At 72.1% G+C, this 56,384-nt stretch carries 61 protein-coding genes and 4 tRNA genes; 29 read left to right on the top strand and 36 right to left on the bottom strand.

Features of this window, described 5'->3' with window-relative positions; translation table 11 throughout:
- Nucleotides 1-57: 57 nt before the first annotated feature.
- The 3 genes from RMT89_RS30960 to RMT89_RS30950 form a co-directional block, all read right to left on the bottom strand.
- Nucleotides 58-438, bottom strand: a complete 381-nt coding sequence (locus RMT89_RS30960; protein WP_007497910.1) for a hypothetical protein — start codon at nt 436-438, stop codon at nt 58-60.
- 149 nt (nt 439-587) lie between these two features.
- Complete coding sequence (locus tag RMT89_RS30955) at nt 588-1,121, bottom strand: hypothetical protein (RefSeq protein WP_007497912.1); 534 nt, start codon at nt 1,119-1,121, stop codon at nt 588-590.
- 29 nt (nt 1,122-1,150) lie between these two features.
- Nucleotides 1,151-1,507: a hypothetical protein gene (locus tag RMT89_RS30950; RefSeq protein WP_139063561.1), complete on the bottom strand. Its 357-nt coding sequence runs from the start codon at nt 1,505-1,507 to the stop codon at nt 1,151-1,153.
- A gap of 312 nt (nt 1,508-1,819) precedes the next feature.
- Here RMT89_RS30950 and RMT89_RS30945 point away from each other — a divergent pair, with 312 nt between their 5' ends.
- Nucleotides 1,820-3,913, top strand: a complete 2,094-nt coding sequence (locus tag RMT89_RS30945; RefSeq protein WP_139063562.1) for a hypothetical protein — start codon at nt 1,820-1,822, stop codon at nt 3,911-3,913.
- A gap of 177 nt (nt 3,914-4,090) precedes the next feature.
- On the opposite strand, the gene ligA is transcribed toward RMT89_RS30945, so the two are convergent.
- The 4 genes from ligA to RMT89_RS30925 form a co-directional block, all read right to left on the bottom strand.
- Nucleotides 4,091-6,142, bottom strand: coding sequence for an NAD-dependent DNA ligase LigA (ligA, locus tag RMT89_RS30940; protein WP_007497918.1), 2,052 nt, complete (start codon nt 6,140-6,142; stop codon nt 4,091-4,093).
- 118 nt (nt 6,143-6,260) lie between these two features.
- A complete protein-coding gene (locus RMT89_RS30935) occupies nt 6,261-6,656 on the bottom strand; it encodes a hypothetical protein (protein ID WP_007497919.1) in 396 nt (131 codons plus the stop codon).
- 171 nt (nt 6,657-6,827) lie between these two features.
- Entirely contained in the window at nt 6,828-8,975 is a 2,148-nt protein-coding gene (locus tag RMT89_RS30930) for a hypothetical protein (protein ID WP_007497922.1), read from the bottom strand.
- Nucleotides 8,976-9,162: 187 nt separating this feature from the next.
- Entirely contained in the window at nt 9,163-9,285 is a 123-nt protein-coding gene (locus tag RMT89_RS30925; protein ID WP_279627030.1) for a hypothetical protein, read from the bottom strand.
- Nucleotides 9,286-9,506: 221 nt separating this feature from the next.
- Here RMT89_RS30925 and RMT89_RS30920 point away from each other — a divergent pair, with 221 nt between their 5' ends.
- Nucleotides 9,507-11,618 (top strand): hypothetical protein, encoded by a 2,112-nt coding sequence (locus RMT89_RS30920; protein WP_007497925.1) that lies wholly within the window; start codon nt 9,507-9,509, stop codon nt 11,616-11,618.
- A 245-nt stretch (nt 11,619-11,863) separates the two neighbouring features.
- On the opposite strand, the gene RMT89_RS30915 is transcribed toward RMT89_RS30920, so the two are convergent.
- The 23 genes from RMT89_RS30915 to RMT89_RS30805 form a co-directional block, all read right to left on the bottom strand.
- Nucleotides 11,864-12,274 carry a hypothetical protein gene (locus tag RMT89_RS30915; protein WP_007497928.1) on the bottom strand — a complete coding sequence of 137 codons (411 nt, stop codon included), beginning with the start codon at nt 12,272-12,274 and terminating at the stop codon, nt 11,864-11,866.
- A gap of 41 nt (nt 12,275-12,315) precedes the next feature.
- Nucleotides 12,316-12,963 (bottom strand): hypothetical protein, encoded by a 648-nt coding sequence (locus RMT89_RS30910; RefSeq protein WP_244313395.1) that lies wholly within the window; start codon nt 12,961-12,963, stop codon nt 12,316-12,318.
- Nucleotides 12,951-13,430, bottom strand: a complete 480-nt coding sequence (locus tag RMT89_RS30905) for a hypothetical protein (RefSeq protein WP_007497932.1) — start codon at nt 13,428-13,430, stop codon at nt 12,951-12,953. Before RMT89_RS30905 ends, RMT89_RS30910 begins: the two co-directional genes overlap by 13 nt.
- 67 nt (nt 13,431-13,497) lie before the next feature.
- Nucleotides 13,498-13,767, bottom strand: coding sequence for a hypothetical protein (locus RMT89_RS30900; protein ID WP_007497934.1), 270 nt, complete (start codon nt 13,765-13,767; stop codon nt 13,498-13,500).
- Nucleotides 13,768-13,907: 140 nt separating this feature from the next.
- Nucleotides 13,908-14,093, bottom strand: a complete 186-nt coding sequence (locus RMT89_RS30895; RefSeq protein ID WP_007497936.1) for a hypothetical protein — start codon at nt 14,091-14,093, stop codon at nt 13,908-13,910.
- 115 nt (nt 14,094-14,208) lie between these two features.
- Complete coding sequence (locus RMT89_RS30890; protein WP_007497938.1) at nt 14,209-15,036, bottom strand: N-6 DNA methylase; 828 nt, start codon at nt 15,034-15,036, stop codon at nt 14,209-14,211.
- A gap of 182 nt (nt 15,037-15,218) precedes the next feature.
- Complete coding sequence (locus RMT89_RS30885; RefSeq protein WP_007497940.1) at nt 15,219-15,950, bottom strand: phosphoadenosine phosphosulfate reductase family protein; 732 nt, start codon at nt 15,948-15,950, stop codon at nt 15,219-15,221.
- A 74-nt stretch (nt 15,951-16,024) separates the two neighbouring features.
- Nucleotides 16,025-16,498: a hypothetical protein gene (locus RMT89_RS30880; RefSeq protein ID WP_007497942.1), complete on the bottom strand. Its 474-nt coding sequence runs from the start codon at nt 16,496-16,498 to the stop codon at nt 16,025-16,027.
- A gap of 112 nt (nt 16,499-16,610) precedes the next feature.
- Nucleotides 16,611-17,396, bottom strand: a complete 786-nt coding sequence (locus RMT89_RS30875; protein ID WP_007497944.1) for a hypothetical protein — start codon at nt 17,394-17,396, stop codon at nt 16,611-16,613.
- A gap of 152 nt (nt 17,397-17,548) precedes the next feature.
- A complete protein-coding gene (locus tag RMT89_RS30870; RefSeq protein ID WP_007497946.1) occupies nt 17,549-18,067 on the bottom strand; it encodes a hypothetical protein in 519 nt (172 codons plus the stop codon).
- A 105-nt stretch (nt 18,068-18,172) separates the two neighbouring features.
- Nucleotides 18,173-18,775 carry a hypothetical protein gene (locus RMT89_RS30865; RefSeq protein ID WP_007497947.1) on the bottom strand — a complete coding sequence of 201 codons (603 nt, stop codon included), beginning with the start codon at nt 18,773-18,775 and terminating at the stop codon, nt 18,173-18,175.
- A 79-nt stretch (nt 18,776-18,854) separates the two neighbouring features.
- The gene (locus RMT89_RS30860) at nt 18,855-19,049 is read right to left on the bottom strand and encodes a hypothetical protein (protein WP_007497949.1); all 195 of its coding nucleotides are present in this window, start codon (nt 19,047-19,049) and stop codon (nt 18,855-18,857) included.
- A gap of 64 nt (nt 19,050-19,113) precedes the next feature.
- Nucleotides 19,114-19,839 (bottom strand): hypothetical protein, encoded by a 726-nt coding sequence (locus tag RMT89_RS30855; RefSeq protein ID WP_007497951.1) that lies wholly within the window; start codon nt 19,837-19,839, stop codon nt 19,114-19,116.
- The gene (locus tag RMT89_RS30850; protein ID WP_043731952.1) at nt 19,836-20,069 is read right to left on the bottom strand and encodes a hypothetical protein; all 234 of its coding nucleotides are present in this window, start codon (nt 20,067-20,069) and stop codon (nt 19,836-19,838) included. Before RMT89_RS30850 ends, RMT89_RS30855 begins: the two co-directional genes overlap by 4 nt.
- A gap of 115 nt (nt 20,070-20,184) precedes the next feature.
- Complete coding sequence (locus RMT89_RS30845) at nt 20,185-20,460, bottom strand: hypothetical protein (protein WP_007497955.1); 276 nt, start codon at nt 20,458-20,460, stop codon at nt 20,185-20,187.
- Between the two features lie 199 nt (nt 20,461-20,659).
- Nucleotides 20,660-21,118, bottom strand: coding sequence for a hypothetical protein (locus tag RMT89_RS30840; RefSeq protein WP_007497956.1), 459 nt, complete (start codon nt 21,116-21,118; stop codon nt 20,660-20,662).
- 130 nt (nt 21,119-21,248) lie between these two features.
- Nucleotides 21,249-21,407, bottom strand: a complete 159-nt coding sequence (locus RMT89_RS30835; protein ID WP_007497958.1) for a hypothetical protein — start codon at nt 21,405-21,407, stop codon at nt 21,249-21,251.
- Nucleotides 21,408-21,468: 61 nt separating this feature from the next.
- On the bottom strand, nt 21,469-21,726 hold the full coding sequence (locus tag RMT89_RS30830; RefSeq protein WP_106432690.1) for a hypothetical protein: 258 nt from the start codon (nt 21,724-21,726) through the stop codon (nt 21,469-21,471).
- Between the two features lie 233 nt (nt 21,727-21,959).
- Nucleotides 21,960-22,664, bottom strand: coding sequence for a PP2C family serine/threonine-protein phosphatase (locus tag RMT89_RS30825; protein WP_007497962.1), 705 nt, complete (start codon nt 22,662-22,664; stop codon nt 21,960-21,962).
- Nucleotides 22,665-22,740: 76 nt separating this feature from the next.
- Complete coding sequence (locus RMT89_RS30820; protein ID WP_007497963.1) at nt 22,741-22,998, bottom strand: hypothetical protein; 258 nt, start codon at nt 22,996-22,998, stop codon at nt 22,741-22,743.
- A 181-nt stretch (nt 22,999-23,179) separates the two neighbouring features.
- Nucleotides 23,180-23,440 carry a hypothetical protein gene (locus tag RMT89_RS30815; protein ID WP_007497965.1) on the bottom strand — a complete coding sequence of 87 codons (261 nt, stop codon included), beginning with the start codon at nt 23,438-23,440 and terminating at the stop codon, nt 23,180-23,182.
- 64 nt (nt 23,441-23,504) lie between these two features.
- On the bottom strand, nt 23,505-23,777 hold the full coding sequence (locus RMT89_RS30810; protein WP_007497967.1) for a hypothetical protein: 273 nt from the start codon (nt 23,775-23,777) through the stop codon (nt 23,505-23,507).
- Nucleotides 23,778-23,890: 113 nt separating this feature from the next.
- A complete protein-coding gene (locus tag RMT89_RS30805; RefSeq protein ID WP_007497969.1) occupies nt 23,891-24,562 on the bottom strand; it encodes a hypothetical protein in 672 nt (223 codons plus the stop codon).
- A gap of 201 nt (nt 24,563-24,763) precedes the next feature.
- On the opposite strand from RMT89_RS30805, the gene RMT89_RS30800 reads away from it, so the two are divergent.
- The 21 genes from RMT89_RS30800 to RMT89_RS30700 all read left to right on the top strand — a co-directional run bounded on the left by RMT89_RS30800 (nt 24,764) and on the right by RMT89_RS30700 (nt 41,205).
- On the top strand, nt 24,764-25,135 hold the full coding sequence (locus RMT89_RS30800) for a DUF6409 family protein (RefSeq protein WP_007497971.1): 372 nt from the start codon (nt 24,764-24,766) through the stop codon (nt 25,133-25,135).
- 158 nt (nt 25,136-25,293) lie between these two features.
- Nucleotides 25,294-25,860 carry an LPD29 domain-containing protein gene (locus RMT89_RS30795; protein ID WP_007497973.1) on the top strand — a complete coding sequence of 189 codons (567 nt, stop codon included), beginning with the start codon at nt 25,294-25,296 and terminating at the stop codon, nt 25,858-25,860.
- Between the two features lie 115 nt (nt 25,861-25,975).
- Nucleotides 25,976-26,317, top strand: a complete 342-nt coding sequence (locus tag RMT89_RS30790) for a hypothetical protein (protein ID WP_315887040.1) — start codon at nt 25,976-25,978, stop codon at nt 26,315-26,317.
- 72 nt (nt 26,318-26,389) lie between these two features.
- Complete coding sequence (locus RMT89_RS30785; protein ID WP_315887039.1) at nt 26,390-26,797, top strand: hypothetical protein; 408 nt, start codon at nt 26,390-26,392, stop codon at nt 26,795-26,797.
- A gap of 496 nt (nt 26,798-27,293) precedes the next feature.
- Nucleotides 27,294-27,428 (top strand): hypothetical protein, encoded by a 135-nt coding sequence (locus RMT89_RS30780; protein ID WP_258404940.1) that lies wholly within the window; start codon nt 27,294-27,296, stop codon nt 27,426-27,428.
- Nucleotides 27,428-28,195, top strand: coding sequence for a GGDEF domain-containing protein (locus RMT89_RS30775; RefSeq protein ID WP_315887038.1), 768 nt, complete (start codon nt 27,428-27,430; stop codon nt 28,193-28,195). Before RMT89_RS30780 ends, RMT89_RS30775 begins: the two co-directional genes overlap by 1 nt.
- A 222-nt stretch (nt 28,196-28,417) precedes the next feature.
- A complete protein-coding gene (locus tag RMT89_RS30770) occupies nt 28,418-28,807 on the top strand; it encodes a hypothetical protein (protein WP_315887037.1) in 390 nt (129 codons plus the stop codon).
- Between the two features lie 506 nt (nt 28,808-29,313).
- On the top strand, nt 29,314-30,051 hold the full coding sequence (locus tag RMT89_RS30765) for a hypothetical protein (protein ID WP_315887036.1): 738 nt from the start codon (nt 29,314-29,316) through the stop codon (nt 30,049-30,051).
- A gap of 218 nt (nt 30,052-30,269) precedes the next feature.
- On the top strand, nt 30,270-31,154 hold the full coding sequence (locus tag RMT89_RS30760) for a hypothetical protein (RefSeq protein WP_315887035.1): 885 nt from the start codon (nt 30,270-30,272) through the stop codon (nt 31,152-31,154).
- A gap of 575 nt (nt 31,155-31,729) precedes the next feature.
- Nucleotides 31,730-31,801 (top strand) — tRNA-Arg (locus RMT89_RS30755).
- A gap of 205 nt (nt 31,802-32,006) precedes the next feature.
- The gene (locus RMT89_RS30750) at nt 32,007-32,378 is read left to right on the top strand and encodes a hypothetical protein (protein ID WP_315887034.1); all 372 of its coding nucleotides are present in this window, start codon (nt 32,007-32,009) and stop codon (nt 32,376-32,378) included.
- Between the two features lie 64 nt (nt 32,379-32,442).
- A complete protein-coding gene (locus RMT89_RS30745; RefSeq protein ID WP_315887033.1) occupies nt 32,443-33,576 on the top strand; it encodes a hypothetical protein in 1,134 nt (377 codons plus the stop codon).
- A 114-nt stretch (nt 33,577-33,690) separates the two neighbouring features.
- Nucleotides 33,691-34,074 carry a hypothetical protein gene (locus RMT89_RS30740; RefSeq protein WP_315887032.1) on the top strand — a complete coding sequence of 128 codons (384 nt, stop codon included), beginning with the start codon at nt 33,691-33,693 and terminating at the stop codon, nt 34,072-34,074.
- Nucleotides 34,075-34,258: 184 nt separating this feature from the next.
- Nucleotides 34,259-34,759, top strand: a complete 501-nt coding sequence (locus RMT89_RS30735) for a hypothetical protein (RefSeq protein ID WP_315887031.1) — start codon at nt 34,259-34,261, stop codon at nt 34,757-34,759.
- A gap of 139 nt (nt 34,760-34,898) precedes the next feature.
- On the top strand, nt 34,899-38,540 hold the full coding sequence (locus RMT89_RS30730) for a hypothetical protein (protein WP_315887030.1): 3,642 nt from the start codon (nt 34,899-34,901) through the stop codon (nt 38,538-38,540).
- A 259-nt stretch (nt 38,541-38,799) separates the two neighbouring features.
- Nucleotides 38,800-38,869: transfer RNA gene (locus RMT89_RS30725), tRNA-Ser, on the top strand.
- A 167-nt stretch (nt 38,870-39,036) separates the two neighbouring features.
- Nucleotides 39,037-39,108, top strand: a tRNA-Arg gene (locus tag RMT89_RS30720).
- A gap of 123 nt (nt 39,109-39,231) precedes the next feature.
- Complete coding sequence (locus tag RMT89_RS30715) at nt 39,232-39,651, top strand: hypothetical protein (protein WP_315887029.1); 420 nt, start codon at nt 39,232-39,234, stop codon at nt 39,649-39,651.
- A 55-nt stretch (nt 39,652-39,706) separates the two neighbouring features.
- A tRNA-Glu gene (locus RMT89_RS30710) sits at nt 39,707-39,777 on the top strand.
- A 36-nt stretch (nt 39,778-39,813) separates the two neighbouring features.
- Complete coding sequence (locus RMT89_RS30705; protein WP_315887028.1) at nt 39,814-40,158, top strand: hypothetical protein; 345 nt, start codon at nt 39,814-39,816, stop codon at nt 40,156-40,158.
- A 408-nt stretch (nt 40,159-40,566) separates the two neighbouring features.
- Complete coding sequence (locus RMT89_RS30700; RefSeq protein ID WP_315887027.1) at nt 40,567-41,205, top strand: hypothetical protein; 639 nt, start codon at nt 40,567-40,569, stop codon at nt 41,203-41,205.
- A 389-nt stretch (nt 41,206-41,594) separates the two neighbouring features.
- On the opposite strand, the gene RMT89_RS30695 is transcribed toward RMT89_RS30700, so the two are convergent.
- From RMT89_RS30695 to RMT89_RS30675, 5 genes are all read right to left on the bottom strand, one after another.
- Nucleotides 41,595-42,326 carry a hypothetical protein gene (locus RMT89_RS30695; RefSeq protein WP_007500529.1) on the bottom strand — a complete coding sequence of 244 codons (732 nt, stop codon included), beginning with the start codon at nt 42,324-42,326 and terminating at the stop codon, nt 41,595-41,597.
- 294 nt (nt 42,327-42,620) lie between these two features.
- Nucleotides 42,621-43,145 (bottom strand): hypothetical protein, encoded by a 525-nt coding sequence (locus RMT89_RS30690; protein ID WP_007500530.1) that lies wholly within the window; start codon nt 43,143-43,145, stop codon nt 42,621-42,623.
- 80 nt (nt 43,146-43,225) lie between these two features.
- A complete protein-coding gene (locus RMT89_RS30685) occupies nt 43,226-43,555 on the bottom strand; it encodes a hypothetical protein (protein ID WP_007500532.1) in 330 nt (109 codons plus the stop codon).
- A gap of 277 nt (nt 43,556-43,832) precedes the next feature.
- Nucleotides 43,833-44,507 carry a helix-turn-helix transcriptional regulator gene (locus RMT89_RS30680; RefSeq protein WP_007500533.1) on the bottom strand — a complete coding sequence of 225 codons (675 nt, stop codon included), beginning with the start codon at nt 44,505-44,507 and terminating at the stop codon, nt 43,833-43,835.
- A gap of 29 nt (nt 44,508-44,536) precedes the next feature.
- The gene (locus RMT89_RS30675) at nt 44,537-44,800 is read right to left on the bottom strand and encodes a hypothetical protein (protein WP_007500536.1); all 264 of its coding nucleotides are present in this window, start codon (nt 44,798-44,800) and stop codon (nt 44,537-44,539) included.
- 1,209 nt (nt 44,801-46,009) lie between these two features.
- Here RMT89_RS30675 and RMT89_RS30670 point away from each other — a divergent pair.
- From RMT89_RS30670 to RMT89_RS30650, 5 genes are all read left to right on the top strand, one after another.
- The gene (locus RMT89_RS30670; RefSeq protein ID WP_007500539.1) at nt 46,010-49,819 is read left to right on the top strand and encodes a hypothetical protein; all 3,810 of its coding nucleotides are present in this window, start codon (nt 46,010-46,012) and stop codon (nt 49,817-49,819) included.
- 73 nt (nt 49,820-49,892) lie between these two features.
- On the top strand, nt 49,893-50,102 hold the full coding sequence (locus RMT89_RS30665; protein WP_007500541.1) for a helix-turn-helix domain-containing protein: 210 nt from the start codon (nt 49,893-49,895) through the stop codon (nt 50,100-50,102).
- A gap of 296 nt (nt 50,103-50,398) precedes the next feature.
- On the top strand, nt 50,399-51,106 hold the full coding sequence (locus RMT89_RS30660; protein ID WP_244313418.1) for a GNAT family N-acetyltransferase: 708 nt from the start codon (nt 50,399-50,401) through the stop codon (nt 51,104-51,106).
- A gap of 108 nt (nt 51,107-51,214) precedes the next feature.
- Entirely contained in the window at nt 51,215-52,027 is an 813-nt protein-coding gene (locus tag RMT89_RS30655; protein WP_007500545.1) for a competence protein CoiA family protein, read from the top strand.
- Nucleotides 52,028-52,294: 267 nt separating this feature from the next.
- On the top strand, nt 52,295-53,266 hold the full coding sequence (locus tag RMT89_RS30650) for a hypothetical protein (RefSeq protein WP_007500547.1): 972 nt from the start codon (nt 52,295-52,297) through the stop codon (nt 53,264-53,266).
- Between the two features lie 725 nt (nt 53,267-53,991).
- On the opposite strand, the gene RMT89_RS30645 is transcribed toward RMT89_RS30650, so the two are convergent.
- Entirely contained in the window at nt 53,992-55,161 is a 1,170-nt protein-coding gene (locus tag RMT89_RS30645) for a hypothetical protein (protein ID WP_007500549.1), read from the bottom strand.
- Between the two features lie 123 nt (nt 55,162-55,284).
- Between RMT89_RS30645 and RMT89_RS30640 the strand changes: the two genes are divergently transcribed.
- Nucleotides 55,285-55,536 (top strand): hypothetical protein, encoded by a 252-nt coding sequence (locus RMT89_RS30640; RefSeq protein ID WP_007500551.1) that lies wholly within the window; start codon nt 55,285-55,287, stop codon nt 55,534-55,536.
- Nucleotides 55,537-56,384 lie beyond the last annotated feature (848 nt).

Below are 56,384 nucleotides of genomic sequence, written 5' to 3'. Positions count from 1 at the left end.
AGGGGAGGGGGCCTGTTGCGCCCGGCCGGGCCGGGCGCACAGCCGGGGGAGGGGCCTCTACTGCTCGAAGCAGCAGGAGGCGGGGATGCCGTCGTACTTGTGCCGCTTCACGTCGTCGGGGATGGGGTGCTTGCGCGTGGCCCGCAGTTCCTCGGTGGACGCCTCGTCCAGTTCGACGGTGACGTAGGTCTTGGTGCGGGCGGTGCGGGTGGCGGTGACCTTCCCGGTCAGGCCGACCAGGTACTGCGGGCGGATCCTGTCGATCCGAATGAGCGCGCCGGTGGTGATGGAGGCAGCGCGCGTCTCGCGCAGGGCCTTGGCCCGATCCTTCGCGGCGGCGTAGATCCGGTCGAGATCGTTCTGCGAAGCGTGCAGGGAGACGAACGTGATCGCCGCTGCCAGCGTGGGTGCGCTGTCCTGCGCCGTGGACGTGGGCAAGTGGTGGACTCCTTGGAATTGAAAGAGGATGGCGGAACCCGCCGTTCGACTCTTAAGACTATACATTCACGGTGGGGCTGGGCGCAAGTTTTAAGAGTCGACCAGGGGTGTGGGGTGGCGCGCGGTCAGCGCACCGCCGCCCCGGCGAACTACGGGCGGTCGACCGCGCGGATGAGCTGGATGAGCCCGAACAGGAGCCGGACGGATTCGTCCCACAGGGTGAGGTCGATCCGGCCGGACGACAGCCGGGCGAAACCCCTGTCCTCGTCGTCCCGGGTGACGATCTCCAGGGCCTCCGGGCGCGAGCGCAGGTCGTCCACCGACGGCCACGGCTCGTCCACGCACTCGCACTCAAGGTCGTGCGGGCACTCCTCCAGCTCCAGGACCCGGGCGCGTACGCGCTCGTAGGCATCGGTAGTCAGCGAAACGAACGCGATCTGCGCGCGGTCGCCGTGCCCGCTCTTCAGCAGATGGGCCCTGAAGCCGTGCGATGCCACCTGGCACCAGGCGTCCGGGCCCTCGCCACGCCACGCCTGGTGGACGCTGCCCCGGCCGTCTGCGGCGCGGATCAGCACAGTGGCGGAGACGTGAGCGGCGGCCGCGCTTGCCGCGTGTGCTGCGTCGATGCCGGCGCGCAGGGCGTGGGCGAGATCGGCCGGGATGTCGGTCGGGGGAGTGCTCATCGACGTGTCCTTCGGGTCGGAGGGGCGGTTCAGGCGGCGGACGCGGACGCGGACGCGGACGCGGACGCGGGGTCGAGGCGGAGCGTTCGGCAGTTCATGCAGCGCTTGCCGTTCTCGACGGGCAGGAAGAACGCGTGGCCGCCGTCCTGTGCGCCGGGGGACGCGTTCAGGCACCGTTCCGGAACGGGAAGGCTGTCGAGCAGCTCCAGAGCGGCCCGGTGGTCGTCGGCCCGGAGCGTCATGGTCCGGGGGTTCTCGGCGGCGAGCTTGCGGATGAATCCGGCCAGCTCGTCGCGCTGGGCTCGAAGGGACTCCAGGGATTCGGGGGTGCCCGCCGCCGTGGTCGGGGCGAGAGCCTGGGTGTCTATAGGTGCTCCTGGCGGCAAAGTCCAACAGATTTGACTCTTAAGACTCTACGCGCCGGGATGACGGAATACAAGTCTTAAGAGTCGATAGCAGCGAGTGTCCGGCGCTGACGGCCGCCAGCGAGCTGCCGACTGCGCATGCGTCAACCGTGCCGCCAACCAACTGGCTGTGTATTCTCACGGGTGCGGCTGTTACTGCAGCCACTGCCAGCGAGCGCGGCCCGGACCGCGTTCGCATCTGCGGCGGAAAGAAGTGGATGCTTCGTCAGTGAGTTGACCGCAGACGTCTGTCGGCGCGCTGGTCCGGGCTGTCGTGCCGCAGGAAGACTGGCCATGGCCCGCGACAAGACTGCACGGCTTCGCATGGACTACACCGGCGAGCCGTACTCCTCCGCATTCCAGTGGTTCCGCAGCCGGGGCCTGTTCAACGGGCTCGTGCCCGATGCCGCATCGCCTCAGCAGCAGTTGCTGGAGGCATGCGTTCTTCAGACCCTGGCCCGGCCAGCCCCGGGCGGACTTCCGTACCTCGCGGCTCCTGGGACCGCCTTCGGCCTCGAGGGCGTCTCACCCGACTTCGACGTCCTCCTTCTGCGGCCGGCCGGTGACCTCGTTGCCCAGGTTCTTGCGCGGATCCTGCCAGCAGCCGCTGCCACCGGTGTGACAGGTGTGCCGGGCCTTCGGGCCCAGGTCAGCCGACGCTCCGGTTTGACGGTGGGGCGAATCGGCGAACGCGCAGTGATCGAGGTCCAGTCGAGTCTCACGGGAAACGTGAGGGCCGCCCAAAAAGATCTTCATGAAGCAGCCGAGCTCGTCACCGCCGCCGGGCTGACTCCGCTTTGGACAAATACGGCTCTGGCGGAGGGCGAGAGCGAGGCCTGGCACCGGTTCTGCCAAGAGATCGAGGACGCCGCGCCGTGGAGCACCGCACTGCGAAGGATCGGACTGTTCGTCGAGCGGACACCCGACTGGACGCGCCGTCCGCCGGCACCGCAGGAGCTCGCAGGGCCCAAGCCGGACCGGATCCGGCCGCGTTCCGTAGGGCCGGGCAGCCGAGTCACTGGGGTTGTAGCGGTGGCCCCCGGCATGGGGAGGGGCGGTGTGGGCTGTACGACAGCGGTGGTGGCACTCGCCGGAGCGCTCGCACGCAGCGGTGTCGACGTCGGAGTGCTGTCCGCGGCGGACAACCCGAACAGGATCCGCTCCGTCATGGCGCACCCTGCGGCTCCAGGGCCCGACGGCTGGTGGGACTTGGTGGCGATCGAGGGAGCGGGCACCATCCGTGCCGCCGACGTGCCCGGGGATGCAGACGCCCACGAGCTGATCGAACGAGCCCGCACCATGTTCGACGTCGTGATCGTCGACATCGGCAACGGTGGCTACCACAGCGACTGGTGCGCCTTCGCGGACATGACCGTAGGGGTCGTGCTTCACAAAGAAGAGATGTGGGCTGGAAAGCGCCTCGTCGACAGGCGGCCCGACTCCATCCGGTTCTTCGCGTGGCTGAACGACCAGTTCAATCGGTTCCGCACGGGCGGCCGTCTGCTGAGTCCGCTGGAGAAGATGCTCAACTACCTCGACGAGGAGTTCCTTTTCTACGTGACCGACCGGGAGTCGGACGGCGAGCCCATGGTCTACGACGCCTCCAACCCCGAGGACGTCGAGCAGTGGTGGTCCTCCTACGCCTTCGCAGACCAGATCGGCGTCGACGAGGACGAGGAAGGCGAGGACGAGAACGAAGCAGAGGGCGACGACGGGGGCCTGTGGCTGCCGGCAGAGCACGAAGCGCCCTACCTCGATCAGTGGCGGGAGGAATTCCTGTCGTTCCTGGCCGTAGAGGGCAGGCGCCGCCACGAGAACGTCTGGGACCAGGCGGCGCAGCAATGGGCCGCGCGGAACAAAGCCCGCAACCTCAAGGGGTTGCAGCCCGGCGAGCGCGAGGTCGCCCACGACGCATCACAGGAGTTCGCCAGCGCTGTCGAAGACGACGCGGTCACGCGATGGGGCCTGGAGATGTGGCGGACGCAGTTCCCGGTGTGGGAGGCAGCACGCGAGGCGGGCGACGACCTGATCCGCCCGTGGGGGCACCTGCTGGAGACGGTCGCCCTCCCGCACGATCCGAGCGATATCGCCGGCCACCTGCGCCAGCAACTGCACGGGCTTCCCGATCAGCCGACCGTCGTTGTCCTGGCGCGTGCCGAGAACAGGCTCGGCGCCGACCGGCTCACCTCCGTGCGTGACGAACTCATGGATGACGGCTACCGAGGCCTGGTCATCCTCCCCGAGCTGCGCGCACTCGCCGAAATGCTGCGCGATGTCGAGACGGTCGCAAAACGCGGGGGCGAAGCCGCCGGCGCGGCGAACCGCCTTGCGCACGTCGTCGCCAACACGCTGCGCGAGACAGCCGCCAGGCCGGCCAACCGCCGGTGACCACCGCCTCCAAGGAGACCGGGCAGTAAGCCTCCGAGCACCCGGCGTCGCTGCCCTAACGGCACCACGAAGGAAGGCCGGCACGCCCGGTCCGGGACTGAATATGCAGGTGGGGCGCGCTTCACACGAAGCGCGCCCCAGCATCTCCCCGGGCTCGAACCGAGATCCCGAACCGGATCAGCCGATGAAGTCGGCGACCAGCTCGGCGAAGGCCTCCGGCGTGAGGACGTTCACCCCCAGGTCCGCCGCCTTGGCCGCCTTCGAACTCGGCTTGCCGTTCGCCTCGGCAGCGACGAGGAAGTCCGTCTTGGAGTTGACGCTGCTCCCTGCCCGGCCACCGGCCCTCTCGATCAGCGCGTTCATGTCGCTGCGCCCGTACCCGTCGAGAACTCCGGTCATCTTGCCGGTGACCACGACCGTCTTGCCCGCCAGCGGCCCCTCGCCCGGCCCGGTCGTCTCCGGCTCGGGCTCCTCCATGTTGACGCCTGCGGCGATGAGCTTGGCGATGACCGGCGCCATGTCGGCGACCTGCTCGACGATCACGGGCGCCTTCTCCGGGCCGATACCCTCCACCCAGCGCAGCGCGTCCGCGTCGGCCGCGCGGATGGCGTCCATCGTGCGGAAGTACGCGGCGATGCGGCGGGACATGCTGCGCCCGGTGCCCAGGATGCCCAGCGCGCAGAAGATCCTGTTCAGCGGCAGGGCCTTGGCCGCCTCGATCTGCTCGGCCAGCTTGGCACCCCGCTTCGCGCTGCCGGAGGCGGCGGTGAGCTGCTCGACCGTGAGGCTGAAAAGGTCGCCGAGGTCCGTGACGGCCCCGGATTCGACGAGGGCGTTGACGTACTTGCTGCCCAGACCGTCGATGTCGAGCTGGTCACGGCCCGCGGCGTACTCGATCAGGGCGGGCAGACGGCACGCGGTGCCCTTCACGCAGCGCCACCGCTCCTGTGCCTTGTTGATCTCGCTGCCGCAGTTGGGGCATACCTCGGGCAGGGGCACGGGCTCGGCGCTGCCCGGGCGCAGTGCCACGACCGGGGCCTGCACCTGCGGGATTACGTCACCCGCTCGGCGTACGGTCACGGTGTCGCCCAGGTGCAGGTCGCGGCGACGGATGTCGGCGGGATTGTGCAGGGTGGCCCGGGTGACGATCGTGCCGCCCACTTCGACGGGCTCCAGTTCCGCGGTGGGGGCGATGACGCCGGTCCGGCCGACCTCCCAGATCACGGCCTTGAGGGTGGTCATGCGTTCGACGGCGGGGTACTTGTAGGCGATGGCCCAGTGGGGGAAGCGGCTGCCGACGCCGACGGCGGCCTGCTCGGCGGTGTCGTTGGCCCGGATGACAGCGCCGTCGATGTCGAACGGCAGCGACGGGCGCAGCGCGGCGATGGCGTCGACCTGCTGCTGCACCTCGGCCAGGGTGGCGAAGACGTGGAGCCCGGCCGGGGTGTGCGCGGTGGTCTGGACGCCCGCGTCCGCTACCGCCTGGAGGATCTCGGCGTGCGTGGCGTTTTCCGGGAGGAACGCCTCCCCGTCCAGCTCGACCGCGCCGTACGCCCAGAAGGTCATGGGCAGTTCGTAGGGGCGGTTCTTCGCGCGCAGGGTGCCGGAGGTGGCATTGCGCGGGTTGGGGAACACCTTCGCGCCATGCTCGGCCCGCACCATGTTGGCGTGCTCGAACTGCTCGCGGCTGAACAGCACTTCGCCGCGGACCTCGAAGGTGAGGGGCGCATCGAGCTGGATCGGCAGGCCGACGATGGTGCCGATGACGTGGCTGACGTCCTCGCCGTGGGTGCCGTTGCCGCGGGTGATGAGCCGCTCCAGGCGGCCCTTGCGGTAGCGGGCGGCGACGGCGGCCCCGTCCATCTTCAGGTCGATCGCCCATCCGCCGGTGACCGGACGGCCCAGGCGCCGTTCCACCGAAGCCCCCCAGGAGACGAGGCCTTCCGGGTTGAACACGTTGTCAAGGCTGAGCAGCCGGGTGGTGTGGGTGATGTCGCCGACCGGGGCGGTCCCGGCGCCGACCTTTCCGGTCGGCGAGTCGGCGGCCACGGTCTCGGGGTGATCCTTCTCCCAGGCCTCGATCGCGCGCAGCAGCTGGTCGTAGCTCGCGTCGTCGAGCGAGCTCTCGCCGCCGCCGTAGTAGGCCGCGGCGGCCTCGCGGGCCTGGCGCACGGCGTCCTTGTACTGGGCAGGGCTGGACAGCACCGTTTCGGCGGGAAGGGTCGTCATACAGCGAATCCTTTCGCAGGGGTCTGACATTGGGTGGTCAGCGCCGATCTGCGCTGACCAAGGGGGTTCGGTCGGGAGAGAGGGGTGCCCCGCTGGAGCAGCGCCCTTGGGTTACCGGCTACAGGGCGGGAAGGCCTTCGTGCTGGCGCAGCAGGTTGGCCAGGACGATCCGGCGCTCCTCGTCGTTCCAGGGCTTGTCGCGCTCGGTGCGGATGCCGACCTCGGCGAGGTAGGCGTTCACCGCGGCCCTCCGCTGCCGCTGGGCGTACTGCTCGGGGGTGAGGAAGTGAGTGCGGCTGTGGCCTTCACCGCCGTCGTCCTGCGTGTCCCGGCGCAGCTTCCACGTACGCGGCCGGAAGCCCTCGCGCGCCCTGACCTCGGTCATCTCCAGCCAGACCGGCGGGGCCTTGGTCACCTCCACCTCGATCGGCTCGCCAGAACCAGCGCGCCAGCGTGGCTCGACGACCAGCAGGCGGTCGCCCACGCAGATCGGGGTGGAATCGGGCTCGGCCATCGGAACTCCCAGGGCAAGACGGGGCGCGGGTTCGCGCGGGACGCAGGCGAATTGGTTTCGGCGTACGCCGGGAACGGGGGATGCGGAGCCGGTGGTCCTCGGCTCTGGTTATGCAGGACCATTCCGTGTGACTCTTAAGACTATACGCAATGCGGAGGTTGGGGGCAAGTCTTAAGAGACAACGCGCTCGGCCGCCTGCAGACCCTCCCGCGACGCGACCGGCACACGGTCAAGCGGGACCACGCTGCCCGGGATGAACTCCGGGCGCGGCGCGTCGGCCGCTGGCGCCGGGCCCTCTTCGCCCGTGATGTGCCACACCCACAGTGCAAGCGCCGCGTCCAGCGTCGTGCACCAGCCGATACGCCGGCCGCCCCGGTAGATCTCCAGCCCCATGCAGTCCTCGCACATGCAGCACGCCGCGTACTTGCCGCGGTGCTGCGTCGCGATCCCCTTGTACGTGCGCCCCCGCCACTGGCCCCACTGCAGCCGGAACGCGGACCGCTTGGCGTCGGCCAGCTCGGCATCCGTGACCACCTTCACGCGGTCGATGGACTCGCACAGCCACGACTCACGCTCGGTGCCCTCGTGGGCGACGGCGCGCACCATCCAATTCCCGTTCTTGAACAGGTCGACGACACGGTGCGCGGTCTGCTGCTCGTGGAAGTCCTGAATCACCCACGCCCCCGGCACGACTTCCGGGCGCAGCTTCCCGCCGTACTCCTGCGGCTGCTCGTTCACGTCGTAGTCCCCGGCACGGACCTCCCAACCATCCACCGTGCGCGGGTACTTGGGCGCAGCCTCTGCCTCGTCGCTATCCGCCGCCTCCGAGCCGGCCGGGACCTGGAGGGTAGTGACGGGCCCGGCGTCGGCGGCCTCCCGCGCGGTCACGATCGCCTCACACGCGGCCCGGGCGTGCTCGTTCGCCTTGTCGGCCCACTCGCGGGCCTCGGCCACGAACACGCCCGCTTGGTCGGCGGCCTCGGCCGCGTCCAGGGCCTCTACGGCGTGCTCGGACGCCTGCCCGGCCGCCTCTTCGGCCTTGCTCCACTCCCCAGCCTTGGCCGCCTCTACGGCCGTCGCAGCGTCGGTGTGCGCGCATATCTCGGCGTAGCTCGCAGCGTCCAGGGCGAACGCCCCGGCGACCAGCGCGGCACGGTCGGCGCGCTCCTCGACTGCGGCGGCCGCCGCCGCGTCCTGGACCTTCTTGCCCGCCCCGGGCTGCTTTTCGCGCACTGTCGCGCGGGCGGCACGCTTGGCCCGCTCGTCGCCCATCTCGCACGCCTCGGCGAGCAGCTGCTCCACCATGTCCGCGGCCGGCCACGGCGCCACCTGACCGGCGCTCAGAGCATCCGCGAGCATCTGCCCGGCAAGCTCCGACGCGCGGTCGCACCACTGCTGCCAGTTGAGCTTGCACAGCTTCGGCGACGGGTCACCCCCGGCCAGCCGGCCCACGACGTCCAGCGCGGTGCGCCCGTGGCGACGCTCGCCGTCCAGCATCCAGCCGGCCAGGCATCGGCCGCACGTGACGATCTCGCCGCGCTCCCCGTTCGGGCCCGACACGGCCACCCGGAAGAACTCCCCGGACCGCTTGCGGCTGCACTTGCCGACGAACGGCGCGGACGTCGCACAGGTGGGCTTCTCGTCCTCGGCCTCGGTGACGACCGCGAGCACCTCGAACGGCCGCTTCGAGAGCGACGTGAGACCGGACGACCAAGCACACCACGACCGCGTGTAGAGCGCGTGGTCCACCTGCCGACGCTCCCACGTCTCCGGCGTCGAACCGTCCATGTCGCCGCCGCGCGCGTGGTCCCAACCCCACCGCGCCTCGACCAGCAGACCGGCCACCCCGAACCGCGAGACGAGCATGACGCCCGCCTCCACCTCGGTGCGCTTCTCGTCGGCCGACCAGTCGACCTCGCCCGTACAGTCGCCGTACCGGGCCCACACGTCGGCGAACCGCGCCCGGGTCTGTGCGTCGCACCGGATACGGCCGAGCAGGGCGGAAAGCGCGCGGTCCTCGAGGTCACCGTTCCACCAGTAGGTGTCCTCCCCGTGCCCGGCCTCCCACAGGTCATCGCTACCCGACCAGCCACAGCGCCGCACCCGGTACACGTAGCCCTCGACCGTCACCAGGCGCCATCCCGCGCCCCCCACGAACCCGGTAGGCGAAAGGGTCTCGCCGGGCTCCAGCGCCCCATCAGGGAAGCCGTGCCCGGCCTCGGCGACCGGAGCCGTCTCCTCGTCGCCGGCGCGGCCCGGCCGCGGACGGGCCGTGCCGAAGAGCGCCAGTTGGGTGGTGTGCGGGTGATCGGGGGTCACGCTGTCGATGCTCCAGAGATCGAATGTGCAGGAGGGGTACGGGGCGGTGGGCCGCTGGGAAGACCCGGACGATCAGCACGCCGTGGAGCAACCGCCGTAGGCGGGGAACTGGGCATGCGAAGCGGGTGGTTCTCGGCTCTGACCGCCTCGCCCCCGATCGGTCCGGGGGCGAGACGGCACGGTCGACCTACTGCGCCTTCTTCCGGCGGTGGGGGCACTTGTAGAAGTACGCCCAGGCGACCGCCGGGATCGAGACGGCCAGGCTGAACGCAAGACCGAAGGCCACACCCTGGAGAATTTCGACGAGCAAGGAGATTCCCCTCTGTCGGTACACGCGACAACCCCGCTTGACTCTTAAGACTATACGTAACCGTGTGGGGTGATGCAAGTTTTAAGAGACGAGTAAGTGGTGTGGTCGGATGCGTACGGCTTGAGCGCCGGAACGAGCGCCGTGCAGACCACCGCTGAGCACGGGGTTCCAGCGGGACGAAGAGGCGGCGGCGTCTGCCCGGTACTGCGAGGATCGTCCGCATGGATCGCAGGGACTATCTCGGCCAGTCGATGATGACGGCCGCCGTACTGCCGGCGCGTGCCGCCTATCTCATCCGTACGGGCAGCCACACCGGCTTCCGCCGGGCCGTACAGGAAGCGAGCACCCGGTGGGGCGGGATGACCGAACCCATCCTCGCCGTGCCGGACAACGGTGAGATCCCCGACGAACTGCGCGAGACCGTAGCCGCGGCGAAGGTCGAAGCCGCGGTGAACGTGGACGTCGACGACGCCCTCGCCCAGCGCGCGGCTGACGCCCTCGGCCTGCCCTGCGTCCCGATCGCCAAGATCGACCAGGCCGGCGCCGCGAGGTTCACCTGCCACCCGCTGCACGTCAACCCTCCCGTGCAGCCGTCCACCCTGCCGGTCGTCGCCGTGAGCGGCGCCCCGCTGTGGCAAGTCGCCGCCGCCGGCCTTCTCAACGAGGACCAGGCCGCAGAGCTGCGGCCCACCACACTCGCCGTCCGCCCGGGCCAGCCTGACGAGTACGGCCGGAACCAGATGTATGGAGCCACCCATCTGCAGAGCACGATCGCGCAGTTTGGCGAGCACCGCAGCAGCGCCATCGGGACACTTCCCGCGGCGGTATGGATCACCGATCCCGACGACATCGAGGACTGTGTCGCCTTCTGGAACGCCCGCGCGCTACGGCCGGTCAGCCACCCCGGGATGCCCATGCTGCTCCTGCCCACCGGAGAGGTTCAGCACTGGCTCGGCCTCGCCCAACAGCTCGCCGGCATGCTCGCCCGACCCGCGGAGTTCGCTCCCGACGTGATGCTGCTCAGCAAAAACGTCCCCCAGGAGCAGCTGCACGAGATCGCCGAGATCCTGGAACTCCAGCGCACAGACGCGGAGGTGAAGATCAGCGAACAGTTCCCCACCCCGGCACTGCGGCAGCCACCCTTCACCTACCGGACTGGCCTCGAACCGCGCCCGTGGCTCCTGCGGGACCGCGAGTACGGCTTGCCGACCTCGTTCGACGTGCACGTGTTCACCGGGGACACAAGCACACTCCGGTTCACCTCACCCGTCCACTTCCACACCCTGGGCAGCTGGGCGCTGGTCCGGCTGTGGGGCAGCCCGCTCGACGGCCTGCCCCGACGCGACTGCGTCGCCTCGCTCGTCGATCCGAACGCGCAATGGCGAGGTGACAGCATCCAACTGCACACTCGCGCGCAGAACGACTACACCTTCGGGCTCACCGTGCCCACCCTCGCCCAGGCGACCGAGGCCGTGCTCGAGGAGGTGAGCGCCCGTCACGCCCTGTCGGACAAGGGCAAGCTCGGGGTCGCGTTGCAGGCTCAGGCCGACATCGCCGCTCTCCTCGAACCAGGTGTGTACGAAGCCGTGATCGCCCTCACGACGCCCCGGTCCAAGGAACTCCTCAGGGAACTGCGGAAGATCCAGGCCGAAGGGACGGCCGACGCCGCGCAGCTGGTCGAGCTGGCCTCAACGTGGGGCGGCCGCGCCGAGCGCCGCTACCGCCCCACCACGAAGCTGGGACTGCCGCCGCAGCGGGCCTCCGAAGCGGCTGAACGCCTGTGCGAACTCGGCTGGGCCGAACGCGGGGTGGAGACCAACTGCGCCCAGTGCGGGGTCCGCACCTTCCACCCCTTCGAACAGACGCAGCGCCGACCGGTGTGCCCGGGCTGCTCCTCGCCAGCCCGGTACGAGACCACCGCCGACGGCCTTTCCGTCTTCTACCGGCTCGACAGCTTCGTCGACCGCGCCAGCGACCAGGGTCTTCTTCCTCACCTGCTCGTGATCGCCGCGCTGACGAAGGAGGAGCCGAACTCCTACTTCCTCCCCGGCTTGGACCTGTGGTTCACCGACCAGTCGCGCGGCGAGGCCGATGTCTTCGGCCTCTACAGCGGGCGCGTGCTGTCCGGCGAGGTGAAGACGTCGGCGTCTCAGTTCACGACCGACCAACTCACCCACGACATTGAGCTGAGCACTCGCCTGGGAAGCGACATCCACCTCCTCGCTGCGGTCGACACCGTCCCCGCGGCGACCCGCGAGCAGGCCGCCGAGCTCTGCGCGGGCGCCGGACTGGAGCTCCTTGTCCTCGACGCCCAGGAGCTCCGCCACACCTAGCACCAATGCGTCCGGCTCGTAGGGCGTCAGGAGCCAGGGGAGGCAACGGGCGTGTGCCTGGGGCCGCGTGAGAAACGGGGCGTGCGGGCCACAGGGTGACGGCTCTCGGAGTACGCGGGGGACCCTGCGGTCCCTGGCCGGCCGTCTCACCCGGCCGGTCCGGAGTTGAATCAGAGCCCTGGAGCGCCTGCGCCCGCTTCTGGAAAGGTGGGAGAGGGCCGGCGCCCGGGGCGCCGGCGGGCGCGTCAGGACGAAGGGTGGAGCGGGAGGAGGTCCTGCGGATCGTGCGGGTAGGGGCCGGTGAAGGAGGGGTGGTCGACGAAGACGTCGACCTTGCCGTGGCGGCCGGGGGCGGTGTTTTTGACCGTGCGCACGCAGCCCTCCCAGGTGACGAGGTCGCCTTCGTTCAGGTCCTCGACGGCCCGCAGGGTGTACGCCCTCGGTGCCCAGTCGCCGTCGTAGTAGAGGTCGGTGTGGCCGTAGGTGGCCGGGCCGCCCACCTCGGCCCTGACGGCCGGGTGGGACAGCAGGCTCGGCCCCAGCGGGTCGGACCAGCAGATCCGGCGGGTCTCGGTGTCCACGGCGAAGTAGGCGCCGCCGAGGTCGAGGTAGACGCATCCGTCCTGGTCGTCGAGCAGGCGCGGCAGGGCTGCCACGGGAGGCCTCCGTGGGTGCGGGGCGCGTAGGCGCCGATCGGTCAGACGGACTGGGAGAGCAGGACGGCCGGAATGCTGAGCTCGGGGCGGGGCATCTCGGAGTGCTCCGGGTGCCAGAACGTGCCGTAGTTCCCACCAGCGTTCATCGCGGGCACGTATGCGCCGACGTCAAGGCCGCGTTCTGCGGGGGCGTCCTCCACGTCGAGGGGGTGGGTGGCCGGGCCGATGAGGACGAGGGCGTCGTCCGGCAGGTCCGGATTCTCGGCCAGGAAGGCCCGGAGCTCGCTCAGGCGCATGCCCGGGACGGCGATCGCGAAGGGGTGGCGCCAGTCGGGGGCGACCGCGGCCTCGCTGACGGTGGCTCCCTCGTTCATGGAGTCCGTGGCTTCGTCGCCGGAGAGGACGAAGAGGGTGCGCTGGCCGTTCGCGGGATGTCCCTGGTAGTGACCGGCCTGGTAGTGACCGGCGGCGAGCCCCAGGGCGTCCTCGGCGAGGCGGACGAGGTGACCGGTGGGCACGGAGGCCAGTCCGCCCGTCTGGCCTTCGACGGCGAAGGCGCTCGTGCAGACGGTGACGGTGGGGCTGCCGTAGTGGAGGGCGACGGGGGACAGGGGGAGCTCCTTGGGTCCGGGGATGCGAAGTGGTGCTGTCGTACGTGCTGGTGAGGGGTGCCGGGCTACCCGTCGCACTGCGCGCAGAAGCGGTGGCGGTGGTAGTCCTCGGCGAGCGCGGCGATCTCGGCCTGGACCTCATCGGGAACGGAGCCGTCGTGCTGGAGATGACCGGTCATCCAGGCGTGGTCGGGCCCGCCCGCGCCCGGGTCGAGGACATGGGTACGCACGTCCGGGCCGGTAGCCCTGGCGCCGTTGGCGTACACGGTGACGCCGGTCTGGCCGTCCGGGTCGCGGTCGACGACCACGTCGATCCGGAGACCGGCTGCGGGGCGGCGCAACTCGTAGCGCAGCTGGCCGTTGACGCGCAGCTCGTACACGCCCGCGTGCGGGTCGAGTTCGCGCACGATCGCAGGCTTGCCGTGGGTGTCCGCGTTGTCCCAGTGCTCCCAGGCCTCGTCGGCCGTGGCGGGGGTGCCGTCCAGGTCGCGGAAGCCGTTGTGGCGGGTGACCCGGGTGAGCGTGGCGCGCAGCTGTGCGAGCACCTTGGTGTGGTTGCGGGGGATGGTGCGAATGGAAGGCAGTCCTCTCTCGTGTCGTGGCCGGTGTCGGCTACTCGTCGTCGGCGGTGGCCAGCCGTACGGTCTGGCGGATGGCCGGGTCGTAGCGCTCCAGGGCCTCGGTGCAGGCGAAGTAGGAGTCCTCGTCCTCGCCGGTGGCCAGGTTGCGGCCGGTGAGGCGCCAGCCCCCGGTCCAGACGCTGCCGATGAGGCTCGGCCCGTACGGCACGACCTCGGTGGCGGTGCCGATGTACGAGGTGGTGCGGCCGTCGCGGCCGATGCGGGTGACCACGATGCGGTCGCCGTCGGTCGGAGAGAACACGAGACCCTCCTGGAGGGAAGGGGGTCGAGGGGTGTCCGTCTGGGCTCATCAGGACTTCGGGAGAGCCGAACTCGAGGTCCTGATGTGGTGGGCGAGGGACCGGCGCCGCCCCCGGAGCGGCCGGGGGCGGCGCCGACTGCCTACGCGTCCTGCGAGTTCCGCGCGCGCCGCGACCGGACGTACACGATCGCGGTCGCCGCGATGACGCTGGTGATCGCGGTCTGGAGCGCGGCGGCGGGCGTCAGGGACCCGACGACCGCCGTGAAGGCGAAACCGCCAGCGGCACCGGACACGGCCAGGAGCAGGAACTCAGTCGAACGTCGCACCAAGTGCACCTTTCGGTGAGGCGGGGCTGTTCCCCGTCGACTCTTAAGACTCTACATCGAGGAGAGTCCTTGCGCAAGTCTTAAGAGACGCTTTGGGGGTGGTTCGTGGCAGGCCCTACGCCAGGACTTCCAGTGCCCGCAGAGCGCGCAGGTGCCCGGCAGCCTCATTCGCGCCGGCCAGGAGCGCGTCGCGGTGAGCCTCCGCCCGCGCCTGTGCCGCGAGGGCTCGTCCGGTGAGGTCGCCCTCGCTGAGGGTGTTTCCGCAGGCGACGGTCGTGTTCGGACCCAGGTCCCACACCAGGAAATTGACCGCTGCTCCGGCCACCGCGAGAGGGTCCAGGTCCTGAAGACTCCAGGTCCAGGCGTGGGGGTCGACGCCGTGGTCGCGCAGACGCTGGGCGACGGCCCGGAAGATGCCGCCGGTTCCGCCGGCGGGCTCGTACAGGGAGCTGGACGCCGGAGGCTGGTCGCCGATCGCCAGCGAGACCAGGACGTCGGTGGCGTCGTCCGGCGTGTGGTGCTCGGCCAGCCATGACCGGTCCTCGCGGTGGCGGAGGCAGACGATCGTCCAGGACATCAGGTCGACCTCAGAGCGGGCGGAGGGATCGGCCGAGCCGGTGTGATGCAGCACGCCGTGCTTCAGCGCCGTCTCGGCGACCGCCTTGACCGCGTAGAGCGTGTCGTCGTCGTGCTCCTCTTCGGCCCACCGCAGAAGGGGCCCGGCCGCGCCGATCAGGTCGGGACGGCGCAAGTAGTGCACGGCGGCGACCTGTCCGACCGTAGGGGGCCACCGGCGGGCCGGCTGGGAGGCGAGGAAGCGGGCGAGGCCGGCGGCATGGGCGGCGCCGGGCGACTTGTGGGGCCACAGGGCGAGCGTGGCGACTACGCCGCAGGGGATGTCCATCCGCCCGCGGCCGTAGGCGCGCTGCCAGGTCTCTGCCACTGCTTCGCCGAATGCCGCGCCGTCGGAACGGCGGGTGGGAAAGGGTGGTGGGCGCCGCGCCGGGGCGGGCGCGCTCCGGTGGGTGTCGGTCAGGGACGGTCTCCATGATCTGGGCAGGCCGGGGCGGACCTGCGGGGGGCGGGACGGACATCCGCCTGACGGCGGATGTCCTCGGCGGCCGGTCAGGCCGCGGTGGCCTGCTCGCGTGCGCGCAGCTCGGCCAGCGGCAGGGGCCGGCTCGTCCCTCCGCGGCGGTCGCGCAGGATGGCGACGGGGCCGAGGAGCTCACGCAGCTCCTCCTCCTTGGCCTCCGCGTAGGCGTACTGCTCGGGCAGGGTGGCGAGGAGGTGCTTGAACTGGCGCTGGCCGGCCTTGACGCACGATCCGTAGCAGTTGTTGTGCGGGAAGCCGAGCTCGTACAGCAGCGGCGGCCGCACGCCGAGCGCGCGGATCTCGTCCAGGAGCTCGTCCTTGGTCGCGTCGGGGCCGTCGGCGAGCGGGAACTCGGTGCGCCAGGGCTGCCAGTGGTGGGCGATGGCCGGGATCCGGCGCCGGTCGCGGTCGTTGGGCTCGATGCCGATGTAGGCGATCGTGTCGTCCGGCGGAGTGTGTTCGCTCATCCAGGCGCGGCACGGCTTCTGCTTGAGGATGAAGGTGCAGTGCGCGAGCCGGTTGTTTCCCAGGAAGCGCTGGTCGGCGAAGACCTGCCACGGATCGCGCCCGTCGCGGACCACGGTCAGCTCGACGCCGAGCAGGTGGGCGATGTCGTCGGAGAAGCGCCACAGGTCGGGGTGCTCGGCGCGGGTGTCGGCGATCAGCAGGGTCAGGTCCTGGGTGCCGTGCTGCTCGGCGACCCGCACGGCGGTGATCGCGGATCCGATGCCGCCGGAGAACTGGACGACGTGTCGGGCCAAAGAGCAGGTTCCTTTCACGGGGAGGTGGTGGAGCCCGGCCTGCCCGCAGCGCGTGGGGGCGGCCGGGCGGCGCGCTAGCGGCTGAAGGCGCCGCTGCGCAGGTCGACGGTGAGGACGTCGCCGCTGGCGGGCTGGTCGAGGCAGGTCAGATCGGGCAGCAACTCCTCGAGCTCGGTGTGGGTGGCGTCGAAGGGCGAGGTGGAGGCGCCGTCGGCGTGCCGGAGCAGGAGGTTGCTGGGCGACCAGTGCGGCGGCATCCCCGGGTGGGTGCGGGTGCGGATGCCGACATGCGTGACGGGCGCGGCGCTGTCGGTCTCGCCCTCGTCGAGGGCATGGGCGACGGCTGTGCGCAGTTCGGCGAGGATCGCGGACCTCTTGCGCTGAAGTTGGTGCTGGTCGACCCGGTGCCCGACCGAAAGCAGCTGCTCGTCGGACAGCACGGAGAGCACGCCGTCCATCAGTTCGGGATCAGTCACGGCCGACGGGCACAGCAGCACTGGCTGCATCGGCCGGTCGTGCAGGGCACGGGCGGGGCTGTGGGGCATCATGTCCCTTCCGTTGTCCCGGGGCGGCGCAGCGCCCGGGGACAACCACTGGGCTGGGCGGCGGGTGCGCCGCTGGGGAAGCGGAGGACCGGCAGGGACTGCCGGCCCGGGGCGTTCACGCGGGGCGCGGGAGCGCGTAGAGGTGGCACTCCCGGTCGTGGCGGGGGTTGTGGCTCTCGCGGGCGTAGCAGCAGCAGTGCCGGAGCGGGGCGGACAGGCAGTCCGCGATGAACTGGGCCGCTGCCGAGGAGTCCTGCGCGCAGTCGACCGTCCCGCCGTCTCCGGTGATGTACACCGGGTCCCCGACGGCGTCTCCGCGCTCGTCGTGCAGGAAGACGCTCCACCCGGTGTGCTGGGCGGGAACGTGGCGGAGCGAGCCGGCCCGGTCCGCGACGACCAGCGTCCCGTAGGTGTCGCGGCCGAGCCGGACGGTGACGCTGATCTGGTCGCTGTGGGCGCCGTAGGTGACGGACAGCCCGTTACCCGGCGTGATGCCGTGTACGGCGAGCGCGGACAGGAGCGTGTTACCGGCGGTGGTCGCCGGATGCGCCAGCCAGGCGGCGACCGCCCGCGCGCACACCTCGGCCTCGGCAGTCAGAGGGCCAGGAGCGGCCGTGGTGTGAACGGTGCTGACCTCGTGGAAGTCGGGCGGTCCGTCGGGAATCCACGCCGAGGCACTGAAGTGGGCCCGGGCCTCGCGCGGCTGCCGCTGCCGGCCGGTGGTGTTCCACTGCACCGTGACGTGGACGCCGTCGAGAGCGTTCGCCTTCGGAACGGCGGCCGGGTAGGCGATGATCACGCCCTCTTCGCGGTCGAAGTGAGCGCCCAGGCCGGCGGCGGACAGCGTGCCGAGGACAGTGCTCACCGGCGAGGAGGCAAGTGCTGGGGTGGTGCTGGACATGGTGGCCCTTCGGGGTGTCCGGGCGGGGTGACGGCATGCGCTCCCGCCGGTCCCGGGGCGCCGTAGCGCCCCGGGACACCATCTGGGGAGGACAGCGGCTGCGCCGCTGGGGAGGCGGAGGGCCGGGCGGTCCCGCCCGGCCCGGGCGGCTGCTACCGGCTGACGCCCTGCGCGGCCGCCTTGACGACGACCGCCAGACCGTCGAGGGCGGTGGCGAGCTCGCTCTCGGTGACCTTGACGGTCGGGACCGGGACGGGAGCGGAGGCGGGGGCGTCGATCCCGTTGAAGACGCGCAGGAGGCTGCGGATCATCTCGCGGGTCTCGTCGCTGGTCGGAGCCTCGACACCGGCCGACCGCGCCGCCGTCGCCATCTGGTGCTGGCCGAGCGAAGCGATGTCCTCGGCGCTGAGCATGCCGTGGTGGGTGATGTGCAGGTAGTACGCGGTGGCCAGGGCCTTGCGGACCTGGTTGAAGCGCTTGTAGGTGCTGGAGGCGAGGCCGGACGGCAGGATGTGCTGGGCCAGGGGCAGTTCGACGGTGATGCGCGGGCTCGGGATGGCTGTCTCCGATCGACGGGCTGTCAGGGCCGGTTCTCCGGCCCCGGTTTCGAGTGAGGCTGGGGAGGCCCCACAGTGACCGCAGTGATCTGCGGGCGTCTCCAGGAGCGGCAACCCGCCCCCAATCGACTCTTAAGACTATACATGGCGAGAGGTTGTGATGCAAGCTTTAAGAGTCGAAAGCGGGGGTCGGTGTGCGGAATGCGCGGGGCCAGAGTGCTAGGCGCCGTCCTCGCTGAGGACCCACACGTAGGTCATCGTGCCGAGCACCGAGGCTCGGCGGGCGTACACGCGGCCTGCGGGGCGGTGGAAGGACACCGTGGCCTGCTCCTCGCCGTCGAGGATCGCCAGGAGCGACGCGCGCAGCCCCTGAAGCGACACGGACGGCCTGCGGCCGGACGCGTCGAGCCCTTCCCGCTCGGCCAGCCGCCGCGCCGTCTCGTGCGCGGGGGCGAAGTGGTGCACGCCCTCGCGGTGGCCCTGCGGCAACAGCACGTAGGGGACCGCGCTGCGCCCGGGCGCGAGGACCAGGCCGTCGACGTCGCCCGCCGTGACAGGGGCACCGGGCAGCGCATGGTCGGTGGCCGGGGTGGAGGGGATGAAACGGACCGCGTCCGGCTCCTGCGGGTACCACAGGCGCCCGCGTGCCGTGCGGTCGGTGAACGGCCGCGTGTCCTCGGCGAACAGGTAGTTGACCCAGCGGCCGCCCCACCGGTGCCAGACCTGGGGACCGTGCACCGCGGCCAGCCGGTCGCGGTCCCAGAACCGCAGGGGCGCGGGGCAGGCCGGGAGCGGTGCCGGGGTAGGGGCGGTATCGGTCATGCGTTCCTTACGTCGGAGGGTTCTTGGGGCCGGCGGGCGGCCAGGGTCTTGCGCGTGTGCAGGGGGCAGGCGGGGGCGGTCAGTCGGCCGCTGCGCACGGGGTGCAGGTCACGTCGAGGGGCCGGCCGCTGGCCAGGGACTCGGTGGCGAACGGGCCGTTCATCCCGCACTTGGTACGGGCGTTGCTGATGTTCTTGTACGACCAGCCAGGCTGAATGTCGTGCGTCTTTCCGTTGTGCGTGAACCGGGCGACGTACTCGGCTTCGCGTGCCACCGGCACGCCTCCTTCGGATCGGGGGCAGGAGGTGGGGAACTGTCCGGCGCGGATCAGCAGGCGCTTACAGGCCGAGGGTGTCGGCGCACTTCAGCGCCTCGCGGTACTGCTCCTCGGTGAGCGCGCCGACGCCCTTCAGACCGGCGAGATACACGCGCAGACGGCCGTCGGAGGCCAGCCAGCCGCTCACCGACCGGTCGAGCGTGCTGAAGTCGCACCAGATCAGCAGATCCTGGCCGGTGATCTCGCGCAGGCGCCGAACGGCCTCGCGGTACGGCGCGCGGGCCTCCTTCACCGCGTCGAGCAGGGCCTGGGCCTGCTGGCGCTGGTCGCACTCGTCGGCCTCGGCCGCCGTGTACGCCTGCTGCCACTCACCGAAGTCGGGGTGGGAGGTGATGCGGGCCCGGATGTCGTCGAGGTGACCGACCCGGGCCATGCGCCGGTTGGCGGTGGTCACGTACATGCGCGCGGGCGGCCGCAGCTCGTGCCACGGCTCGCCGAACACGGTCATGTCCGGCGTCCGGTCCCACGTTCCCTCCGGTACCGCGACATGCCGCAGGACCGCCGTCCTCGCGCTGGAGGAGTCGACGCGCCGCCAGGCCGCCCAGTTGAGCGCCTTCTCCGGGGTGAGAGGCTCGTGCCGGCTGTAGATCACCACCAGGTCGTCCGTCCGCAGCTGCCTGCCCTCGGTGACTTCGGCGATGTAAGCGTCCGGCCGCGGCGGCCACAGGTCCGCGAACATACGGTGGGCCAGCTGGGCCGCGCGATGCTGCGCGCTGGTGGCCGTCATCGGGTCGATTCCGTGACGGCGCGGACACGGTCCCACGGGTCGCCCTGCATCACGTCGCGGACCTCCTCCCAGGTGGTGGAGATCCCCTCCTGCTGGCAGACGCGCAGGACATCGGCGATGCCGAGACCTCCGTAGCGCTGGCGGAGCTGGGCGTGCAGGACGCGGATGCGTCCGCGGCGCTCGGAGGTGGCGGCGGCCTTGCGGCTTCGGCGGGCCAGGAAGCGGATCATGTCCACCGGCTCTTTCGGCTGGGGGCTGGGGGATACGGGCGGCGGGCGAGGTCTTCAGCCCGCCGCCCTCTTGACTCTTAAGACTATACATGGAGAGGGTGCGGGAATGCAAGCCTTAAGAGTCGTGCGGGTGGAGGGTGAAGCAGAGGGAGTCGCCGAACTCCGGTGCGCGGAAACCGCTCAGGTCGGCCAGGGCGTCGGCGACGGGCGTGCTGCTCAGGTCTACCGCGTCCGGCAGAGCGTGCCCGTCGGCGCCGATCAGCAGTGGGCCGTCAGGGCTCCATATGCGTCCCTCGTCGGTCTCGGCGATGCCGAAGGACACGTGGGCAACGCCGGGGGCGCCAGGGGAGCAGAAGGCTTCCCACAGGGCGCCCAGCACGTCGTCGAGCAACGCTTTCGGCAGGGCGCGGCCGTCATGGTTGGAGCCGTCGTAGGCGTGTGCGAGGGCGGAGGCAGGCGGGGCGAACGTGTGCGCGTCGGCGACGGTCGACGTGTCCGGGGTGGCGGGGGATCGGTTGATGGGGCTCTCCTGTCATGGGCGGGCCGCGCCCCGGCGTACGGGGCGCGGCGACTTCCTGGTCGGGGTGGGGTTACGCGGCGTCGCGCTCCTGGGCCGGTGCGACCGCCTTGATGTGCAGCACCGTGTAGAGCACGGCCCACGCCGTCCCGGCGGCCACGGCGGTGAATCCGGCGGCGACGGTCCAGTTCAGATCCGTCTGGTAGGCGGAGAAGTTGAGGACGTAGCGGACGGCGAGGAACAGCCCGGCCATGTCGGCGACGACCGCAGCCGCCGCCCACCCCGGACGCACGACGAGCGGGGCCGAGTGTGCGCGCTGGCGGTCCAGGCCGCGCAGGTCGGTTCCGGCGGCCACGATGACGATCGCGAGCAGGGCGGCGAGCGTCATGACGACCAGCAGCCACAGCGGGAGGCTGCCGAACGTCATGGACAGGACCAGGCCGAGGCAGACGAACACCGCCGTGGCCCGGTGGAGCTTGCGGCACCAGCGGTGCGGGTGGGCGGAGGTCGGGCGGTATGCGGTGCGGGGCATGGGAGGTCTTCCTCTTCTCGGGAATCGATCAAGGCAGCCAGGCGCGGCTGGCGGAGGTGCGGAAGGGGGCGAGCCGGAGGCGGCGGTCTGGCGGGTTTCTGCTCCACGGACGGCAGCTCCGCCCGCCGGATCAGGGCCCCTCGTACTCGTCGCCGCAGTCGGCGCAGGTGCGTATGCGGCAGTCGTCGTCGGTGCAGCCGTGGCCGACACACGGTTCGTAGAGGTGGCCGTAAACCTGGCACGAGGTCAGTTCGTTGACGGGCGGGGCGTCGGTGATCGGGTGCTGCATCAGGGCTCCGGAGTCTGTGGGGAGCGGCGGCCGGGGCTCCGGCCGCCCTCGCCTGCTGGCTTCAGACGACGCGCATCCCGAACAGCCGGGGGCTGTCGTCGACGCGGCCGCACATGTCCTCGGCGCACGGGCCGCAGAGGTTGGAGCAGCCGCACTCGTCGAGGTTCAGCACGTGCCAGCCCGCGTCGTGGGCGTCGTGGGTGCCGTCGTCACCGTCGTCGAGGAAGGGGGAGGCCTTCCCGCACTCGGTGCACTCGATCCGGTCGAACTCCGTGACCTCCAGGGGCAGTTCGGTCATCTCGGGGAGGGCGATCGTCACGAGGTTCACTCCTGGCTGCTGTGCTTCGGCCGGGAGAACCTCCCGCCCGCCGTCTCTTAAGACTCTACAGCGACGGCAGGGTGAATGCAAGTCTTAAGAGTCACTGTGGTGGGGTGCGGATGTTGCTGCCCGGGCCCGAGGGCCGGTGCGCGAGGCGAGGAAGAGACGCCATGGGGACTGTTGTGGGGAGCCATGCGGGGCCGCCGGTGCCGGCGGCTCCGCATCAAGAGGTGTCAGTCGAACTGCACGACCATCGCCGTGGCGTTGTCGCGCCGCACGTCGGTGAAGGACACCGCAGTGCGGACGAGCGCGGAGGCGACGCCGCGCGGGGTCGCCTGCGCCAGCGGCGCACGCATGTCGATGCCGTTGTCCTCGAAGGGCGAGTAAGCGCCGTCGGAGACGAGCAGCAGCCGCCCGCCCTGGGCGCGCAGCGGACGCGCCGTGCCGATCTCGCCTTCCTCGCCGTCATAGCGCCGGAGGCTCGACGTGACGAGGTGGCGGTAGTCCGGCGGGATGTCGGTCTCGCCCCTCGCGCGCCGGGCCTCGGCCTCGTTGTGATCGACGGTGAGCTTCTCCAGGGCGCCGCCGGTCGGCATCCAGTAGGCGCGCGCGTCACCGGCCCAGCCGATGAGGAGGCGGCCGTCTGCCGTGCGCACCGCGACGACCGCGACCGCGTCCGGCGGCCGGTGCTCGTCCTCGTAACCGTCAGAGTCGGACACGATCCGCGCGGCGGTGATGGCCGCCTTGGGGCTGTGGGTTACCGCAGCGACGCGGGCGAGCGTCCGCGCCTTCTCGCGCGTCCAGTCCTGTACCTGGGTGGTAGTGCCGATGCCGTCCAGGAGGGTCCAGGCGCGGGCGCCCGATTCGGTCGCGACGGCCGTCGCGTCGCACTGGACGGGGCGGTCTCCGAGGGCCTGGGCGGTGGCGTAGGTGATCACGTGGTGAATCTCCAGGGGTTGAGGGGTAGTGCGGGAGGCCGGTCCCGCCCGGCGGGGCGGGACCGGCGAGGGGCGCTCACATCCACTGAGGAGCGGGGCTCTCGAACGCGGGGACCTGGGTGCAGCCATACGCGTACGGGCCGAGGTCCCGCAGCGCGTTCAGCTCGCCGTACGCGTCGCACACGACGCAGTGCGCGCCCTGCTTGTCGCCATTGATGTACAGGTCGACGACACGAAGGGTGTGGGGCTTCGTCTCCTTCGGCCTGGCGACGGTGGAGATGATCAGGTCCTCGGTGCCGAAGAGGGGCGCGGGGGTCTGGGTCGTCGCCGTCATGTCGTCTGTCCGTCCTTTGCTGTCCGTGCGAGGGGGACCGTCCCCCTTGCTGTCTCTTAAGACTCTACATTGAGGATGGCTGCGATGCAAGTCTTAAGAGTCATCTGATGGTCTGTGGTGCTTGTCACGCCGCGCCGTCGGGCGGCGGCGGACCGCAGGCGCGGCGTCCGCGCCTGCGGTGCTACTTGCCCGGCTGCGGTGCGCCCTGCTCGGTCAGTACCAGGCGGAGAGACTGCTCGACGTCGTCCGCGACGCCGACGCGAGCGTCACGCTCCGCCTCCACGACGGCGTTGTCGCGGTACTGTCCAATGCCGTAGTCGGCATAGTCGAGCGGACGCCGCGCCTCCTCGGCCGCCGCCAGGGCGCCGCGCACCGCCTTGATCAGCTGCTCACGGCTCGCCGCCTCCAGGAGCGCCTCGATCTCCTGCTGCTTGTCGCTCACCGGTACTCCTTGGGTGTCAGAAGGGGAGGGGGCGGCCCCCGCTGGAGCGGGGGCCGCAGGTCGGTCAGAGCCGAGTGCGCTGGACGCGGTAGCGGCGCGCGTCGTGGTAGCCGACCTTGGCCAGCGCGTTGCGGCCATTGATGGTCTCCTCGCCGCCGAGGGCCTCGGCGTGCTCACGGGCGACCCGGCGCCAGAAGGCGGCGTCCGCCTCGGCGGGCTCACCCAGAAGGAACTCCTCCGTCGCGTCCGCAAGCTCGTCCGAGACGGTGACCACGGTCTCGCAGTCGGGGACGGTGACGGTGTAGCCGTTCTCGTTCACGAGGCGGAGCTGAAGCACGGGAAGTCCTTCCGGTGGAGTCTCGGCGGGGTTTCCCTCCGCCCTGCTGACTCTTAAGACTATACAGAGGTGATCTGCTGAATGCAAGTCTTAAGAGTCATTCCCTGTGTGGGTCAGAGGTGAGAGAGGCGCTGCATGAGGGAGACGCCGTGCGGTACGCGCTGGTCGGACGCGTCGGGCACCTCAACCGTCCGGACGTTGGCCCGGCCGCCGAACGACGCCAGGAGTCGGCTGGACGCGTCCGCCAGAGGCCACGGCCCGGAGAACCAGGAGTCATTGGGCGCGCACGCCAGCGTCACCCCGTAACGGCCGTCAGTGCGGCGCTCAGGAGTGAACCAGTGGCGCAGGTAGAAGCCGTACCAGTAGTCGGACACCGCCTCGTGAGGGTGCCCCACGTACGATTCCCGCTCGATCACCACGTCCGACCGGCCCAGCGCCCAGGTCACGCGGTGCGGCTTGTCGTCGAGCCACGCGAAGACATCAGCGTCGGCCGTCGTCACCGTCCAGACCTCCTCATCCGTCCAGTCCCCGCCGTCGGCCGCAGGAAGCTGCTTGGGCCCGACACCGGCGACCACGGCCGTCTGCGTCCCGTCGCTGTTGCTGCGCAGCCACACCCCGCCCATGACCTCCGCGAAGTCGTCGCCGGGAGACCAGGGGGCCGGCGCATCCGCGAACGCCTCGCGGGAGAAGACGTGCTCAACCTCGACGAGGTGAGCGAACGGGGCGTCGACGTCCGGGATGCCCCGGGCCGCGCGGAAGATGTTGCGGGTCAGGCTGCGGTTCACGGTGTCTCCCGGGTTCGTTCGGCTGCGTCTCTTAAGACATTACACATGAGGGATGCTGAATGCAAGTCTTAAGAGTCACAGGGAGGTGCGGAGTGAAGGCGCCGTGTCTCTTAAAGCTTGCAATCTCCGGCGTAGCTATGTAGAGTCTTAAGAGTCAAGGCGGTTCGGACGGGCCGCCTCCACCTCACGAAGGGGCTCGCCATGACCGCCACCGCCACCATCACCTCGCAGGATGTCCTGGAGGCGGGCACGGTCGTGCGCTGCCCCCGCTACGTCGAAGGTGAGGACACCGGACCGCGCAAGGCAGTTGTCCTGGGGCTCTTCCGGGAGGGCGACCCCACGGGTGGCTACCGGGTGTACTTCTACACCCTGGGTGCGGCCGGTTTCGCCGAACATACGGTCGGTCTCGCGTTCCGCCGCGAGATGCACCCGCTGGGAACGGTCGAGGACATGTCTGAGCGCACCCTCGTCCGCATCTGGCGGGGCCTGGGAGACTTCCCCGGCTCCTCCACGGCCCGCTATCGCGTGCAGCGCATGGGCCTGCGCCTGCGTAACGCACGCCTCGGCCGGTAGGCCGCGCCGTGATTCCGGCGTCGCTCCGCCCACCCCGGGCGGCGCCGGACCGCGAACCAGTGACGTCTCTTAAGACTTGCGTCACGCGTCATTCGTATGTATAGTCTTAAGAGACGAGAGGGCGGGGTGACCCGCATGAAACGCATCCAGGAGGAACCGTGACCACCGTGACCGCCCAGCCTGCGGACGCCGCCTACCTCGCCCTGCGCCTGCCCGCCGGCACCCGGGTCACCTACCACGGCACGGAGGCCGCCTACCGGGGCCGCTGGACCGTCCAGCCGTGCGCCTGCCGCCTGTGCGTCGCCGCCACGATTTTCGGGCGCCCTGCCCGCCGCTACGAGCTGTACACCCTGGACGGCAAGCCCGGCCCGCTCGTGCATGTCCGCCACACGTCCGTGACCCCGATCGTCGGCGACGCCGAACTGAACGAGGCTACGTGCGTCATCCCGGCCAAGTACGCCGCCGTGCATCTGCGCAAGGAGCTCCGCCGCGTCTTCCCCGGCGTCAAGTTCTCCGTGCGCACCGGCACCGGCAAGCGCCGTGGGGAGATCACGGTCACCTGGACCGGTGGCCCGCGCCGCACCAGCGTGAGCGCCGTCGCGGCCCCGCTCATGGCGCGGTTCGGCCCCGGCGACCGGCGTATCGCGCGGGTGGACGTCACCGTCGGCGGCCGCCGGTACTGCGGAGTGCCCATGGTTTCCGCGATCAAGCTCAATCGCGACTGATCGAACCCCCTGTGACTCTTAAGGCTTGCATCGCGGTATGCCCGTGGTGTAGAGTCTTAAGAGTCGACACGGGGGAGGGAGCCCCGCTGGCCCCCGCAGCGAGGAGCAGCATCCGATGGACACCGTGACCCTCTCCTCCGGATGGCCCTTCTGCGCCCCTTCGGCGACAGCGCCCACGACCACATCTGACCGTCACCTCCGAAAGGACACCGCCGTGCGCCTCAGCCTCGCCGCCCAGGCCCTGTACATGTCGATGCACACGACCGGCGACCTGCTCACCCCTTCGGAGGTGGAGCACGTCCGGGACGAGGCCGTGACCCGCCTCGGCGGCCCGGAGGCCGTGGGGTTCGCCACCGTCCGGCGGCTGCTGTTCTGCGCCGCCGCCGAACCCGACGACCACAGCAGCCGCTTCACCTGGGCCCGGGACGCCGCCTCGCTCGTCGAGGCCCAGCCGTAGGCGCCGAGAGGGCGGCTCCCGCCCGCCCCGCCATCACCACCCTGATCCCCTGAGAGTCCGGAAGGCACAGAGATGACCCACCCGACCGCCCCCCGCCCGGCCCCCGCTCCGCAGGGTGCCGAGACGTTCCGCGAGCGCATCGCCGGAGCGGTCTGGAACGGTCTTGTCCGATCCCGTGGGCTCGTGCGCAACGCAGACGGGAACGGCTCCAACTTCCGCTGGGCGGGACGGCCGTACATCCTCCGGCACCCGGTGACCGCCACCGGCCGCCTGGCCCGCACCTGGGTCCTCGCTCCCGCCGGGGACGCGGGCGTGCCCCCGTTCGCAGCCGGGCTCACGTGGACCGGGCGCACCCGCCGCGCTGCGGTCATGGCCATGGTTCGCTACGCCCACGGACGCCCGTGCCCGCACGAGACCAACACGGGTATGGACACCTGCCCGAACTGCGACGCGTACGACGCGTACGAGCGGGACAGCTGACCGGCTCCCCGCTGTCGCCGCACCCCGGCGGAGAGCGGCGGCCGGCGGCCGGCGTCTGTGTCACGTCCGCCGCGGAACAGTTCGATCTGTGTCATCAACCCCCTGTTTTCCCTGGTGGATGCGCTCGGCTGTGTCACTGTTCAGCTGTGTCACTGTGTCATCGCCCTCGCCGCAGGCCTCTGGGGTCCGCCGCAGTGGCGGATGCCGCCAGTCGCGCGGTGCGCTGCGCACCGGCGCCAGCGGAACGGCTGCGGGCGCCCGCCGTTGAGTCTCCCTGGCGCTGCACGGGCAGGTTCTCGCTCGTCCGTTTCTTGAGGCGCTGAGCGCCCTCCCGGGCGGTCCGCCTGATCATCTGCGGTCCCGGTGTGAGGCGTGCTTCCGGCGAGGCCGTCGGCCATGACGGGGGATGCGGATTTCCGGGAAGTGTCTCTTAAGGCTTGCATTGCGGTGTGGATCTCTGTATAGTCTTAAGAGTCACCGAGAGGAAGGGGGCGGGATGCTCCGCCGCAGCCACACCCTGAACTACGGCCACAAGGGTCGCGGAAGCCGCTCGCACGATCGCACGGTCCGCCGGATCGCCAAGCGCCGCGAGAAGCGTCAGTGGCAGGGCGACGCGCGGCGGGACGCCTGATGGCCGCCGCAACGCACTCCACCCGCACGGCCGCCGCCCGCGCTGAGGCGTCGGGCCGCGCGGACGGAGCCGCCGTCGTCGCCGACGCCCGTGCCGCCTTCGACCGCGCTCGCGGCGATCTCGCTCGGGACGGGGTGAGCCCTCAGCGTTTACGGCAGACGCTCGCCCTGGTCCTCCCGGTCGCCGAGAAGCTGTGGTCCCAGAACGCAGACCTGACCGGCCAGCTGGCCCAGGCCCGCACCTGCCCGGTCACCGGCCTGCCTACCCGGGCGGCCTGGACCGCGCAGGCTCACCATGTGATTGCCGACGGGCCCACCGTCGTGCTCCTGATCGACCTCGACGGATTCAAGCCGATCAACGACCGATTCGGCCATGACGCCGGAGATGCCATCCTGGCCCACATCGGGGCAGGGATGACGGACTGGGCCGCGACCGATGGCCACGCCGTAGGGCGCCTCGGTGGCGACGAATTCGTGGTGGCCATGGCTGACAGTCCCGAGCTCTCCGCACGGATCGCGCGTCTGAGTGCCCTGCTGACCGCGCCCGTGCGCTACCGGGGCCGCACCATCTCCGTGGGTGCCTCCATCGGCCTGGCCCGTACCGCCGATCTGACCGGCGAGGACCTGGCCAACCCGCTCTCGGCGCTGCTGAAGATCGCTGACGCCGAGATGTACGCCGCCAAGGGGCGCAGCCGCCGCGGCCGCCGCCTGGCCCGCGTCGTCCCCCGGCCCATCCGGCATCTCCTCGCCCGCCGGGCCGGGCGCTGACGGAGGTTTCCTGGGTGCGGCGCTCGCGTTGCTGACCGCCCGCGAGCCCGCCCGCTGCCCCTGGTGACGCCGTATCGGCCGCGAACCCCACAACATGTCTCTTATGGCTTGCGTTCCGGCGAGCCGGTCTGTATAGTCTTAAGAGTCAAATGGGTTGTGGTCGGGGCCCCGAGGGCGCCGACCACAACCCCCGGCGGCAGGGCATCCCGCCCGCGTGGCCCGGTGTCACGCCCCGCCGGCCGCCAGGCCTCGACTCGATCAAGGAGACCCACCCTGAGCCTGGACCACTCGTTCTACGCGGTGTACGGCGTCGAACTCGCTGAGACGGACTGGCCGGTCGTCTACGACGGCCTGGAGGCTCTGCGCCGAAGCCGGCGCGAGGACGATACGGACGAGGACGTCCAGCTGTACACCGTCAGCGGCAACGGGCACCGCGACGACCGGGTCGTCATCGGCGTCGGCTACGAGGAACTGCCGCCCGGCACCTGCAAGTCGGCCAAGGACCTCGAGGCCTCGCCCGAGCGGGACAAGGTCGTGCTCCGCGCCGCCGCGGCGCTGCCCGGCCGCGCGCTGGACGCGCCCGGCTGGCTCCTCGTCCACGACTGGAGCTGACCGCCCGGGCAGCGCTACTGCCATCCGCCCGAAGGGAAACGCCCCCCTGAGCTGCAGCCGCGAAAACGTCACCTGGCAGTCCGCCGACGGCACCTGGAGCATCGGCTTCTGGCGCTTCGGCTACACGCACGACCCCGGCGACGAGGAATTCGACCCGGAGTGGAGCGTCGAATACTTTGACGACGCCTTCTGGTTCTGCTCCACCGGACACCCCAGATGGGAGGCCGCGCTGGACGCCTACCTCGACGAGGAACCGAATCCCGGCGGCACCACGCTCGTCCGCCAGAACCACCCTGGCAATGCCGAGGACATCGCGACCTACGAGCGCCTGGCCGCCGAGTTCAAGGCACAGCACGGATCCAGCCGGTCGATCGCCTGTCCCTGATCCCCCGCGCCCACGACCGCGCAGCCCTTTCTGGACGCCCTCCCTCCAGTCACCGCTACGGCCGACGAGGGTCGCGGCCGGAGTGATGACCGCTCACACCTGAGACGAAAGGAACCCCCTCTTGACCGAGCCGCCGATGCACCGGGCCGAGCGCGCCGCGCGCGACGCTGTGGAGCCGTACGTCAAGGCCGGCGTGATCACTGAGGACGAAGCCGAAGAGATCATGCGCAGGCCCGCCGGCTTTCCGGCCCTGGAGCGTGCCGTGCGCGCGAACCTCGCCTCCGGCAACGGCTCCGCTTGGTACTACGGCGTCCGCGTCCGTGAAGCCCGCACCGAATGGAGGAGCGCGCCCCAGCAGGAGCCCGTCACCGTCCGCACCGCGCGCGACCGCCTCGTTCACGAGGAGATCGCGAGGGCCGTCTACTTCGCGCTGCGCGCCGACTACCAGACCCCGGAGCGGATCGGGGACGTCGACCGCTATGCCCCGCTGTTCGTGAGCGCTCCACAGTGGCTGTCCGAGATCACGAGGGACGATGGGGCCCAGGCGAGGTCCGCCAACTGCAGCCGCCGGGTGCCCTACTGGGTGGAGCTCATCCCCCTGGACGGGCGCACGGTCGCCCGGGTCGGCTGCGAGTGCGGTGGCCGTCACTGGGACACGGTGGACCTGGGACCGGGGGCCACGCTCGAAGAGGTCCACCGTTTCGACTACACGATCCTCGGGCCGTCCAAGGTGCTGAAGACGCTCAGCGTGCGGATCACCAGCGAATTCGAGCCCATGGAGCCGCCCGAGGGGCAGGCGTGGCGTCTGCGCGCCAGCGCCCGCGCGCACCGCGCGGCCGACCGGTCCGGCTTCCACTGAGAGACGACTGCCCACCGCTCGGGGTCGGCTCCGTACGGGGTCGGCCCCGAACTGCGTCCCGAGCTCTCCGCCCGGCCCGCGCGGGCCCACTGGGATCGCCAGGACGCACCCGCCCGGCGCCGGGCGCCGGCCCGGAACTCTGTGCTGCCGCCGCGCGCCCTTGAGACGGAAGGACGCCTAGGCGGACTCTGGGAGGAGACGACCTGGAGGTGGGTGCGGTGCCGGATAAGCGTCCGCGCGGGCCGCAGCCGCAATGGCGGCCCAAGCGGGAGACACGGCGCGTTCTCGAAGCCGTCGAGGCCGTCCTGGACGCCTACGCCGATTACCTGCCGGTCACGCTCCGGCAGATCTACTACGTCCTGCACGGGCAAGGAGTGCTGGCCAAGACCCGGCAGGACTACAAGCGCATGTGCGAGTACGTCGGTATGGCCCGCCGCTCCGGCCGCATCCCCTGGGACGCGATCCGGGACGACAAACAGGTCGCCGTCGCCGCTCCGCCCTCCTTCGCGGGACCCGAGGACTTCTGGCGGACGATGGAAGCGGCCGCCACGTCGTACCGCGTCGACCGCCAGCACGGCCAGACGGTGCGCCTGGAGCTCTGGTCAGAGACCGAGGGGATGGTTCCTCAACTCGTCCGCGTCGGCCGGGAGTACGGCATCGCCTGCTACTCCGGCGGAGGATTCGACGGGCTCGCTGGCAAGTACAACGCCGCCCAGCGCGCCGTCACCGACGGCAGGAGGACCTGCGTCCTCCACGTCGGGGACTACGACCAGAGCGGGGAATGGATCCTGACCGCACTGGCGGAGGACGTCGCCGCCTTCGCCGCGGCCGGCGGCGCCGACGTCGAGTTCGTACGGGTGGCGGTGACACCCGACCAAGTGGTCGCCTACGGGTTGCCCACGGCTCCGCCGAGCACGACGGACCGGCGCGCCTTCTCGGGCGCCGCCACGACACAGGCCGAAGCGTTGCGCCCGGACGTCCTGGCCGCGCTCGTGAGGGAGGCTGTGGAATCCCGCCTCGACATGACGGTCCTGCGGCAGGCGATCGAGCGCGAGCCGGCCGAACGGCGCACGCTGGTGGAGCGACTCCGGCGCGGGGGCTGACGCCGACCGTGCTGGTGCCGTCACAACGACTAGCCCGGGCCACCGTCGGCACGGTGCGCCCCGCGTCCACATCCCCAGCGTCTCGCCCTTCTGGCTCGCAGGGAGGGGGCGTGCGCGGAGTCCCCGGACGCATCCACTATCGAGTGTCTCTTATGGCTTGCGCCCCCTTCCCGAATGGCGTATAGTCTTAAGAGTCATCGGGGGTTCGGGGTGGCGGGCCAGAAGGCTGATGTCGCCCCACCCCGATGGCTGTAGGCCTGGACGTCTGATCCACGTCCAGAGCTGAAGGGAGGGTCGCTCCCTCCTGGAGTCGCGGTGTTCGGTGCTGCACGGCCCCCTCACCCCGCGTGGTCGCTCACGCGGGCCGGGGGGCAGGAACGGGTTCGATTCCCGTCGACTCACTGGTTCCTTCCGCTCCTCGTCCCCCGCCCGGGGCGGGAGGAGCCAGCCGCAGGCCCTCGCTCCCCCTACCGGGGGCCTGCGGCGCCGCCCCGCGCGGCGCGGACATGCGACCCGCACGGCCCGAACGCCGTGCACCGACTCGCTTCCCGCGGCGCGGGGCGTTGCGGATCGACGCTCCTGTCGTCCAACGGATAGGGCACCGGACTACGGATCCGGCAACCGGGGTTCGAATCCCCGCAGGAGTACGAGGCCCTCCTGCCACGGCATCCGCCATGACAGGAAGCGGCCGGCTGCCGCGCCGTACGACGGTGCGCAGGGGTGAGGGTCCCGACCCGGGGCGCGCTCGCCGAACTCCCGTCCGTCCCGGGGCCAAGCGATTCCCGGGACGGACGGATGACGGGATGTCCGGGCAACAGACGCCGTCCGAAGGCTGAACAGGAGTTGCGTGCAGTGGAGTTGAAGCAGGTTCACCCCAATCCGTCGCTCGATCCGGGCTTCCGGCTCGGCCTCGACGGCCGGTGCCGCTTCCGCCACGAGGGCCTCCAGGTGGACATCCACGTGCGGCGGCTGACGGACCAGGACAAGCCCTGGTACCGGGAGGACGAGAGCGGCCCGGACGACGTCCTGGTGATCGGCACCGTCACCGAATGCGGCGTCGAGCTGGCCCGCGTCGAGTGGCCGAGCGACTTCAGCGACCCGTACGTGCTTCGTGAGGCGGTGGAACGCACGGTGAGCGAAGCGGCCGACAAGGGGCGCGCCAAGGTCGCCGCCCTGGTGGAGCGTCTCGCCGCGATCGACCGGCGTCGACCGGCAGCGTCCTAGACCGCCCGCGCCGCGACCGCCTTCCCGTCAACCCGCCCAGTCCCAAACGGCTTTGGAGCCGCACATGACCACCCGCATCACTGTCCCGGCCGAAGCCCGCGCCTCGTGGGAGCTGGCCGACCGCTGGAAGACCAGAATGGCCGAGGTCCGCGCGGGCCGTCTGGTGTTGAAGGGCAACTGGCAGCGTGCCTGGATGCCGGACGACCGGCTGTGCGCGGCGAGCGGTCGTGCCTGCCGCACCAGTGCGGTCGCGGCCGTGCTGACCGCCAACGGCTTCGTCGCAAGTGACGGCGGCAGCGGGTTCCTCGGCGCTCCTCACGGCCTCGGGTTCACGGCGGGGTTCAGCGCCGACGACCCGCGTGAGGTCCTGAACTTCGAGACCCTCTGCGCCCGCCTGCCCGACACGATCGACGAGGCCGCCGCAGTGATCATCGACACGGCCCGGGCCGCCGTCGCCGCCTGCTGCAAGGCAACGGGCCCCTCCCCGTGGCCGGGGGACCCGCACATAGTCATCCAGGACACCGACAGCTCCTGCTCCGTCTGCCGCGACTGGATCGACGGCGCGCAGGACCGCCGAGCCCGGGAGCAGCGCCGGCGCCAGGCCGCGGCGCCCGTGAGGCGCCAGCCCCGTCCCGCCGCAAAGAAGTACGCGCTCGCAGACCCTGAGGCGGAGGACCGCCTCACCAACTGGGAGCGCACCGCGCCCTACGAACTCGTCGTACCTGGTCGGGAGTACCCCGTCCGCTCCACGGAGGTGATCGCCGCCGTCCGCTGGGAGCTGCGCCCCTTCCTCACGCACGGACCCACCGGTGTGCCTGAGGTCGCCGAGAACCTTGAGACGGCGTTGTCCGCGTTCACCGAGAAGCGTCCCGAGGACTTCGTCCACTGGTTCGGACGGGCGCTCGGCGCCGCTGCACCTTTCCGGAACCCCGAGCCGTTCAACCTGGCCGTCAACCGCCGCTGGGGCGCCGACGAGGCCACGCCGTGGTCCATAGCCTTCATAACGACGAAGAGCCGCGACTACGTGACCCTCGTCGTCGGGAACAACTTCGGTGGCTTCGGCATCATCGGCATGATGCGTCACCCGTGGCACTACGGCCTGACGTTCCCCGACTCCGAGACCGGCCTGGAGCATGCCTGGCGGTACGGCCTGCTGAAGCGCCGGGCTGTGTTCAGTAGAGGCGCCGCACAGTCGTGACCCGCTTGTTCGGGGCGATGCACCGGCGACCTGCTTGTCTCGCCACTCGCCGTCCCCCCGCCGGTACGAGCCGCCCGCCGCCCCCACCATCCCCTTTTCCGATCTGGAGAGTCGTTGTCGAACCCTGGCGCAACTGATCTGCTCGCCGAGCTCGCCGCTCTGCTGGGGCCGGGCAAGCCTGCGTCCCTCGACGCTGTGCTCCGTGTCGCCCGAGGCCTCACCGGCGTCGCCCGGGCCGGCGACGCCGACGGGGAGTTCGGCCGATGGTGCCGGACTGAGCTGGCGCCCGTGCTCCTGCGCCTGGCGGTCGCAGAGACCGATGCGGCCGCGCTGCGTACGGCGGTGGCGCGGCACATCGCTGAGGCGGACCGCGGCGAGGACCCAGCGCCGCGCGACCTCCTGGCCGACCTGGCGGGCAAGGGGATCGACCTGGGCGACGACATCGAGCTCGCGGCGGCTGTTCTCGACGCCGAGAGCCGGGTCGCGGCACTCGGCTGAACCGGTTGGCCCGACCGGCCAGACTCCTGCCCGCTGGTGCTCGTTGGCTGACCTCGTCCCCTCGGCGAGGGCGCCCCGCTCGATCCTGTCTCTTATGACTTGCGCTCTCGTGCCGCCTTATGTAGAGTCTTAAGAGTCAACACGGGGCCGGCCGGAACGGGCCGCCGGGAGCGAGGAGCGCACAATGTCTGTCACCTTCACCGCCGCCCACGTCCCCAGCAAGGCGTTCATCATCAGCTGCTGCTGCCCGGCGGCGAAGGCCGCCGCAACGCCCTACGCCACCTACGAGGCGGCCTGCGCGGCCTACCCGGCCGAGCCCAACCTCGTCGAACTGCCCGGCTGCGAGTACCCGGGCCGCTGCCGTCCGTTCGTCATCGGTCTCGACCCGGCCGGAGACGTCCCCGAGGTCAACCTCGCCAACGCCAACGCGCGCCGCGTCCTGGAGGTGCTCGGCCTGGCGGACGAACTCGGCGACCTTACCGGCCACGCGGCGGCCGAGGACTTCCTCGGCCACTGCCTGATCGCACTGGCCCTCGAGCCCGCCGACGCGGGAGTCCCGGCCGTGCAGGACGGCCGCTTCATCGACTGCGGCCGCCCGGCCGGATACCTCCAGGACCGCCTCACCGAACTCCACGACCTGGCCGTGTGGTGCGCCGCCCAGGGGCGCGCAGTGACCTGGGCCTGAGCGGTCCCTCGCCCCCTGGTTCTCCCTTCCTGCCCGGCCAGCTGCCGCCCAGACGGCGCACGCCGCGGCGACCGACCCGCCGCAGGCATTACGCGTCCGACTCCCGAGCAAGCGCCCCCATCTCAGAACGGAAGTGATCATGTCAGTCGTTACCACCAACCACGATGCGGTCCCGGCGACCGTCGCCGAGGGCAAGCCGAGCGATGCTCAGGCCGTCTCCGGGCCGGCCGGCGCCGAGATGCTGGCCAGCATGCCGCGTAACGCCGGGCTGATCGTCCAGGAGGCGGCGGAGCTTGGCTGGGACGTTCGCGTGGAGCGCCGTTGGACGGGTCGCACGTGGGCGCGCGCCGTCGTGATCACGGGGCTGGTGATGGTGCGCGCGGGTCTGGAGGAGCGAGAGCACGTGTGCGCGTGGTCGGAAGACAAGGGCTCGTACCTGGGGTCTGCCTCCAGCGACGGATTCAAGGCCGTACGGGAGGCCGTCAAGGGCACGCGTCCGGTGAACCGTGAGCACGAGCGCACGGGGCGGACGGTGTGGGGCCGTGACGCTGCGGAATGGGTGCGCCAGATGGACGCCGCCGTATCGAAGGTGACGGCCGCTTTTGCGGTCGCGCGGGACGCGTTCAACACCCTGGACGGCTCCACCCCCACGGGCGCGCGGGCGGTCGACCTGGCGTCGGCTGCCTATGCGGAAGCGCGCGACGCTGAGCGGTCGGCGGTCGACGCCGTCAAGGCCGCCCGCGCGTGGCTGACGGAGACCGACGGCGCCGACGCTCGCGGGTGCGCCTCGTGGCGCCGGGTGGTCGTGCTGGCCGGGCAGCACGTCAAGGAAGCCGCCGAACGTATCGCCGAGGCGACGGCCCGTGCGGAGCGGGAAGCACTCGCCGCGCCGATCATCGCTGAGGCCCAGGAACGGCTGAACGCGCAGGAGGCGGCGTGGCGTGCCCGGCTGGCCGAGGTCGGCCGTGAGCCGACGGCGCGCGGATACGCGGGCCTGATCGTCATGTTCGACGATGCCGCCAGGGACTGGTGTAGCTGGTTCGACGGCCACACCGACTACCAGGGGCAGGCGCACGCGGGCAACGGCGACGCCGGGCTGTCGTTCGTGGCGCAGTACGACGCCTGGTCGGCCAGCCGGAACAGCGAGCGTCGGGTCTCGTTCCCGTCGCGGTTCACGAAGGCGGCGCTCATGGCCGGGGATCGTGTCGATTCGGCGGCCGTGGCGTTCACGATGGCCGTCGTCGACCGCATCGAGGGGCGCGGCGCGGAGCGTCTGCGTGAGGCGGCGGCGGCCGTGCGGAAGAACCCCCGGGGGTTCAACACGGCCAACGACCGTAAGGCGCTGGCGGACTGGTCGAAGTACCCGCACATCTCCTACGGGGAGCCGACGCAGCTTGCCGAGCATGCCCCGGCCGAGTGGGAGGCACTTCAGACGGCGCAGGCCGCGTACGAGGGCGTAAAGGACTTCGAGGCCGCCCTGCACTGGGATGCCCGGCGCGCCGGCGAGCGCGCCGATGCACGCCGGGAGGCGGACGAGACGGGACGCCAGGGCGCCGAGACGGCGCGCGCCGAGCGCGAGGCGGCCGGTGTCACGGCCGCAGCATGGGCGGCGGCTGTTGCCCGGTTCGAGGATGCGCATGCGCGCACCGTGGGGTCCGTCCGGCTGGCGTCCAAGTCGGTGGAGGTCGCCGAGGCAGCGTGCCGCGAGGCCGGGGAGGGACACGAGGGCTGGCAGTTCCTCACGTGGTGTCAGGAAGCGTACGAGGAGGCCGCGCGTGCGGGACGGTCCGCCGGGCAGATTGCCGACTCGGCGCAGGTTTACCGCGACGCCGGGTACCTGGCGGACTACATCAGCGAGTGCGCGCGTATGGAAGACCTCGCGAAGACGGCGGAGGCGGCGGCCGAGGAGTGCCGCCAGTGGGACGGGCAGGCCATCGAAGAAGCGCACGATGTCATCGCGCGCCGACAGGCCGAGTGCGCCGCCCTCGATGCGGCTGAGCGTCCGGCCCCCGTAAGGGCCGAGGTGATCGCGTATCACCAGGCGCCCGGCGTGGTCATGCGACTGGTGTGCACCTGCGGCGCGGTGCATGGCGGGTACGTGCCGGTTCGGGCGCGCGGGCTCCGGGGTGAGCAGGCTCCCGACCTGGCGCACGTGACCGACTGGGACATTGCGGCAGCCCTCGACGGGGCGGGACTTGCCCCGGCGGACGACCCGGCCGTGTGGCGGCGGGGCGTGCTGGTCACCTCCCACGACGACGGGCCGCCCGTGAACGGGTTCGCCACGGTGGTGGACGTCGTCGCGGCCGGTGCCGGTGCCGTCGTGGCGAAGGAGCCGCACCCCGACGACCCCCCGGCCGAGGCGGAGGCGTACGCGGCTGTCATGGCGGAGTGCCGGGCGCAGCGGGATGCGGTGTCGCGGGTGTGGTCGGAGGACCGCATGGAGCGCGGAGACGTTCCGCACAGCAACCCGTATGCGCGGGAAGTTGCCGAGGCGGCGACGGCGGATGTGCAGCCGCTCATGTCGCGTGCGGCCGAGGCCGAAGGCACCGCCGGCGGCGCGGCGATGGTGCGCGCAGAGATTCTGCCTGCTCTGGTGATCGCCCGTGAGGCGGTGGAGGCGTACGACGCACACCGTTCAGAGGAGGCCCGGGCGTACGCGATGCGTAATGCGGCCACCCAGGGCGGCCAGGGGGATGCCGAACATGGAGATCTCCCCCTGCCGGCAACTGGTGACGACGCGCTGGCACCGCTCGACGCTCCGCCGTTGCGTGCGTACATGTTCAATGCGGGCGCGGCGGGGCTGTGGGTCCATGTCAGCGGTCCGCGGGATGAACATGTGAGCGCGGCCGAGCATGTGGCGACGACGGCCAGCGTGGAGGCTCTCAAGGTGGCGGCCCTCACCGGCGCTGACGCCGACACGGCGCTGGTGGCGGCCGGGTGGGAGCGGTGCGGGGAGTGGGACGAGGACCGGTCCGCGCCTGTTCGGCGTGCTGCGACGGGCGCCGAGGCTGTGCCGGTACGGCTCGCGCTCCCTGCGGCCCCCGTGCGGCTGGCGATCGAGGCAGCGCCCGTCGCCGTGCCGGGTGGCGCGGGCGCCCTGGAGGCAGGCGAGGCGGCGCGTGTGGTGGCCGGTCTCGGATGGTCCCGTGAGTTCGCGGACGTGGTCCGTAAGGCGGCGGCCGGTCACCTGATCCCCGAGGCCGGGGGAAAGTTCCGCGCGCTGGGGGCGGTGGGCCGAAGGGGCAAGCTCGTCAAGGCCGAGCGGGTGCGCCTCTTGCTGGGTGCTGGGTTCCTCGCCCGGGATTCGTCCGGGCTGGTCGTGGCGACCGCCGACGGTATCGAAGCCCTGCGCAAAGTTGATCTCGCCCCCGGGGCGCTCCGGTCGGAGGCGGAAGTCATGGCGGCCGTGCGCAAGGCACGCCGTGCCCGGCAGTGGGACAGCAAGGACGGCCAGGACGCAAACGCGCTTCCCGTGCTGCCGGGAGGCGGGGAAGAAGCCCGGCGCCGGGCAGCTGCCCGCAAGGCCGTGGAACGGTGGGAGGAGCGGGCGGAAGAGTCCCGCAAGGAGGGCGAGCGGATCCGTGCGCGCGCCCGCATCCAGGACCGGCGCGAACGCCAGGCCGAAGAGAAGCGGCGGGCGGAGAAGTCGGCGCCGTGCCGGGACTGCCGGGGTGTGTATCCGGTTGAGGCGCGGTGCGGGCGGTGCCGCGAGCGTGCCGCAGCGGGTCTCCCGTTGATTGACTTCCTGGCCCTCCCGGCGGCCGGCGACCATGCGCGCTAGCTGACGCCGATGTAGATGAGGGTCGGGTTGGGGGCGGCCGGCCGGTGCCCTTCGGTGTTGTTGGTGGGGTGTTGTTGCCGCTTCCGGTTCTTGTCTCTTATGGCTTGCGTGTCGCTCTCGTGGCATGTATAGTTTTAAGAGTCATCGGGGGTTCGGGGTGGCGGGCCGGAAGGCTGATGTCGCCCCTCCCCGGTGGCCCACATTCGGACTCGGGACGCTTGGCCAGCGTTCCGGGTTGAAGGGGAGATAGCTCCTTCCTGGAGTCGCGGTGTAGGCAGTGCACCCCCTCGGAGAGAGGGAGGAGTGGGTTCGATTCCCACCGGCTCACTGGTTCCTTCCGCTCCTCGTCCCCCGCCCGGGGCGGGAGGGACCGGCCGCAGGCCCTTGCCCCCCGGGGGCCTGCGGCGCCGCCCCGCGCGGCGCGGACATGCGACCCGCACGGCCTGAGGGCCGTGTACCGACTCGCTTCCCGCTGTGCGGGGCGTTGCGGATCGATGCTCCTGTCGTCCAACGGATAGGGCGCCGGACTACGGATCCGGGAATCGGGGTTCGAATCCCCGCAGGAGTACGAGGGCCTTGTCGCGGCATCCGTCGTGGCGGCACGCGGCCCGGCTGTCGCGCCGCAGGGCGGTGCGCAGGGGTGAGGGGGCCGGGGAAGACCGATTGCGCTGTGATGGAAAGGAAGCAGGACATGGAGTTGGCCGACGGCCCGTCCGTACCCGCACGGTTCACGCCCTCGCTGTGCGTGGAGCGGTTCGACGAGGTGGTGCAGTACGACAACGCGATGACGGCCAAGCCGCCGCAGCGGACGTACGAGAAGGTGTGGCAGGGGCAGTGCGGCCCGGACTTTACCGTCGAGGACGGCGAGGACAGCCACCGTGTTAGGCCCATCCGGCTGCGCGTGCGCTGGTTCCAGGACGGCGATGCCACGCCCCGCTGGAACAGCATCGAGGTAACCGGCCACGAGGTCCTGCCCGACGAGCGCCTGCGGCGCCTTCCCGTCCGGGAGATCTGGACGCGCTACCACGCCGAACTGGGGCAGGTTCCGGACTGGTTCCTCCAGTTCGTGCGCGACAACCCTCCGGCACTGCGGACCGCCGCGGAGGGCTGACACACAACGTGGCCCGGGCCGTTCGCCGTCGCGCGGCGGGCCCGGCCCTTTGCCGGCTCCTGTGGTCCGTGGGTAAGGCACCAGTCTTTCAAGCCGGGAAACGGGGTGCGAGCCCCCGCAGGAGCACCCGCCCGTTCCGCCGCCCTTCGTGAGGAGCACCTTGTGGCCCGTTACCGCTGCCGGCCGAACGCCATGCTCGCCGCGCCGATCGTCACCCTGCCCACCGCGATCGCCCGCCATCTGTGCGCCGATCTCCTGGGCCGGTGGGATCCGCACTGGCACCGCCTGGCCCACCTCGTCTCCGCCCAGCTCTTCCCGGGCAGCGCCCGCCACACCCTGACTCTGCCCCCGCGCGACCTCCAGGACCTGCTGGCCGTCCTGCTCGACATCTCCCTCGACTTCTCCGACGGCACGCTCACACCCGTGACGTGCGGCTTCACCGCAGCCGACATCCACGAGGCCATCGACCTCCACCAGCACCACTACGGCCCCCTCCTGGACTACTGATCCTCTGCGGACCCGCGGGGCCCTCGCCCCCGCGCGGCCCCCGACAAGGGGCACCGCCCCCACCGCCTGGTCGACGGCCGGCCCCGCTGGCCGACGTGCTGCTCTGTACCTGCCGCGCCCGCTGCTGCGCCCCGTCGTCATCAGGTGGCTTCCGTGCTGCTTCTGCCGTCGGCTGGCGTTACGGCCCGCGTGCTGGCCCCACCGACGTCGTGCTGCCCGGCCGCGCCGCCGCCTGGCCGTTGTCGCCTCTGCTGCTCGCTGTCAGCGGGTCATGCCATGATGGCCGCCTGCCCAGGCAACTGGGCTCTGCTCCCCGTCGCGCTACGGGGATTGTCCCCGCCGATGCGGGGGTCTCCGGGCACCTTCGTGTCCGGACGTGCCGTGACGATCCCTGTGGTGGAGCATTCCGTGAGTCCTTCTGGCTACGAGCCTGATCACCTTTACACCTCGTACGAGATCACCGAGTCCCCGGAGAGCGGCGAGGACGTCCCCGTCGTCATCTCCTGGTGGCACCACCCGGACCCGGCCTCCACGGAAGCCCGGGCCGGCGCCGCCGAGTACCGGCAGTTCATCCGCGTGACGCGCATGCACGAACACATGGCGCACTACCTCACGGAGCGGCGCGGTGGTGAACGCACGTACCTGTCCCTCGTCGGCACACGGGGCCGGATGCGGCACCATCCGCTCGAACTGGCTCTGGCCGAGGGCGCCGAGCTGCCCGTGCCGGACCCGTTCCCGCACGGCCTCGGTCACGTCCTGGTCCATGCGGACATCGGCGTCTACGTATTCGTCGCCGACCCGCTGCCGGGCCCGCCCGGGTGGGACACGCTCAACGCCCTGGTCGACGCCGACCCGGGCGGGGTAGGCATGGCCCGCTTCGAACTGCGGGCCGACGATCAAGCACGCCACCACTACGGCAGCCCCCCGCCGCAATGGGGGCCCTCGGAGGACTTGGTGCACCGTGTCCTTGCCGAGGAGGACGCCTCGCTGCGGGAGGGGATGCGGTTCGTGCTCGGCATCCCGCGGCCGGGCGAACGCCATAGGTGAGGAGCAGGCCCGGTCGGCAAGCGGTCGCTCCGGGGCCCGGCTCGACGGCCTCGACCGCCGGTCCGGTTCCCCCCCGAAGCACCCCTGCGGCCGGGGCCAGCGGCCCCGGTCCCGCACCCGCCCGACCAGGGTCCCGGAAGGGACCCGCGGGGCCTTCATCCCCGCGCGGCCTCCGGTTGGGGGCACCGCCCCCACCGCCGGCCAGCGGCCGGCCCGGCTGGTCGACGTGCTGTTCTGTCCCTGCCGTGCCCGCTGCTGCGCCCCGTCGTCATCGGGTGGCTTCCCTGCTGCGCAGGGCTGTTGACCTGCTGCTCTGCCCGGAATCCGACCTGGCTGGCGTCGTGCGGGCCCCGGCGCGGGCTCTGTCCGGCCGCGCCGGGGCGGCCGCGCTACTCGCTCGGCGGCGCGTCCGCGTCGGTGTCCTGCCCGATCCCGAGGGCCTTTGCGACCTCGTCGAAGACCTCGGGGTCGATGGGCGGCCTGGTGGCATCGGCCGGCCAGTCCAGATCGACGAAGACCGGGGTGTAGGGGGCCTGGCGCAGCTCGTCGACGGGCAGGGCGGACAGGAGGGTGTGCTGCGAGTCCAGGTCGGTCATGTGTGCCCGTTGGGCGAACGTGCGGGCCAGCGCCGCGCTCAGGTCGGTGGAGGTCGAGGTCTTGCCCTCGCCGCCGCGGCGGAAGTGCCCGGCGGCGAAGGCCGCCTCGGTCATGTGCCGTACGGCCGCCGGGTCGGGGCGCGCGGGGAGCGGCGTGGTCAGGGCGCGGGCCTGGTCGGCGGTCATGCCGGTGGCCGCGGTGAGGGCCCGGACGGTGTGGTCGGGCAGAGGGCCGGCGGCGAGTTCGTCGAGGCGTTCGGTGGCGGAGGTGCCGGGGGCGAGGCCGAGGAGTTCCATGGCCCGGTGCCGCTGGACGCCGGCCGCGGCGGCGACGCGCTGGATGTAGCCCTCGAGCCGTTCGGCGGGGCGGGGCAGGGGAGCGGCGGGGATCCGGGCCGGGAGGCTGGGCTGCTGGCCGGAGCGGGCGGCGACGGCCTGGCGGGCCTGGTCCAGGGTGATGCCGGGGTGTTCGCGCTTGTACTGGCGTACGGCGCGGTCGTGTTCCCGGTTGCGGGGGTTGGTCATGGCGTCTCACGTCCTCATTCCGGCCTGCTGCCCCACACGCGCCGGCCGTCCAGGAGGAGGGCATGACGAAATCGCTCGCGCGAGTCTCAGACGTCTGCGGTCCCCATCGGCGGTGTGGGCGTCGAGGTGGTGTGGACCGGGCGCGGCGCGGTTGCCCTTGGTGCACCGTCATCGTAGCGGCGGCCCCGGACACCCGAGGCGAGCGTGCACAGGTGCGGTCGGATCCGGCGTGCCCGGCCCCCGGACCGCGCCCAGGGGGTGCTGCTCGCCCCCGGGCCCGCGGCGGTGGGGGCGTCAGGGGGTGGTCAGTACGTAGGTGTGGGTGTGCAGGGTGCTGGCGATGGCGTAGCGGGCGTGGAGGCGGCCGTGGACGCGGTCGAGCGTGATCCGGGCGGCGCGGTGGCGCTGGGCGGTGCCCAGCAGGGAGGCGCGGACATCTGCGGGCCGGAGGCCGGGGGCAGGGGCGCGGCGGCCGCCGGTGGTGCTCCCGGCGAACGCGCCGACGCGGTCGAGGACCTGGCGGTGAAGGGTGGCGCCGGTGGCCGGGCGGATGTCGAGCAGGCGCAAGTCCTCGGGGGTGTCCAGCGCGCGCCCCGGCAGGGGCGCGTAGGCGTCGGGCGCTGCGGGCGCGAAGACGGCGCCGGGGTCGGCGGACAGCAGGCCGCGTACGGCGTTGTCGTCGAGCTCGCGGGAGTCACCGCCGGGCACGGCCCACTGCTGGCTGCGGCGCAGGCCACGGTGCCAGGTCCGGCCCTCGCTGGTGCGGACGACGTCGTGGTCGGCGAAACGCCAGATGGCCTGGGCGGGCGTGGACGGCACGTGTACTCCTGGGCCGATGGTGGCGGGGCGGGACGCTGCGCCGCTCCCGCGGGGCCTGTCCGGCCCCGCGAGGGCGGTGCTCACTTCCCGGCGGGTGCCGGGGTGCGGGCGGGCAGCGGGACGGGGTTGGCCATCGGGTCGTCGAGCTGGGCGTACCAGTCCTCGTCGCCGTGGAAGATCGTGGAGCACCCGGCGGTGCAGATGAGCTGGCCCGGCTTGAGGAGCTTCTGGACCTCGTGGACCGGCGGGTTGATGTAGCCGACGGCGGAGCCGTGGTTGCAGTACCCGCGCTCGCGCACGGCGTGCCAGGCATCGGCCTCGGCGTGCATTTGCGCCATCTCCAGGTCGACGTCCAGGCGCTCGGTGCGGATGGCTTCCAGTTCGTCGCTGCTGCTCTCGTCGCTGTACATCGGGGCCCCTCCGGATGGTCGCCGTTCCCTTTATGACTCTTAAGACTATACGTGCCGGATGGCATGATTGCAAGTCTTAAGAGACGATGTGGTTGGGTTTGGCGTACTCCGGCAGGGTGAGCGCCATACGGCGCCCGACCGGGTCCGCGGCACATGCCCGGCGAACTCCGCGGCCCGGCGGCCGGGCTGTGGCACCGGCCCCGGGCTGGTGTAAGGGGCTGTGAAGAAGAACGTCGCCTACATCGTCCTCACGCGGTTCTTCAAGAGGACGCCGTGGTCATCCCGTCCACATGGCGGGGTCCTCGCCCGTCCTGCGGGCGTACTCCTCGACCACCCTCCTCGCATCGGCGCGGGCGCCCGGCTCATGTTCGTGAGGCCGGACGGGCGGGGACGGCCGCCGGTTTTCGTGCCGCAGGACGCTGCGCCATGCTTCCAGCCACGGGGGCCACTGGGTCTCGGGGACTTCGCAGGCGCGCAGGAATCCCTCGAGCTGGTAGTCGTACCGCGGCACCGTCTGCTTGGTCAGGATCCTGTGCGCGGTGCTGTGGGGCAGCTCGCTGTGGTCGCCCGCCCGCTTTTGCATCTCGCGGGTGGAGGGAGCACCGGCCCGCTCCCACAGATCGTGCAGCGCGGCGCCCAGATCCCGGCGGTCGTGTATGAGCTCCGGGCGGGGAGCAGGCCGGCGCCGCCCCTTCCGCCCGGAGCGGGTCTGTTGCTCGCGACGGGCCTGCAACCACAGACGGTCCGCATCCTCGACGCGGGCGTCGCACGCTTCGGCGTAGGCGCGCACGACGTCGCGGGGCGGCACCGTGTCGCCCGAGGCGGCCCGCGACAGCGTGGTGGGGTCGTACTCGGTCCCGTCCGCAAGCTGTCGGTAGGAGTGCCCCTGGCGTTCGCGCTGCTCGCGCAGCCACTCCGCCAGCCTGCGCAACGACTTGTTGCCGGTCGTCACCGGCTTCTCCCGGCGGCCCACGACACCCCTCAGTCCGGCGGACTGAGCAGCGTGCCCAGCACCCGGCGCAGGCCCCGCTGCGGTGCTCCGGTGACCATGCTGACCACCAGGGCGGCGACCGTCCCGGCTCCCGCCAGCAGCTGCAGCACCGCGGGGACGCTCATGCCGGCGACCGTCGCCAGAACGCCGCCCAGGCAGATGATGATGACGATCACCACCGCCTCGGAGCCGCTCAGACGTCGCGGGACGGGAAAGCTGGGTTCGACGCACGCGGCAGACGAGGACTTGGCCATGGGGGCCTCCCTGAGGTTGTGGGCCCGGTGGCTCGAGGCCACCGGGACACCGGCTTGCGCTCCAACCGAATGCACCACGGGAGGTTGCCGCCGCCCATGACAGTGGTGCAGATACATAGTCATCGGTCACCCGAGCAAACTCCAGCCTCCCCATCACCCGTGAGGGCGGTTGATGCATTACTGGTCCCGGATCCGCCGACACGCAAAACTGATCGGACTTCAGCAGCTCAGGCCGACTGACCGCCTATTCATCGGTCCTTGGGTACCTGGCGCTCACGAAGTTGCGGCGCCGGCCTTCGAAGCGCATGGAATTGATGCAGTTGTGAACCAGGCCAGCTTGCGCCGCGCCCGACCGGCTGGGATGCTCCCGGGCAAAGGCACAAGATGCCCTCCCTGAGGCGACGGCTCCAACCATTGCTTTAAAGGGAAACAACCTCGTGTTGCCGCACGAGGACGCGAGAGCCGGTACCGCCTGCGCGGTGTCGGCTCATCGCATGTCGGACACGCTGCAGCCCTCTCCCCGCCTACGGCTCAGCGGCCGAGGCCGAAGGCTCCGGCCCCCCAGGACCCCGACACGGGCCGCCCTCCGCCCCGGCCAGCGCTCCGGGGCCAACGGCCCCGGTCCCGCACCCGACCGGCCAGGGTCCCGAAAGGGACCCGACCCCCACCCCCACGCGGCCCCCGACAGGGGGCACGCCCCACGCCGGCCAACGGCCGGCCCTTCTTCAGGGCCGGCCTGCTGCTCGCCGCCGTACACGGCCTCGCCCCAGGGGGAATCGTCCGTCGCACGGCGCCGTGTTCCCGGAGCCGGGGGAGCGGGTCCACGGACGTCGTGGACGACCCGTGCTGGCCGCGCTGCCACACGCCGCGCGCCGTACACGGCGTGACGGGGCCGTACGACGGTGACGTCCGCTGCGCCCGACCTGAAGTACCGCCCGGCGACGTTCACAAGTTCACACACTTCCACGCACGCGCCCATGCGGCAGGGGTCCGGCCGTACGACGAGCGCCCGCCCGGCCCCGGCCGCCTGCGACGGTGGTGACGAGCAGCAGCCGGCCGCGCCGAACGGCCGCCTCGGCCCGCGGTGGGCGCCGACAGGGAGGTGTCCGCCTCGGCGCGTGGGGGAGTGCCGGCAGGCCGGGGCCTGTTGGCCGTCGCGGATCCGCGATACCGGTCCGGGGTGGTGGCCGGCGGGGCTACGGTGCTGCGGTGAGCGACGAGGTGGCGCCGGCCGGCGCGAGCGTGCTGCCCGAGGTCGACGACGTCCTCGCGGACGCACTGGGGGCCCAGGGGGAGGCGGGCGTTCGGGCGTTGGGTCTGCTGCGCGATGCCCACCGAGTCCTTGCCGGCAGCGGGTTCGCGCGGCCGGCGGAGGTCGCCGCGGCGTGTGTGCGTTCGGCGGCGGACGCACTGCTGGGCCTGCCCGGCGCCCCGGTCACGGTGGGATTGAAGCCGGCGGCACAAGGCCTGCTGGCCGCGGTCGACGCCCTCGCGCGCCCCACCGCCGAGGTCTTGGCGCCGCACGGGCCGGTCGTCCTGTCCGGCCCCGCACCCTCGGCTGATGAGGCCTGCCCGTCCGACGGGCCGGCCGCCGAAGCCGGTTCGGCCAGCATCGCCGCCGACGCGGCCGGTGGCCTGTCCGGCGCGTCCGCCGAGGCGAGTACGGCGTGGGAGCGGGTGACGGCGGCCGCGGACGTGCTGCGCGACGAGCTCAACCGCCCGGGCCGCTATCACCAGGCGCGGGCCCAGGGGATCGTCGAGCGGCTGATGAAGGTGGAGCTCGGCGCGGCGCAGGAGACCGCGCTGGATGTGTGGGGAACCGTCTACGGGGTGGCCTCGGGGATCCTGCACGGCCGCAGCGCTCACCCCGGCGAGGCCGCCGTCCTGTACGCGGACATCCTCGCCGCGGCCCGCAACCTGCTGGTGCCGCTCCCCGGCCGCGCGGCCCGCGTCCTCGAGCTGGTCGCCTTCCAACACCCCGGCGCCGCCGAGGCGAAGGAACTCGCCGGCTGGGCGGACCCGCGCGCCGAGGCGTACTTCTTCCGCTCCGGCCCCGCCACGGCGTGGCTGGGCATTCTGCAGGAGCACGCGCCGCACCTGCTGATGCCGGACGGGGCGGCCGGCGGACGGTGGCCGGCCGCCCCGTTTCTCGACCACGTCGCCGCCGCCGACCCGGCCGCCGCCCGCGCCTGGCTGAACGCACCGGCCGACAAGGGCGCCCCCGGCGTCCTGCGGGCCCAGCAGATCGCCGCCACCGGCCGATCCGCCCTTGACGCGCTGCTGGGCCTGGCCGTACGCCACTGGGACGCCGTCGACGCCGCCCAGCTCCAGGCCGCGTTGGCCGGCCCCGGTGTCCGGGACGGGGACGGCGTGGAGGTGGGGGCGACGCTGCGCCTGGCGGCGCGGTGGGCTCGCGCGTTCCCGCGCGCCGAGCGGACGGGGCAGTGGATCGGTGCGGTGGAGGGCCTGCTGGCCGGCGCGGTCCAGGACGAGCACACCGGCCACCTGGCGCTCGATGCGGTCGCCGAGCGCGTGAGGGCCCAGATGAAGGCCGCCGGCCTCCTCGACGGCGGCGACGAGGACGCTGCGGGCGCGGTGGCTGACGAGGCGGCGGGCACGGATTGGGTGGCGACCGAGGAGGAGATGCGCGGGCTGATCGCCCTTCAGGTCGCCTCCCGCCTGCCCGACCACGATGTCGCCATGCTGGTGCGGGAGCTGGCGTGCACCGCCTACCCGGCCGGCCGCCGCGGCCCAGCACACCGCAACGTGGGCGCCGTCCGGGCGGTCCTGGCCAAACTGCTCGCCCACGACGTCGAGTTGACTCCCGAGCAGGCCCGGCCGGTCGTCTTCCACGCCGACCTGGACCAGGTGCGCGTCGGTGACAGCGCGGCGTTCGGCGGGCCGCGGCTGGCGCGCGCCGTGCTGGACGTGGCCGCGGCGGACGCGGACGCCGGCACCGGCCTGGCCCAGCGCACCCGCCACTTCCGGCGGGTGGCCGGCCTCGATGCCCGCCTCCACACCCGCCTGATGGCCGCGCACCTCGCCCACCGCCCGCCGGCCGTCGGCGCCGTGGACGGGCCCGAGTGGTGGCAGCAGGCCCTCGCGCTCGTCCCGCAGGCCCTGGCCGCCGACCCCGACCCGGAGCCGGCCCGCCTCGTCGAGTTCGTCCTCGCCGCCTGCCCGCCCGAGCACGCCGCGCAGCTGGAGGCGGACGTCCGCACGGCCCTGGGCACCGCGCCGCCCGCCGCCCTCGTCGAGGAGGTCCTGCCCGCCGGCACCGAGTCCGCCGACGGCCACGCCGAGCCGCTCGCCACCTGGCTGCGGGTGTGGGACTGGTCGCCCGTCCTGACCTCCCCGCTCCTTCAGGGCTGGGAGTCACTGCTTCAGGCGCTGCGCCGCCGTGAGCCCGCCGGCCCGTCCGACCCGCGCACCCAGGCCGTGCTCGAACCGTCGAAGACCACCACCGCCGTTCAGGCCGAGGACCTGGCGGAACTCGCGGTCGGGCAAGGGCCGGTGGCGGCCGCGGCCCGGATCGCCGGTGCCCCGGATGCCGGCGACGACGGGTACGCGATGGTGCTGCACCGCCTCGTCGCCGCCGACCCGGCCGCCTGGACGACCGATGTGCCCGCCGTCCTGACCGCCCTGGGCCGGCCGGAGCTCGCAGCGTTCTACCTCGCCGCGGCCGCCGCCCACGCCGACCGGCCCGGCGCCTTCCCCGACGATGCGCTGCCGGCGGCCGTCGCCGCGGCGCTCGAGGTACGCCGCGGCCTCGGCGAGAGGGCCCCCACCGTCGGCTTCGACGGCGTACGGCGCTGGCCCGCCGGGGTGTCCTTCGCCGACCAGGCGCTGTTCGACCTGCTTACCGCCGCCTGGCGTGCCGATGCCCTCACCGGGGAGCAGGCGAACGACGCCGTGGCGTACCTGCAGACCCTGGTCGCCTCCCTCACCCGCCGAGCCGGGGACACCGCCCCCGCCGCCAAGACCAAGGACGGCACCACCACCTCCACTGCGCCCCCGGCCCCGGATCCGGCCGCCGCTGCTGCGGGGACCGCGGGGGAGGGGACGACGCCGGCGCTGATCGGATCGGACAGGGAAGTCCGGGCGCTGGGCTGCCTGCTGGAGTACGCCGTCCACCAGGCCCGTACCACCGGCGAGATGCCCGAGGAGGTCCTGAACACGGTCGCCGGCGTCCTCGCCGCGCACGCCGGCCAGGAAGCGGTGGCCACCGCGATCGGGGTGCACCTGCCAGCCCTGCACCGCCACGCGCCCGCGTTCGCCGCCGCCCACCGCACCGCCCTGTACGGTCTCGTGTCCGGCCGGCCCTCGCCGGCCGCCTCCTGGCTGCGCTGGGGTGGCCCCGACGGGCAGCTGCTCGCCGCCCTGGACCGGGCCGAGCTCCTCGCCGCGCTGCGCGCCGGCATGCCCGGCGCCGCCGAGCACCTCGCGAACGCCCTCCTGGACGACCCCGCCCTTCTTGGTGAACCCCCCGCATGGTGGGCCGAGTTGGCGGACGGCACCGGCGACGTGGCCGCGGTCTCCCGCCTGCTGGAGGCGATCGCCGCCCGCACGCCGCACACCGGCGCCGACGGCCCGCTCCCGCCGGCCGAGCAGGTGCGGGTGCAGGCGGCTGTGGGCCTGTGGCGGGCCGCGCTCGCCGCCCCCGGCCTGCCGGCGGGTGCGCTCGCCGGTGCCGGCGCCTTCGCGGACGCGGCCATAGGGGAGACGGCGTGGCTCGAGCTGATGCGGGCGAGCGCCGAGCACTCCCCGGCCCTGACCGACGCCGATCTCGTCGTCGAACGCGCCGCCGCGCACCCCGACCGTGCCGATGCCCTGCTCCTGGCCGCAGCGCTGGTCACCCAGGCACCCGGGACATGGCGGGAGGCGGCCGTACGACGCAACGCCCGCGCCCTGCTGGACGCCGCAATGGCCCTGCCCCAAGGGGAACGCCCCTGCGGGGTGCAGGAGCTGAGGACGGCGCTGGTCAACGTCGGCGACGTCGACGCCGCCACCCGCAGGTGAGCCACCCGGCGCCGCGCCCGGCGGTTCACCGCGGCGCCGGCCGCAGCCGTTCACGAGCCCGAAGGAGGCCGACATGCTGGGAATCCGCGTCCACATCAAGGGGCCGGCCCGACAGAAGATCGCCGCCGAGCTGAAGAAGGCCTACGACAAGGGCGCCTCGATCCGCACCCTCGCACACGGCTGCAACAGGTCCTACGGCTTCGTCCACCGCCTGCTCACCGAGGCCGGCACCACCATGCGCTCGCGCGGCGGCCCCAACAGCCGCAGCCGGACAGCACGCTGACACACGACCCCGCCCACACCCCACGACGACCCACCAGCCGTACAACACCCACCCCGCCCCGGGGCCAACGGCCCCGGGCCCGCACCTGATCCGGCCAGGGTCCCGAAAGGGACCCGCCCCGCACCCCCACGCGGCCCCCGACAGGGGGCACGCCCCACGCCGGCCAACGGCCGGCCCGCCTTGCCCCCTCCTCAGGGTCGGTCTGCTGCTCGCCGCCGTACGAGGGCCTCGCCCCGCGCCGGGCCGCGAGGGTCATCACCCGTTGTTCTGAACGGAGTTGGGAGAGGATAAGGGGTATGGGACGAGCCTCTCGACGACGTGCAGAACGCCGCAACGCGCCACCGGCGGCGCCCGAGCCCGATGCCGCTCCCGGTGTCGTGGTGCTGGACCGGTACCTGATCCGCCCGGCCACCCTGGACGACGACCCCGAGGTGGTGCGCGCGCTCCTGGAGCCGGTGGACTTCATGGACGCGGCGATGCCCGAGGAGATCGTCGACCGGATGCGCACCGGCTGGCGACTGCCAACCCAGTTCGGCACCGCGACCCTGCTGCTCGCCCAGGAACACCCGGCGGGAGAGGTCGTCGGCCTCGCCCATGCGATCCCGCCGGTGGAGTGGCTGATGGCGATGGAAGCCGGCTTGGGCCGGCAGCTGTGCCTGAGGCTGTCGAGGTCGCTCGTCGAGCTGGAGGCGGTGTCGGTGGCCGACGGCGCCCGCGGCCAGGGGCTGGGGCACCGGCTCGTCGACGAACTGGTCCGCTCCTACAGCCGTCAGGGCTACGAGGCGATGCTCGGCGGCATCCACACCCACAAGCCGCACTTGGCGCCGTACTACGAGGGCGACGGCTTTCACGTCCTGTCTCCCGGGGCCCCGCTCGACCTGGAGCTGCCCGCCGGCCGGGTCCGGTACCCGGCGAATGCGTCGATGCGGCACCTGGTGCGCCCGCTCGCCCCACAAGTGTCGTACCGGGCCGGCGTCCTCGCCGGCCTGCTCGCCGGCCGGTGACACCCGGCCCGCGCTGGGGCCCTGCGCGGTCCCGGGCCGGCGCGCATCGACGTTGCCGCTCCTGCGCCTGGGGGATATCTGCGGCCGATCAGCGAGGAGGAGCAGCCGATGCCACTGACCGCGCGCCTGCACGGACACGGAACGCTGGATGCGACCCTCGACGGCCTGGGCTGCGGCCTGGCCTGGGAGGCCGTGTACCGGGTCCGGCCGCGCCCTGTTCTGGCCTGCACCCAGTGCGGACTGCCGATGCACGCGAAGGTGTCCGGGCGCGGCGGGCGGTTCTTCGCGCACGACCGCCGTACCACGGCCTGCGCCGCCGCCGGCGAGACGGAAGAGCACCGCAGCCTGAAGCGGGCGCTGGCCGCCGCTGCGCGGGAAGCCGGCCACCGGGCGGAGCTGGAGGCCAGTGCCGCGCACGGCGGCTGGCGGGCCGACGTGCTCGTGACCACTGCGGGAGGCCGGCTAACCGCTCTGGAGGCGCAGCTGTCCTCCGCGCCCCTCGACGACGTCCTCGCGCGCACCCGCCGCTACCAGGACGACGGCGTCGGCGTGGTCTGGTTCACGCACCGCGCCGCGCGCTGGCTCGCTCACGTGCCCGCCGCACGCCTGTACCGCCCCGCGGCGCCTGACAGGCCGTGGAGCCGTCTGCATCCGCTCGTGAGCCGCTTCAGCGTCGTGTCCTGCGGGGAAGTCTGCGACCCGAGCCCCTCCTGGCACGGCCCCGTCCACGCCGGCTGGGACCACGACGAGGAACGGACCCTGACGGAGTTCGTCGCCGATGCCCTCAACGGCCGCCTCGTCCCCAGAACGAGCACCACCGCCCTGGGCACCCGCTACGACGGCTGGGCCGCCCCCGAGGACGTCAAGGCAGCCGACGACTACGCCGCATCGCCCCAGGCCGCGCCGCCCGCACCTGCATGAGGTGGCCGGCCCCGCCGCGCCGAAGAAGTCGAGGCGGCGCCGGCCGACGGCGGCGCCCGGACGTGCGCGGCTGGCCGACGGGCGCACTGCCGTCACCCGGGCAACGACGACGCGGTGCTGGCGGTCAGGCAGTTGGACGGCCCGCGGTGCCAGGGGGCGTACAGCGGCGGGCCGGTGTGCGCCCTGCCGGCGCCCGGGTGGCCGGCCCTACCGTCGTGACGGCGCCCCGGTGTTCGACCGGACGTCAGAGAAGGGGTGGGGAACGGGATGGAGCGGCGGAGACTGCTGGGCGCGGGAGTTGTGCTGGGTGCCGCGGTCGCCGTGCGGCCGGCGGCGGTATGGGCCGCCGAGGACCCGCCGGCGGTCTCGGACGCCGAGCTCGCCGCGGCCCGCGCGCTGTTCGCAGCCGGCGCCTACGACCGGCTCGGCCGGCTGATGCCGCTGCTCCTGGACGGCGCCGAACACGGCGTTGCAGCGGGCCCGGCCGGCGCCGCCCGGGCGGCCGGGACGTGGGTGCTGGCCTCCCATCTGGCCGTCAAGCAAGGCCGCACCGGGGCCTCCGGCGCGTACGCGGCCCTGGCCGGCGCCGCGGCCCGCCGCTCCGGGAACGCGGTGGTGCTCGCCGACGCGGCCCGCGCGGCCGCGACCCCGCTGCGCCGCACCGGCCGCGCCCAGGAGGCCCTCGCTCTGCTGAAGGAGGCGCGCGCCCACCTGACGGCCGTCTCCCGGCCCTCGGCGGCCGAGCTGGACGCGACGGGCATGGTGGCGCTGACGGCCGCCTACACCGCCGCCCAGGCCCATCTGGGCGCCTCCGCACGGGACTTCGCGGACGAGGCCGAGGACACGGCCCTGCGCCTGGCCCGCCACCCGCACGCCGACGGCCGGCCGTCTCAGCTGTCGGCCGGCCAGTGCGCGCTGTACCGGATCGGGATCCACCGCCGCCTGGGCGACGTCGACACCGCCCTCGCCCACGCCGCCCGCCTGGACCCCCAGGTGCTGCCGACGGCCGAGCGCCGCGCCCGCGCCGCCACCGACACCGCCCGCGCCCTGCTCGACGCCGGCGACATCGCCGGCGCCTTCGCCCAGCTGCGCCTGGTGGAACTCGCCGCGCCCGGCGAGGCCCGCCGCCCCTCGGTACGCGCCCTGACCGCCGAGGTCGCCGAAGCCCAACCCGGCCTGCCGGGCCTCGACGCCTACGCACGCCGCACCGCCCCGGGGGCCAAGTCGCCAGCCTGGTAGGGGAGTTGCTCAGGCGGGGGCGGACTGGCCCGACGCTCGCCGGGTTGGGAGGCCCTCGCTGCGGGAGTTGAGGGAGGCGTTGGTCGGCTCCGGGGACGTCGACGGCGCCCAGCGCCCTGGACCTGGCACCGGCGTACCGCCCGGCCGCCGTGCGGAGCCCTCCCCGCCCCCTCTGCGGCCAACTCCGGTCCAGCCACGGTCGGTTGGGCCCGGACGGCCCCAGCGGGCCCCGAGACGCACGATGCGTCCGAGACAGTCCCCGTGAGCCGGCCACCGAATATTGCAAGCCTCGACACCACCACGACGGTCCGTCGGCCGACCCGGCGCGCTTCCACGCGCCCCCGCACACGCACTCCGGCGCCCGATCACGCTCCGCGCCCCTCCGCACGCCCCCGAGGTAGCAGGTCGCACAATTTCTCCGACCACACACACCGCCAGAGCGCCCGGCAAAAACAGGCTTGAGTTCACCGGTAAAGCAATTCAAAGCGACCAGGAAAGGGAGCTCCAAGAAATGCGGTATTCGAATTCGGGAGGGATGAGGGGGTGGCTCCTGCAGTCTCGGGCACCGGCCCGTCGGCACATCCCACCCCCAGGCGTCCCGGGGCCGGCGGACCCTGCGGACACGGCCGGCGTCGACCGGGCTTCGGCGGCGGGCGCCAGCTGCGGCGCGGTACGGGCGTACGGCCGTCCCCCGCTGCGCCCGGTCGGGTACGCCCGCAGCTCGCCTACTCGTCGCCCGAGGCGGGGTTCGTGCGGCGGATCGGCGCGGTGCGGATGTGGTCGATCCAGGTCTCCATGTACGCCTGGGCAGTGGGGTGTTGGCTGCCAGGCCCGGTGAACAGACTGTGCTGGGCGTGCTCGGCGAGGATCTCGTGGACGCGGTCGGCGAGGTGTCCGTACTGGGGGGTGAGGCAGGCGGCCAGGGCGTGCGGGACGCCGGAGGGGTTGATCAGCAGCGGGACCATCTGGTGGAGCAGCACGGCCAGGCCGGTGTCCTCGATCGCCGTCCGCAGGGCGGCGAGGCCGGGGGTGTCGGGCATGAGGAACCCGTACATCAGGTGCAGGCCACCGACGCCGGCGAGGAGCTGCGCCCGAGAGCGGGCCTGGGCCATCTCGTGCTCGCCGGCCGCGGCCAGCAGAGCGAGCGGGTCCACGGCGCCGGCCGGCATCCAGACGTCGAACGTGCCCTCCTCCTCCGCCTGTTGGGCGGCCCCGGCGGTCTCCGCCCAGTCCAGGTGGGGCAGGAGGACGGCGAGGGTCTCGACGAGCAGCTCGCCGCCGACCTCGCCGGAACCCATGCCGGCCGCCGCGGCCAGGTGTACAGCCGCGCGCCGCCGCACGGCGTCCTCGCCCCGCACGACCGCGCTCTCGGCCTGCCCCTCCATCAGCCGGCGCACCGCGACCGGGTCCGGCGTCCCGGCCGGCCCGTGGGCGAACGCCCGCTCCGCCTCCGTGTAAAAAGCGTCCCGCCCGGTGTCCCGCTCCTCCTCGCCGGTGGAGCTGGCCGCCGTACGGGCCTGCGCGAGCACGCGGTGCGCACGGGAGTTGGCCATGGCCCACAGCAAGGCCTCCCGCACCGCCGGCCACGGCGGCTCCGGCACCACCGCCACGCCCGGCACGAGCGGACGTCCGGCCTCGGCGTACCAGCCGATGACCGTCCACCGCAGGTCCCGCCCCTGCCGGCCGTGACGGGCGAGCGCCGCGGCGACGTCGACCACCGCCTCCTCAAGCACCGACACCGAACCCCGCCCACGCCCCAGCCACCGCCGCGCGTGCGCCGGCAGCAGCCCGGCCCCACGCCACCGCTCCAGCTGCGCCGCCGACACCGTCAAGCCGAGCGCCGCCAGGCGCTCGATCAGCTCCTGATCCGCCCCACTGGGCTCCCCACGTGCCACAACGCCCCACCTTAGAACCCCGCGAAGTACCCGCGAACCACCAACAGCCGGCCTGGCTGACTAGCCCTCACCACCCCACGGCCCACAGCCGACAGGGACCCAACACCCCGAAGGAGCCACCCCGTGCCCAACCCCCGCCACCGCCGCGCCCGCATCACCACCACCGTCACCCTCCCCCTCCTCCTCACAGCCACCACCGCCGGCCGCACCGCCCTCACCCTCGCCGGCATCGCGCTGCTCCTCCTCCTGGCCACCACAGCCACCCTCGCCCTGCGCACCGCCTACGCCCGAAACCCCGCCCACCGCACCGCCGCACACCGAACCCTCCACCTCCTTCTACGCCTCGCCCCCTGGTATCCCGACCGCCCCCAATAAGCGCCCAACGGGCGCCCAACCAACCCCCACCAAAAACCCGCCCAACACACCCAAGGAACACCCGATAAAGCCAATCCAAGGCCGACACATAAACACGCCGCCTCACACCCAAGACGGACCCCCTCCACCGCGCCCACGAAGCAGCAAAAGAGCCTCCAGAGCGACACCGAGAACACCCAGAAAAAGACACACACTGCCTTCCCATACCGCTCACGGAAAAGGAATAATGGAAGACGCAGAACACGAGGGGCATCGGGGCCGATAAAACGACGGTCAGCCACTCTCGCACCCGGGCCACGACACCAGCCAAAATCCACCCCGGAAACCCGAGCAGGCCCACCGCCGGCCACCCCAACGAACCGCCCCCCAGCCGCCCCTGGCCAACGGCCAGGGAACAGTTCCACCCGCCGGGCGTTCGTATATTGCAACTCTCGACACCCACCCCCGACCAAACCACAAAGCCCCAGCTCAACGCCCCACAATCCCCCAGCGCCGAAGGCGCCCAACACCCCACCCCCACACCACAACTGACACCCTCACACCCACACCCAGGCCCGACAGGGCCCACCACACACCACCCGCACTCGACACCGGCCGCCCGAACCGGGCGGCCCAACAACCCACCACCACAACAAAACTGAAACACCCTCAAAAACAAAAGGCCCCGACAGGGGCCCCGAAATTCCGAAGGAATTTCAGAAAACACACCACAACTCGAATTCCTCCAACGGAGGAATTCAACGCGCAAAGCAAGGCCCCCAACGGGGGCCGACATAAGCCACCCAAGAATTCCCCAACGGGGAATTCACCGGCGTATTCAGCCGAAAGGCTGAATTATAAGGCCTTTC

It is taken from the genome of Streptomyces sp. P17, assembly GCF_032436805.1.
GTDB lineage: Bacteria > Actinomycetota > Actinomycetes > Streptomycetales > Streptomycetaceae > Streptomyces.
This window is presented reverse-complemented; position numbering and strand designations above follow the sequence as displayed.

Coding starts and splice junctions, on each gene's coding strand:
- RMT89_RS30955 (WP_007497912.1), bottom strand. CDS start 1,121: ATGAGCACTCCCCCGACCGACATCCCGGCCGATCTCGCCCACGCCCTG.
- RMT89_RS30945 (WP_139063562.1), top strand. CDS start 1,820: ATGGCCCGCGACAAGACTGCACGGCTTCGCATGGACTACACCGGCGAG.
- ligA (WP_007497918.1), bottom strand. CDS start 6,142: ATGACGACCCTTCCCGCCGAAACGGTGCTGTCCAGCCCTGCCCAGTAC.
- RMT89_RS30935 (WP_007497919.1), bottom strand. CDS start 6,656: ATGGCCGAGCCCGATTCCACCCCGATCTGCGTGGGCGACCGCCTGCTG.
- RMT89_RS30920 (WP_007497925.1), top strand. CDS start 9,507: ATGGATCGCAGGGACTATCTCGGCCAGTCGATGATGACGGCCGCCGTA.
- RMT89_RS30880 (WP_007497942.1), bottom strand. CDS start 16,498: ATGATGCCCCACAGCCCCGCCCGTGCCCTGCACGACCGGCCGATGCAG.
- RMT89_RS30875 (WP_007497944.1), bottom strand. CDS start 17,396: ATGTCCAGCACCACCCCAGCACTTGCCTCCTCGCCGGTGAGCACTGTC.
- RMT89_RS30865 (WP_007497947.1), bottom strand. CDS start 18,775: ATGACCGATACCGCCCCTACCCCGGCACCGCTCCCGGCCTGCCCCGCG.
- RMT89_RS30855 (WP_007497951.1), bottom strand. CDS start 19,839: ATGACGGCCACCAGCGCGCAGCATCGCGCGGCCCAGCTGGCCCACCGT.
- RMT89_RS30850 (WP_043731952.1), bottom strand. CDS start 20,069: ATGATCCGCTTCCTGGCCCGCCGAAGCCGCAAGGCCGCCGCCACCTCC.
- RMT89_RS30840 (WP_007497956.1), bottom strand. CDS start 21,118: ATGCCCCGCACCGCATACCGCCCGACCTCCGCCCACCCGCACCGCTGG.
- RMT89_RS30835 (WP_007497958.1), bottom strand. CDS start 21,407: ATGCAGCACCCGATCACCGACGCCCCGCCCGTCAACGAACTGACCTCG.
- RMT89_RS30820 (WP_007497963.1), bottom strand. CDS start 22,998: ATGACGGCGACGACCCAGACCCCCGCGCCCCTCTTCGGCACCGAGGAC.
- RMT89_RS30800 (WP_007497971.1), top strand. CDS start 24,764: ATGACCGCCACCGCCACCATCACCTCGCAGGATGTCCTGGAGGCGGGC.
- RMT89_RS30790 (WP_315887040.1), top strand. CDS start 25,976: ATGGACACCGTGACCCTCTCCTCCGGATGGCCCTTCTGCGCCCCTTCG.
- RMT89_RS30785 (WP_315887039.1), top strand. CDS start 26,390: ATGACCCACCCGACCGCCCCCCGCCCGGCCCCCGCTCCGCAGGGTGCC.
- RMT89_RS30780 (WP_258404940.1), top strand. CDS start 27,294: ATGCTCCGCCGCAGCCACACCCTGAACTACGGCCACAAGGGTCGCGGA.
- RMT89_RS30775 (WP_315887038.1), top strand. CDS start 27,428: ATGGCCGCCGCAACGCACTCCACCCGCACGGCCGCCGCCCGCGCTGAG.
- RMT89_RS30745 (WP_315887033.1), top strand. CDS start 32,443: ATGACCACCCGCATCACTGTCCCGGCCGAAGCCCGCGCCTCGTGGGAG.
- RMT89_RS30735 (WP_315887031.1), top strand. CDS start 34,259: ATGTCTGTCACCTTCACCGCCGCCCACGTCCCCAGCAAGGCGTTCATC.
- RMT89_RS30730 (WP_315887030.1), top strand. CDS start 34,899: ATGTCAGTCGTTACCACCAACCACGATGCGGTCCCGGCGACCGTCGCC.
- RMT89_RS30715 (WP_315887029.1), top strand. CDS start 39,232: ATGGAGTTGGCCGACGGCCCGTCCGTACCCGCACGGTTCACGCCCTCG.
- RMT89_RS30695 (WP_007500529.1), bottom strand. CDS start 42,326: ATGACCAACCCCCGCAACCGGGAACACGACCGCGCCGTACGCCAGTAC.
- RMT89_RS30685 (WP_007500532.1), bottom strand. CDS start 43,555: ATGTACAGCGACGAGAGCAGCAGCGACGAACTGGAAGCCATCCGCACC.
- RMT89_RS30675 (WP_007500536.1), bottom strand. CDS start 44,800: ATGGCCAAGTCCTCGTCTGCCGCGTGCGTCGAACCCAGCTTTCCCGTC.
- RMT89_RS30665 (WP_007500541.1), top strand. CDS start 49,893: ATGCTGGGAATCCGCGTCCACATCAAGGGGCCGGCCCGACAGAAGATC.
- RMT89_RS30660 (WP_244313418.1), top strand. CDS start 50,399: ATGGGACGAGCCTCTCGACGACGTGCAGAACGCCGCAACGCGCCACCG.
- RMT89_RS30655 (WP_007500545.1), top strand. CDS start 51,215: ATGCCACTGACCGCGCGCCTGCACGGACACGGAACGCTGGATGCGACC.
- RMT89_RS30650 (WP_007500547.1), top strand. CDS start 52,295: ATGGAGCGGCGGAGACTGCTGGGCGCGGGAGTTGTGCTGGGTGCCGCG.